At 40.2% G+C, this 57,671-nt stretch carries 53 protein-coding genes (1 of these 53 only partly in view); 19 read left to right on the top strand and 34 right to left on the bottom strand.

Annotated features, from left to right (window positions below; genetic code table 11):
• The 5 genes from pepN to AB4153_RS14650 all read right to left on the bottom strand — a co-directional run.
• Window positions 1-1,415, bottom strand: partial view of an aminopeptidase N gene (gene pepN, locus AB4153_RS14670; protein ID WP_371997963.1) — the 5' portion only. 1,147 nt of this gene lie to the left of the window's left edge; 1,415 of the gene's 2,562 nt are visible here — the first part of the coding sequence; the start codon lies at window positions 1,413-1,415; its stop codon lies beyond the left edge, outside the window.
• Between the two features lie 95 nt (window positions 1,416-1,510).
• Window positions 1,511-3,625, bottom strand: a complete 2,115-nt coding sequence (gene prc, locus AB4153_RS14665) for a carboxy terminal-processing peptidase (RefSeq protein ID WP_371997962.1) — start codon at window positions 3,623-3,625, stop codon at window positions 1,511-1,513.
• Window positions 3,626-3,647: 22 nt separating this feature from the next.
• Window positions 3,648-4,283 carry an RNA chaperone ProQ gene (gene proQ, locus AB4153_RS14660; protein ID WP_102528734.1) on the bottom strand — a complete coding sequence of 212 codons (636 nt, stop codon included), beginning with the start codon at window positions 4,281-4,283 and terminating at the stop codon, window positions 3,648-3,650.
• A 269-nt stretch (window positions 4,284-4,552) separates the two neighbouring features.
• The gene (locus AB4153_RS14655; protein WP_102528733.1) at window positions 4,553-5,011 is read right to left on the bottom strand and encodes a GAF domain-containing protein; all 459 of its coding nucleotides are present in this window, start codon (window positions 5,009-5,011) and stop codon (window positions 4,553-4,555) included.
• Window positions 5,012-5,031: 20 nt separating this feature from the next.
• Window positions 5,032-5,322: a YebG family protein gene (locus AB4153_RS14650; protein ID WP_102528732.1), complete on the bottom strand. Its 291-nt coding sequence runs from the start codon at window positions 5,320-5,322 to the stop codon at window positions 5,032-5,034.
• Window positions 5,323-5,551: 229 nt separating this feature from the next.
• Here AB4153_RS14650 and AB4153_RS14645 point away from each other — a divergent pair, with 229 nt between their 5' ends.
• The 3 genes from AB4153_RS14645 (at window position 5,552) to AB4153_RS14635 (ending at window position 9,522) form a co-directional block, all read left to right on the top strand.
• A complete protein-coding gene (locus AB4153_RS14645) occupies window positions 5,552-6,181 on the top strand; it encodes a paraquat-inducible protein A (protein ID WP_102528760.1) in 630 nt (209 codons plus the stop codon).
• A 61-nt stretch (window positions 6,182-6,242) separates the two neighbouring features.
• Complete coding sequence (locus AB4153_RS14640) at window positions 6,243-6,896, top strand: paraquat-inducible protein A (RefSeq protein WP_229370409.1); 654 nt, start codon at window positions 6,243-6,245, stop codon at window positions 6,894-6,896.
• Window positions 6,883-9,522, top strand: coding sequence for an MlaD family protein (locus AB4153_RS14635; RefSeq protein ID WP_371997959.1), 2,640 nt, complete (start codon window positions 6,883-6,885; stop codon window positions 9,520-9,522). Before AB4153_RS14640 ends, AB4153_RS14635 begins: the two co-directional genes overlap by 14 nt.
• Before the next feature lie 104 nt (window positions 9,523-9,626).
• Here the strand turns inward: AB4153_RS14635 and AB4153_RS14630 are convergent, their stop codons facing one another.
• Window positions 9,627-10,853: a nucleoside recognition domain-containing protein gene (locus AB4153_RS14630; protein ID WP_102528730.1), complete on the bottom strand. Its 1,227-nt coding sequence runs from the start codon at window positions 10,851-10,853 to the stop codon at window positions 9,627-9,629.
• A 135-nt stretch (window positions 10,854-10,988) separates the two neighbouring features.
• Here AB4153_RS14630 and rsmF point away from each other — a divergent pair, with 135 nt between their 5' ends.
• The gene (gene rsmF / locus AB4153_RS14625; RefSeq protein WP_102528729.1) at window positions 10,989-12,440 is read left to right on the top strand and encodes a 16S rRNA (cytosine(1407)-C(5))-methyltransferase RsmF; all 1,452 of its coding nucleotides are present in this window, start codon (window positions 10,989-10,991) and stop codon (window positions 12,438-12,440) included.
• A 426-nt stretch (window positions 12,441-12,866) separates the two neighbouring features.
• Here the strand turns inward: rsmF and AB4153_RS14620 are convergent, their stop codons facing one another.
• From AB4153_RS14620 to apbC, 8 genes are all read right to left on the bottom strand, one after another.
• Window positions 12,867-13,655: a TatD family hydrolase gene (locus AB4153_RS14620; RefSeq protein WP_102528728.1), complete on the bottom strand. Its 789-nt coding sequence runs from the start codon at window positions 13,653-13,655 to the stop codon at window positions 12,867-12,869.
• A gap of 44 nt (window positions 13,656-13,699) precedes the next feature.
• A complete protein-coding gene (locus AB4153_RS14615) occupies window positions 13,700-14,026 on the bottom strand; it encodes a PilZ domain-containing protein (protein WP_055024454.1) in 327 nt (108 codons plus the stop codon).
• A 12-nt stretch (window positions 14,027-14,038) separates the two neighbouring features.
• Entirely contained in the window at window positions 14,039-14,998 is a 960-nt protein-coding gene (gene holB / locus AB4153_RS14610; protein WP_102528727.1) for a DNA polymerase III subunit delta', read from the bottom strand.
• Window positions 14,999-15,032: 34 nt separating this feature from the next.
• Window positions 15,033-15,662, bottom strand: coding sequence for a dTMP kinase (gene tmk / locus AB4153_RS14605; RefSeq protein WP_102528726.1), 630 nt, complete (start codon window positions 15,660-15,662; stop codon window positions 15,033-15,035).
• Window positions 15,659-16,669 (bottom strand): endolytic transglycosylase MltG, encoded by a 1,011-nt coding sequence (gene mltG, locus AB4153_RS14600; RefSeq protein WP_371997957.1) that lies wholly within the window; start codon window positions 16,667-16,669, stop codon window positions 15,659-15,661. The genes tmk and mltG overlap by 4 nt, the downstream gene beginning before the upstream one ends.
• A gap of 20 nt (window positions 16,670-16,689) precedes the next feature.
• Entirely contained in the window at window positions 16,690-17,535 is an 846-nt protein-coding gene (gene pabC, locus AB4153_RS14595; protein WP_371997955.1) for an aminodeoxychorismate lyase, read from the bottom strand.
• Window positions 17,536-17,800: 265 nt separating this feature from the next.
• Window positions 17,801-18,439, bottom strand: a complete 639-nt coding sequence (gene udk, locus AB4153_RS14590; RefSeq protein ID WP_102528723.1) for a uridine kinase — start codon at window positions 18,437-18,439, stop codon at window positions 17,801-17,803.
• Window positions 18,440-18,448: 9 nt separating this feature from the next.
• Complete coding sequence (gene apbC / locus AB4153_RS14585; protein ID WP_371997953.1) at window positions 18,449-19,564, bottom strand: iron-sulfur cluster carrier protein ApbC; 1,116 nt, start codon at window positions 19,562-19,564, stop codon at window positions 18,449-18,451.
• A gap of 155 nt (window positions 19,565-19,719) precedes the next feature.
• Here apbC and metG point away from each other — a divergent pair, with 155 nt between their 5' ends.
• The gene (gene metG, locus AB4153_RS14580) at window positions 19,720-21,762 is read left to right on the top strand and encodes a methionine--tRNA ligase (protein WP_303516116.1); all 2,043 of its coding nucleotides are present in this window, start codon (window positions 19,720-19,722) and stop codon (window positions 21,760-21,762) included.
• A 74-nt stretch (window positions 21,763-21,836) separates the two neighbouring features.
• On the opposite strand, the gene AB4153_RS14575 is transcribed toward metG, so the two are convergent.
• Window positions 21,837-23,798 carry a monovalent cation:proton antiporter-2 (CPA2) family protein gene (locus tag AB4153_RS14575; protein ID WP_371997951.1) on the bottom strand — a complete coding sequence of 654 codons (1,962 nt, stop codon included), beginning with the start codon at window positions 23,796-23,798 and terminating at the stop codon, window positions 21,837-21,839.
• Between the two features lie 29 nt (window positions 23,799-23,827).
• A complete protein-coding gene (locus tag AB4153_RS14570) occupies window positions 23,828-24,595 on the bottom strand; it encodes a Nif3-like dinuclear metal center hexameric protein (protein WP_102528719.1) in 768 nt (255 codons plus the stop codon).
• 197 nt (window positions 24,596-24,792) lie between these two features.
• Between AB4153_RS14570 and AB4153_RS14565 the strand changes: the two genes are divergently transcribed.
• Window positions 24,793-25,155, top strand: a complete 363-nt coding sequence (locus tag AB4153_RS14565; RefSeq protein WP_102528718.1) for a hypothetical protein — start codon at window positions 24,793-24,795, stop codon at window positions 25,153-25,155.
• A 101-nt stretch (window positions 25,156-25,256) separates the two neighbouring features.
• Here the strand turns inward: AB4153_RS14565 and AB4153_RS14560 are convergent, their stop codons facing one another.
• A complete protein-coding gene (locus tag AB4153_RS14560; RefSeq protein ID WP_371998042.1) occupies window positions 25,257-25,700 on the bottom strand; it encodes a glycine zipper 2TM domain-containing protein in 444 nt (147 codons plus the stop codon).
• 101 nt (window positions 25,701-25,801) lie between these two features.
• On the opposite strand from AB4153_RS14560, the gene aat reads away from it, so the two are divergent.
• The 3 genes from aat to infA are packed head-to-tail and all read left to right on the top strand — an operon-like array spanning window position 25,802 to window position 27,515.
• Entirely contained in the window at window positions 25,802-26,509 is a 708-nt protein-coding gene (aat, locus tag AB4153_RS14555; protein ID WP_371997949.1) for a leucyl/phenylalanyl-tRNA--protein transferase, read from the top strand.
• Complete coding sequence (locus AB4153_RS14550; protein WP_371997947.1) at window positions 26,499-27,251, top strand: arginyltransferase; 753 nt, start codon at window positions 26,499-26,501, stop codon at window positions 27,249-27,251. Before aat ends, AB4153_RS14550 begins: the two co-directional genes overlap by 11 nt.
• A gap of 45 nt (window positions 27,252-27,296) precedes the next feature.
• Entirely contained in the window at window positions 27,297-27,515 is a 219-nt protein-coding gene (infA, locus tag AB4153_RS14545) for a translation initiation factor IF-1 (RefSeq protein WP_011496276.1), read from the top strand.
• Between the two features lie 134 nt (window positions 27,516-27,649).
• Here infA and clpA read toward each other — a convergent pair whose 3' ends face one another.
• Together clpA and clpS are read right to left on the bottom strand one after the other, a co-directional pair.
• Window positions 27,650-29,908 carry an ATP-dependent Clp protease ATP-binding subunit ClpA gene (gene clpA / locus AB4153_RS14540; protein WP_229370343.1) on the bottom strand — a complete coding sequence of 753 codons (2,259 nt, stop codon included), beginning with the start codon at window positions 29,906-29,908 and terminating at the stop codon, window positions 27,650-27,652.
• Window positions 29,909-29,968: 60 nt separating this feature from the next.
• Entirely contained in the window at window positions 29,969-30,277 is a 309-nt protein-coding gene (gene clpS / locus AB4153_RS14535) for an ATP-dependent Clp protease adapter ClpS (RefSeq protein WP_102528713.1), read from the bottom strand.
• Between the two features lie 195 nt (window positions 30,278-30,472).
• Between clpS and cspD the strand changes: the two genes are divergently transcribed.
• Window positions 30,473-30,679, top strand: coding sequence for a cold shock domain-containing protein CspD (cspD, locus tag AB4153_RS14530; RefSeq protein WP_055024439.1), 207 nt, complete (start codon window positions 30,473-30,475; stop codon window positions 30,677-30,679).
• A 241-nt stretch (window positions 30,680-30,920) separates the two neighbouring features.
• Here cspD and AB4153_RS14525 read toward each other — a convergent pair whose 3' ends face one another.
• Window positions 30,921-33,146 carry an NADP-dependent isocitrate dehydrogenase gene (locus tag AB4153_RS14525; protein WP_371997946.1) on the bottom strand — a complete coding sequence of 742 codons (2,226 nt, stop codon included), beginning with the start codon at window positions 33,144-33,146 and terminating at the stop codon, window positions 30,921-30,923.
• A 283-nt stretch (window positions 33,147-33,429) separates the two neighbouring features.
• On the opposite strand from AB4153_RS14525, the gene AB4153_RS14520 reads away from it, so the two are divergent.
• The 6 genes from AB4153_RS14520 (at window position 33,430) to AB4153_RS14495 (ending at window position 39,238) form a co-directional block, all read left to right on the top strand.
• Window positions 33,430-34,089 carry an rRNA large subunit pseudouridine synthase E gene (locus AB4153_RS14520; RefSeq protein ID WP_371997944.1) on the top strand — a complete coding sequence of 220 codons (660 nt, stop codon included), beginning with the start codon at window positions 33,430-33,432 and terminating at the stop codon, window positions 34,087-34,089.
• Between the two features lie 116 nt (window positions 34,090-34,205).
• Entirely contained in the window at window positions 34,206-34,685 is a 480-nt protein-coding gene (locus AB4153_RS14515) for an NUDIX hydrolase (protein WP_248955338.1), read from the top strand.
• Window positions 34,686-34,852: 167 nt separating this feature from the next.
• A complete protein-coding gene (gene mnmA, locus AB4153_RS14510) occupies window positions 34,853-35,971 on the top strand; it encodes a tRNA 2-thiouridine(34) synthase MnmA (RefSeq protein WP_102528709.1) in 1,119 nt (372 codons plus the stop codon).
• Window positions 35,972-35,974: 3 nt separating this feature from the next.
• Window positions 35,975-36,595 carry a high frequency lysogenization protein HflD gene (hflD, locus tag AB4153_RS14505; protein WP_371997942.1) on the top strand — a complete coding sequence of 207 codons (621 nt, stop codon included), beginning with the start codon at window positions 35,975-35,977 and terminating at the stop codon, window positions 36,593-36,595.
• A 40-nt stretch (window positions 36,596-36,635) separates the two neighbouring features.
• On the top strand, window positions 36,636-38,006 hold the full coding sequence (purB, locus tag AB4153_RS14500) for an adenylosuccinate lyase (protein ID WP_102528707.1): 1,371 nt from the start codon (window positions 36,636-36,638) through the stop codon (window positions 38,004-38,006).
• A 101-nt stretch (window positions 38,007-38,107) separates the two neighbouring features.
• Complete coding sequence (locus AB4153_RS14495) at window positions 38,108-39,238, top strand: cupin domain-containing protein (protein WP_303516141.1); 1,131 nt, start codon at window positions 38,108-38,110, stop codon at window positions 39,236-39,238.
• Between the two features lie 151 nt (window positions 39,239-39,389).
• Here AB4153_RS14495 and lpxM read toward each other — a convergent pair whose 3' ends face one another.
• From lpxM to pheS, 4 genes are all read right to left on the bottom strand, one after another.
• Window positions 39,390-40,325, bottom strand: a complete 936-nt coding sequence (gene lpxM, locus AB4153_RS14490) for a lauroyl-Kdo(2)-lipid IV(A) myristoyltransferase (RefSeq protein WP_102528705.1) — start codon at window positions 40,323-40,325, stop codon at window positions 39,390-39,392.
• Window positions 40,326-40,505: 180 nt separating this feature from the next.
• Window positions 40,506-40,805 (bottom strand): integration host factor subunit alpha, encoded by a 300-nt coding sequence (gene ihfA, locus AB4153_RS14485; protein ID WP_102528704.1) that lies wholly within the window; start codon window positions 40,803-40,805, stop codon window positions 40,506-40,508.
• A gap of 4 nt (window positions 40,806-40,809) precedes the next feature.
• Window positions 40,810-43,197, bottom strand: a complete 2,388-nt coding sequence (pheT, locus tag AB4153_RS14480; RefSeq protein ID WP_371997939.1) for a phenylalanine--tRNA ligase subunit beta — start codon at window positions 43,195-43,197, stop codon at window positions 40,810-40,812.
• Between the two features lie 15 nt (window positions 43,198-43,212).
• A complete protein-coding gene (gene pheS / locus AB4153_RS14475) occupies window positions 43,213-44,196 on the bottom strand; it encodes a phenylalanine--tRNA ligase subunit alpha (protein ID WP_102528702.1) in 984 nt (327 codons plus the stop codon).
• 394 nt (window positions 44,197-44,590) lie between these two features.
• Between pheS and AB4153_RS14470 the strand changes: the two genes are divergently transcribed.
• Window positions 44,591-46,099 carry a methyl-accepting chemotaxis protein gene (locus tag AB4153_RS14470; protein WP_303516151.1) on the top strand — a complete coding sequence of 503 codons (1,509 nt, stop codon included), beginning with the start codon at window positions 44,591-44,593 and terminating at the stop codon, window positions 46,097-46,099.
• A 165-nt stretch (window positions 46,100-46,264) separates the two neighbouring features.
• Here AB4153_RS14470 and AB4153_RS14465 read toward each other — a convergent pair whose 3' ends face one another.
• The 10 genes from AB4153_RS14465 to yceD form a co-directional block, all read right to left on the bottom strand.
• Complete coding sequence (locus tag AB4153_RS14465) at window positions 46,265-47,137, bottom strand: NAD(P)-dependent oxidoreductase (RefSeq protein WP_229370364.1); 873 nt, start codon at window positions 47,135-47,137, stop codon at window positions 46,265-46,267.
• Window positions 47,138-47,170: 33 nt separating this feature from the next.
• Window positions 47,171-47,656: an acyl-CoA thioesterase gene (locus AB4153_RS14460; RefSeq protein ID WP_102528699.1), complete on the bottom strand. Its 486-nt coding sequence runs from the start codon at window positions 47,654-47,656 to the stop codon at window positions 47,171-47,173.
• A 272-nt stretch (window positions 47,657-47,928) separates the two neighbouring features.
• Entirely contained in the window at window positions 47,929-49,173 is a 1,245-nt protein-coding gene (gene fabF / locus AB4153_RS14455) for a beta-ketoacyl-ACP synthase II (RefSeq protein ID WP_102528698.1), read from the bottom strand.
• Between the two features lie 210 nt (window positions 49,174-49,383).
• Window positions 49,384-49,617 carry an acyl carrier protein gene (gene acpP / locus AB4153_RS14450; protein WP_011496723.1) on the bottom strand — a complete coding sequence of 78 codons (234 nt, stop codon included), beginning with the start codon at window positions 49,615-49,617 and terminating at the stop codon, window positions 49,384-49,386.
• A 160-nt stretch (window positions 49,618-49,777) separates the two neighbouring features.
• Complete coding sequence (gene fabG, locus AB4153_RS14445; RefSeq protein WP_102528697.1) at window positions 49,778-50,524, bottom strand: 3-oxoacyl-ACP reductase FabG; 747 nt, start codon at window positions 50,522-50,524, stop codon at window positions 49,778-49,780.
• A 9-nt stretch (window positions 50,525-50,533) separates the two neighbouring features.
• On the bottom strand, window positions 50,534-51,460 hold the full coding sequence (gene fabD / locus AB4153_RS14440; protein ID WP_371997935.1) for an ACP S-malonyltransferase: 927 nt from the start codon (window positions 51,458-51,460) through the stop codon (window positions 50,534-50,536).
• 178 nt (window positions 51,461-51,638) lie between these two features.
• Window positions 51,639-52,598, bottom strand: a complete 960-nt coding sequence (locus AB4153_RS14435; protein WP_102528695.1) for a beta-ketoacyl-ACP synthase III — start codon at window positions 52,596-52,598, stop codon at window positions 51,639-51,641.
• Between the two features lie 9 nt (window positions 52,599-52,607).
• Entirely contained in the window at window positions 52,608-53,636 is a 1,029-nt protein-coding gene (gene plsX, locus AB4153_RS14430) for a phosphate acyltransferase PlsX (RefSeq protein ID WP_229370370.1), read from the bottom strand.
• 15 nt (window positions 53,637-53,651) lie between these two features.
• The gene (gene rpmF, locus AB4153_RS14425) at window positions 53,652-53,822 is read right to left on the bottom strand and encodes a 50S ribosomal protein L32 (protein ID WP_011496728.1); all 171 of its coding nucleotides are present in this window, start codon (window positions 53,820-53,822) and stop codon (window positions 53,652-53,654) included.
• A 17-nt stretch (window positions 53,823-53,839) separates the two neighbouring features.
• Window positions 53,840-54,364 (bottom strand): 23S rRNA accumulation protein YceD, encoded by a 525-nt coding sequence (yceD, locus tag AB4153_RS14420; RefSeq protein WP_102528693.1) that lies wholly within the window; start codon window positions 54,362-54,364, stop codon window positions 53,840-53,842.
• Between the two features lie 240 nt (window positions 54,365-54,604).
• On the opposite strand from yceD, the gene AB4153_RS14415 reads away from it, so the two are divergent.
• Both AB4153_RS14415 and AB4153_RS14410 read left to right on the top strand, forming a co-directional pair.
• Window positions 54,605-55,291, top strand: a complete 687-nt coding sequence (locus tag AB4153_RS14415; RefSeq protein WP_371997934.1) for a nucleoside triphosphate pyrophosphatase — start codon at window positions 54,605-54,607, stop codon at window positions 55,289-55,291.
• Window positions 55,292-56,408: 1,117 nt separating this feature from the next.
• Window positions 56,409-57,632: a hypothetical protein gene (locus AB4153_RS14410; RefSeq protein ID WP_303516169.1), complete on the top strand. Its 1,224-nt coding sequence runs from the start codon at window positions 56,409-56,411 to the stop codon at window positions 57,630-57,632.
• Window positions 57,633-57,671: the final 39 nt, after the last annotated feature.

Genomic DNA, 57,671 nt, shown 5'->3' with positions numbered 1-57,671 from the left:
ACTCCTTGAGAAGTAACCGATTGACTGACAGTTAACTGGTACTGCTTGTTATCTGCATCATATTGATCAACCACAGTCACCACAGGGGTACCGGCTTGGCTGTACCAATTTCTGAATAAGGTTAAGTCGATACCACTCGCCGTTTCCATTGCATTGACGAAATCATCACAAGTTACCGCTTGGCCATCATGGCGTTCGAAATAACATTTCATCCCTAACTGGAAATTTTGCTCACCTAATATGGTATGCATCATCCGAATAACTTCAGCGCCTTTGTTATAAACAGTCACGGTATAGAAGTTATTCATTTCAATAACAGATTCAGGACGAATTGGATGCGACATAGGGCCTGCATCTTCAGCGAACTGTTGATTTTTCATGACGCGAATGGCTTGAATACGATTGACAGCACGAGATCCTAAATCTGAACTGAACTCTTGATCTCTAAATACCGTTAAGCCTTCTTTTAAGCTTAACTGGAACCAGTCACGACACGTCACACGGTTACCGGTCCAGTTATGGAAATACTCATGGCCAACAACCGATTCAATACCATGATAATCTTCATCTGTCGCACTGGCGGTATCAGCTAATACGTATTTAGTGTTAAACACGTTTAAGCCTTTATTTTCCATCGCGCCCATATTGAAAAAATCAACGGCAACAATCATATAAATATCGAGGTCGTATTCTAAATCAAAACGGCTTTCATCCCATTCCATCGATTTTTGTAACGACACCATTGCATGGTCAGCTTTATGCAAGTTTCCTTTATCTACAAATACTTGCAGTTTTACCTCTCGGCCACTACGAGTAATAAACTTATCTTCAAGTAAATCGAAGTCTCCTGCTACAAGGGCAAATAAATAGCTAGGTTTTGGGAATGGATCTTCCCAACGCACAAATTGACGTGATTCACTCACATCGCCCTTTTCAACCAAATTACCATTGCTTAATAAAAACGGGAATGCCGCTTTGTCAGCTTCGATTCTTACCGTATAGATAGCTAAAACATCAGGACGATCAAGGAAGTAAGTGATCCTTCTGAAGCCTTCAGCTTCACATTGGGTACAGTAAGCGCCATCAGACATATATAAGCCTTCTAGGCTTGAGTTGGCTTCTGGATCTTGCTTAGTAACGAGCGTTAACTCAAAATCATTTAAAGAGGTGCTGATAGATAATTGGTTATCTTTTTCTTGGTAATTAGCTGGCTCGCCATTGATATGCACAGACACTAAATTAATTTGCTCGCCTACTAGCACCAATGCTTCGCTGTGCTCGCCTACCCTTTGTATTTTGCTTATCGCAATAACTTCAGTGTCTGAACCCTTTAAATTAAAATCTAACTCGATGTGACTAATGGTGAAAGTGGGTGCTTGATAGTCTTTTAAATGTTTTGCTTGAGCTTGAGTCATAAATAATCCTTGAATAACACTTAGCATTTAACGGGCATAAAATTTACATAATAAAAAACGCGCTAAAAGCGCGTTTTTTGACAATGAAATAGCGTTTATTTCACTGCAGATTTTTTAGCATCAACCATGTCTAGGGTGATTAATGCTGTTTCTTCTAAAAACGCATCCGGTACTTCTAGTTCGTCTTCTTCAGACTCTTCAGCATCTGCCGTTTCGTTTTCAGCAACTTCTGTTGATTCTGCATCAGTTTCAGTGGCTTCTTCATCTTCTTCATCAAGTGATGCTAAAGGCTCAAGACCATTTTTAACACGACGCTCATTAGTGCGGTCAAGAATACGCTTTTCATCTTCTTCACGAGAAGCAATGCGCTCACTTTCCACTAATGAAATCGTTTTATCATCATGATGCTTTTTAAATTCAGCAATATCATCAAAGATATAACCAAATTCTACATCGGTTTTGATACGCTGCTGATGCTTGGTATCAAGTTTAGATACCAATTCAGGGTAGATATTACCTAAAGTACCGTATTGCGCTACCGGAACTTTATCCCATGGTAATGCGTTCTTCTCTTCAGATTCACCATATTCACCAGGCTCAAGTGCACTAGGGAAATTGATGTCTGGAGTAACCCCTTTTAACTGAGTACTGCCGCCATTAATACGGTAAAACTTAGCTATGGTGTATTGTACATGCCCAATAGGTTTTTCGTACATATCATAAATGCGACCTAAGCTTTTATGCTGCTGAACTGTACCTTTACCAAAGCTCGCCTCACCTACAATCAATGCACGTTCATAATCCTGAAGCGCTGCAGCAAAAATCTCTGATGCTGAGGCACTGTAGCGATCAACCATAACTGTTAATGGTCCGCTATAGGCACTTTTACCGTCATTATCACGGTTTTGAGTAACGCGGCCATTAGCATCACGGATTTGAACCACTGGTCCCATATCAATGAATAAACCAGTCAGTAATGTCGCTTCGGTTAATGCACCGCCGCCATTACCACGTAAATCAATGATAATACCTTCAACGTTATCTTCTTTTAATTTAGCAATTTCTTTTTCTACATCAACGGATAAGTTCATGTAAAAACCAGGAATTTGAATAACACCGACTTTACGGTTAGCGTATTCGCCTTCAGTAGGCTCAACAACTTTAGAGGTTGCAGCGCGATCTTCTAAGCGAATTTTGTCACGAACAATCGTCACTTCAAATGCTTTCGCGTTTGCTCCACCTTTTTTAGGCAAAATTTGAAGATTAACTTCACTGCCTTTAGGGCCTTTAATTAATTCAACAACATCATCTAATCGCCACCCGATGACATCGACTATCTCTTCGTCTTTTTGACCGACACCAATAATTTTGTCTTCTGGAGATAGTTTTTCACTGCTCGCTGCAGGACCACCAGCAACTAAGCTTTTAATTACCGTGTAATCATCATCCATTTGCAACACTGCACCAATACCTTCAAGGCTTAGGTTCATTTCCATTTGGAAACGTTCAGCATTACGTGGAGAGAGATAACTTGTATGAGGTTCAACAGTGCGTGCAAAGGCATTCATAACACCTTGGAACACATCTTCACTGTGTGTTTGACTTAAACGTTTGATGGCATTGTTGTAACGCTTGCCAAGAATTTCGACTGTTTCTTCCCAGTCTTTATCAGCAAGTTTTAAATTTAATGCATCGTATTTGACACGTTGGCGCCAAAGTTCATTTAATTCTGCTTCATCTTTTGGCCATGTAGCTTCTTCGCGGTCAAACTCATAGGCATCATTGGCTTCTGTGAAGTCGAATTCTTTGTCTAATAAAGTCAGTGCGTAAGCAAAACGTTCATAGCGACGTTGTTGCAATAAAGAGAACATATTGAAAGCAGGTTCGATATTGCCTGTTTTGACCATATCGTCAAACAGATGTTGATATTGTTTAAAGCTATCAACATCTGCTTGTGTAAGCACATTACGTCTGAAATCTAGCTGTTGTAGATAACGATCGTAAATCAACTCAGAAAAAGCATCATCAAGTTCAAAGCGATGGTAATGAGAGCGTGTGAATAAATTCGTTACCCTCTTACTCGCAACCTTGTGTTGAGGCTCTTGCTCAAGTTTAGGTAACTCGTTGATTTGAATAGTTGGTGAAATTGCCCAAGCCGAAAAACCGACAAATAAAGTGGCAATCGACGCAGCCAAAGTGAGTTTTCGCATCAACAAGTTACTCCTTAAATGATCACGATAATAAAATATGCTCTGCACGTACTTTAACGACTAAACCAGAATCAAGCTGTACATGGACATCTTCTTTCTTGATATCAGTGATAACGCCAGCGACAGGATTTTGTCCTAACTTGACACTAACACGTTGTTTTTGTTTAAGCTCGTCAAATTTTGCAGGGACATAATTAACTTTTGGTGCAGCAGGCTTTTTAGGCTTAGCTGGGCGGTCTTTCTTAACAGGAGCTGCTTTTGAAGAAGGTGCTTTTTTAGCTGGCTTCTTAGGATTTGCTTTAGCAGCTTGTGCTTGACGCTTAGCCTTGGCTTTTTCTTGACCTTCTTTTAAAGTCTGCTGAGCATGATCGATATGCTCTTGCTCAAGTTCGCCACAGTCTTGTCCGTCAAGATCAATACGTTGAACGCCGGTTTTAACACCTTTAAGGTAGCGCCAGCTACTTGTATAACGTCTAAGTGCAACACGCAATTGTGTTTTACTTACTTTAGAATCATCAGCCAACCTTTCAGCTAAATCTTGAAACAACCCAATTTTTAATGGCTTAGTTTCACCTTCTGCAATAAAGCATAAAGGAAATGTTTCATATAAATACGCTAAAACTGCGTTGGTGTCGGTCAACTTGTCTGTTGATTCCATTTTTACTTCCACGTTATATAAGGGGACTGGTTTATAGCTATCTTAGCTAGTTACAGTCGTTTATCTTTCGTTAAACAGAGTCTTGCTTAACGTTCAAATTAGCATTTCCTACATGATTGCTAAAGCAATTGAAACATGCCCTAACAAATTAACTTACTTGCCTGCATATTTACAGTAAATAAATTTTAAACATAGTAATGCGTGCAGCTCAGTATTATAAAGCCCATGTCAGCGATTGCGACCTGCAATTTAGCTTATTTGTTCGCAAATTAAGCAAATAAGCAAGATTCGAAGCTTTTAACTAAGATTTCTAAGCCTTTTTGATCATCTTTATCAAAACGATTCAAAGAAGGACTATCAATATCTAACACTGCTATGACATTTTTCCCGTCATGAACTGGCACTACAATTTCCGAATTACTGGCTGCATCGCAAGCAATATGACCTTCAAATTGGTGGACATCTTCAACAAGTTGAGTTTCATCTAAGGCTGCAGCTGTGCCACATACACCTTTGCCAATCACAATGCGTGTACAAGCAACTTTTCCTTGAAATGGTCCTAACACTAATTGGTCGTTGCGCTTAATATAAAAGCCAACCCAATTGATATCATCCAAATTGTCATTTAATAAGGCTGAGAAATTTGCCATACCAGCAATTAAGTCGTCTTCGCCTTCCATTAAGGCCAACACTTGTCTGTTCAAGGTGTCATACATTTCAGCTTTCATTTTACTTCCTAACTATTCTTTTATTCTGCTGCCGCTTTTTTGGGTGCTTTTTTGGCTGCAGGTTTAGCTGCAGGCTTAGCTTTTACGACGCCTTTGAGTAGATTTGCGAGTTCATCTTTATTAGATGCAAGATAAAAAGCAAGTTTCTCAACACTATTTTCGTCAATTTTTAACTCAGCGCTAGTAATAAAAGGAACTAAGTTATCCGCAATATCGAGCATTTTGTCATAGGCATCGGCTTCTTTTTTAGATGTGAACGTCATCTTTTCCACCCCTTCTCTGACCACGACAAACTTTGTAATTACCGCCATGATTAACCTCCTACTGTTTTTATATACAGTGCATAGAGTGTCATAGAACTAACTTCTGATGCAAGTATTCTGATTATTCTGGTATTATCTCATTTCATTGTAACTCGAATCATGATGAATAAACTCAGATAGTGGTCATAATTAGTCACAATAAGTGGCTATAATATGTCTCAACTTGGATCATTGTTTCGCTGCTCATATTTACTAAATGGATGGTTTTAGCTTTTATATGCCCAAAAATTTAGATCAAGACACTATTATATTGTGCCGCTCTTGTGATTTAGCTGTGCAGCGCCGTGCTTTGCCCTCTAATGTTCGTGCATTATGTCCACGTTGTCATACGGCACTGTATGATGTGCCATATTGCTCTTTAAATGGCATGCTTGCCCTATGTATTGCAGCCATTCTGTTTTATATCCCTGCTAATTTTCTTCCCGTGCTTGAAATACATTTTTTAGGCAGTATTCGAGCAACCACAGTTTATGAAAGTGCATTTGCTGTTTGGGTTCAGGGTTACTGGATTGTTGCTGTCGCCGTTATCGCTGCAGCGGTCGTCGCTCCAGGATTACTTATATTGTCGATATTGCTGCAAATTATCATTGTAAAGCGCCGACTTCATTCTGCTTTTTGGCAACAGACGTATCGTAAATTGCTGAAAAACCATGGCGTACTTTCTCAATTAACAATGTTAGAAATCTATGTCATTTCTTTTTTAGTCGCAGCATTCAATTTATCTGACTTTTCAGATATCTATTTAGGCATGGGCACTTTTTGTTTTGGGATGTTATTTTTGGTTATCCTGTTCTTACAGCGAGAATATAACTTAGAACATATGTGGAGAATGGTTCATGACGAATAATACTTCACACTCAACGACTCAAGCGTCAACGTGTACTGAGTCTACAAGTACTGAGACAAAGATGTTGCAAGAAGATAACGCCACTAATAAATCCAATCTTGGCCAACAAGGTAAAGATATTGGCATGACGCTTTGTGGTACATGTCGCAATATTAACCCTATCGACCAAGGGCGTTGTAGTCGTTGCCATTCTAAAATTCAACCGCGCAATTATCAAAGCCTACAGCAAAGCTGGGCATTACTAATTACCGCCGCCATATTATTAATACCCGCTAATATTTACCCAATCACAATGCTAACTAACCAAGGCAAAGTGACCTACGACACGATTTTTACTGGCATTGTACATTTGGTTCATTCAGACATGATCCCTATCGCGATTATCGTCTTTACCGCCAGTATTTTAGTGCCATGGTTAAAGATTGTAGGCTTGGCGATATATTTGTCAGCAATCAGTTTTAATCTGCCCGTTTCAAAAAAGAAGCTCATGGTGGGATTTCATATCATTGAGTGGATTGGTCGATGGTCTATGCTTGATTTATTCGTTATTGCTTTAACAGTGGCAGTAGTGAATATGGGACAACTTCTTGATGCAAAACCTGCACCTGCAGCAACAGCCTTCGCGCTGGTCATTTTATTGACCCAGTTAGCTGCAAAGGTACTTGATACACGTTTACTTTGGGATCGCTTGGAAAAAAACAATGACACGAATTGAATCACCAAAAGTCGTTAAAAAGAAACTCTTCTCTCCAATTTGGTTACTGCCAATTGTGGCTCTCGTACTGGGAGCTTGGCTTGGAGTGAAAAGTATCAAAGAGTCAGGAATTGAAATACAAGTTCATTTCCCCAGTGCCATTGGTATTGATGTTGGTAAAACCTTAGTAAAATACCAAGGATTAACTGTTGGTAAAGTCACTGACATCAGCCTTGATAAGGACTTATCAGGGGTAAATGTCAAAATTGTGATGGATTATCGCTCTGATCCTTTCCTAAATAAGAACACCCTTTTTTGGCTGGTTACGCCAAAAGCCAGTATTACGGGAATTGAAGGGCTAGATACCCTATTTTCAGGAAATTATATTGCGATTGAACCGGGTGATGGTAGTTCAACATCTGAGTTCATTGCATCCACTGAAGCCCCGTCAATGATCCCCAATGAAGAAGAAGGTATCGTTGTTAAGCTAACGACCCCAACTTTAGGTTCATTAGATGTAGGCTCTTTAGTGTTTTACCGCCAAGTACCTGTCGGTAAAGTCGTTAATTATCGTTTGATAGACAGTGACACTATTATCATTAGCACGTTTATTGAGCAGCAGTATGCTCACCTTGTTAACCAGAATTCGCAATTTTGGAATGTGTCAGGACTTAAAATTGATGCCTCACTTTCGGGTATAAAAGTAAATACTGAAAGTTTAGCGTCATTGCTCGCTGGCGGGATTAGTTTTAACTCTGATATTAAAGCGGACAAAGCAATCACCGGCGATAATTACGTTTTATATCCAGATGAAGAAAGCGCTGTAAAAGGGGTTGAGTTTGTATTAACAGCAGATAATGCCGATGAGATTAACCAAGGCTCTGCATTGGTATATCGCGGTATTGAAGTCGGTAAGATTCATCAAACTCAACTGACTGAAAATGGCGTTAAGTTTTCAGCTAAGTTTGATATTGAATATCAACACCTTTTAAATGCTGATAGTCAGTTTTGGGTAGCGGGTGCTGATATTTCAATGGATGGAGTTAAGCATGTTAGTCGCTTGCTGACAGGTAGCGTCGTTAATGTACTTCCTGGTGTATCTGACGGAACCTTACCGGAGCAATTTACATTACTTAAGCAATCACCAGACTTATTGAATGACAGTAAACTCAAGATCCAGCTCAGCTCTGATGAGCATAGTGGTCTCACTGCAGGAGCTGAAGTTCGATACAAACAAATGCCAATTGGTGAGATCACTCGAGTGACCTTTACTAAAGATTTTAGTGGCGTTGAGTACCAAGTAGAGATCCTGCCAGAATATAAAGGTCTTATCACTACCGATAGTCATTTTGTGTCTGAATCAGCATTAACCATAGATGCTTCACTCGATGGTGTTAGTGTGACCACCCGTGACTTAAACACTGTTATAGCCGGTGCAGTTTCATTAGTCAGAGGCAAAACCAAAGCGTTAGTAAGAGCAAATAGCCAATTTGCACTTTACCGTTCAACAGATCATGCTACTGCGACATTAAGTAAAAATAGTGTCACCACGCTAACCCTTGACAGTATCGATGGCGCAGGCCTTTCAGACGGCTCACCGATTTATTATAAAAAAATGCAAATCGGTAAAGTAACTGAAGTTAATTGGAATAATAAAACAGACCAGTTTTCAATTAGCGTCGCGATTCAAAATAAATTTAGTCAGCTAATACGAGATAATAGTGTCTTCTGGCGCAATGATGCTGCCAGTATTAATGCGAGTTTATCCGGTGTTGAAGTGAATGTAGCGCCCCTTGAGGGTGCGCTAAAAGGCAGTTTAAGTTTAGGGCTGTTAAGTGATGAGCTTATCGGAAATCAACAAAGATTATACGATTCAAAAGAGCTAGCCTTGAAGCAAGCGAAAACGATTACGTTAGTTTTACCTGCTGAAGCAAAAGTAGCAGCTAAAGCCGCGATTCGATATCAAGGGCATCAGATTGGTGTCGTTCAGCAAGTAAAGCTTAACCAAAATCTTGATACATTAACGGCAAGCGCTTATTTATATGGAGAGTATGCAGGTCACTTCACTAAAGCTGATACAGAATACTTTATTGTCGATGCGCAAATTTCATTAGCAGGCATTAAAGCGCCTGAAACCTTAATAACGGGTCCATATATCGGTGTGATACCCGGTAAAGTCAGCGATGCTATAGATACTTTTGAAGCTCATTTATCAGCTCGTTATGATGCTGACATTGGAGATGATGCTCTAACCCTCATACTTGAAGATAGCCAACTGGGTTCGATAAAAGTGGGCACGCCAATATTCTTTAGAGGTATTTCAATCGGTCAAGTTGATGGTTATGCATTGTCGGATAACGGCAACAAAGTCTTAATGTATTCACACATTGAAAAGCAATACACCCACCTAGTGAACCAAAGCAGTCGTTTTTGGGATGCTTCTGGTATTAAATTAGAAGTGGGTATTTTCTCTGGTGCGCAAATTGAAACGGGTTCACTAGAAACATTACTGTCAGGTGGTATATCAGTTGTTACTGAGGATGTGACTTCAGAGCAGAATAAACTATCAGATAATAGCCGTTTTGATCTTTACAACAAGATGAAAGAAGAATGGCGCAGATGGCAGCCTGAACAGGTAAAGCCATAAAATGTTCAATCCAAAAAAGTCGGCATATGCCGACTTTTTTATTGAGCAAATGTAATATGAGTCAGCAGAGATGATGACTCTACCCTTATGGCTCCTTTAAGTCTTTATCCGTAAAACCAGTAACAAACCCCAATAGCAGCCATGATACCGCCGACATCAGCAGCTAAACCACAGCCAAGCGCATGGCGACTATTTCGAATGCCAACAGAGCCAAAATATACCGCGAGAACATAAAATGTAGTTTCTGTGCTGCCTTGAAAAATAGCTGATAATCGCCCAGCAAACGAATCAACACCATGGTGGTCCATCGTTTCAAGCATCATTGCTCTTGCTCCTGAGCCACTAAAAGGTTTCATTAATGCTGTCGGCATCGCATCAACAAATCGGTTATCAAAGCCGAATAAGGTCACTAAGCTTGATAAACCCTGTAAAGCGAAATCTAACGCGCCTGAAGCCCTTAATAACCCTATTGCCAATAACATCGCCAATAAGTAAGGGATCAGCATAATAGCTTGGGAAAAGCCGCCTTTAGCGCCTTCTACAAACTCATCATATATGGCAACCTTTCTATAACCAGCAATCAGTATAAAACTTAAAATTAGCACCAGTAAAATACCGTTACCTAAGGCGGTAGATAAAGTGCCAATAGCCTCAACTGATAAAGTCATTAAATAAAATACACTGGCAATAAGCACACTGATTAAGGTTGCACCGTAAGCAAGCACAACACTATTTAATAAAGAGATACGTTGCACAATAGCCACAACTGACAGCCCCACTAAAGTTGATGCAACTGTGGCAAGTAAAATGGGTAAGAAAACATCTGCGGGGGCAGCAGCGCCTTGTTGAGCACGATATAAAAATACTGTTACAGGCACTAATGTTACAGAAGAAGTATTGAGTACTAAGAACAAAATTTGCGCATTGGTCGCAACGCTTTTTTCGGGGTTTAAACTCTGTAAGTCATGCATCGCCTTAAGGCCAAGTGGAGTTGCAGCATTATCAAGCCCAAGCATATTTGCAGTTAAGTTCATCGACATACTGCCATAAGCTGGGTGTCCTCTTGGCACTTCAGGCATCAACTTGGATAATAACGGCTCGAACAATCGTGCAAACACCGCTACAACACCCGCCTTCTCACCCACTTGCATCAAGCCCATCCAGAGCGCCAACACACCAATGAGTCCAATTGAGATCTCAGCAGCAAGTTTCGCACTACTAAAAATCGCATTGACTGAGTCACTCAGCACTTCAACATGGCCATTAAATAGTTGCACAATGATGGCAATAGCTGCCGTTATAAAGAACAATAACCAAACTCGATTCAGCACTTAATACTCCATCATTATGACCAATGCTAACCCGTTTAGAACTGATGCTTAGTCCACGGGGATAACCTAACTCTTGTTAATGCATGATATAATCTATTTCATTATTACACAGTTGTTTTATCGAAATATTTTACTATGGCTCAAATTAATCCAGATTACCTCACCCACATTGCCGCAGAACTTCCAAAACATCTTGATATGGAAGAGTTTGTTGCAGCTTGTCATCGCCCTTTAAGAAAATCTATACGCATTAATACGCTAAAGATTTCAATAGCCGACTTTAAACAGGTTATGTATTCAAAAGGCTGGGAATTTGAACCTATTCCATGGTGTAAAGAAGGTTTTTGGATAACCCATAACGAAAACCAACAACCTGGCAATTGTGTAGAACATATTCAAGGGCTTTTTTATATTCAAGAAGCCAGTTCAATGTTGCCGCCAGAAGCATTATTTAACGATTTAGGCACCAATGAAACTTATCAAGCGGATATTGTTTTAGATGTTGCTTCCGCTCCTGGATCTAAAACAACCCAACTTGCCGCATTAATGAACAACCAAGGCTTACTGATAGCCAATGAATACTCATCTAGCCGCGTTAAAATTTTGCATGCCAATGTACAACGCATGGGGGTACGTCAAACAGCATTAACCCATTTTGACGGCAAGGTATTCGGTGAATACCTTTACGAAAAGTTTGATGCCATTTTGCTAGATGCCCCCTGTGGTGGTGAAGGCACAGTACGCAAAGATGTAAATGCATTGAAAAATTGGCAACTCGACGATGTCACAGACATTGCAGAAACCCAGAAACAACTTATTGAATCAGCCTTTTTAGCATTAAAGCCCGGTGGCGCTTTAGTTTATTCAACTTGTACACTAAGCCAAATTGAAAATCAGCAAATTTGCCACTATATTCAGCAGCAATACCCCGAAGCAGTGAAATTCGCCTCATTAAATAACTTATTCGCAGGCGCTGAGCAAGCCTGTACAGAAGAAGGTTTTCTACATGTTTGGCCACAAATATTTGACAGTGAAGGCTTCTTTGTCGCTAAAATCATCAAGACCGCATCTGTACCTCGCTTGAAGAAATGCCCCAAACAACAGCGAAACTTCCCGTTTGTTTCAGCTAACCCAACGCAGACCCTAGCCGTTTCTGAGTATTTTAGTCAGAGCTTCAACATCAGCTTACCTAAGCAATATAACGTTATGATCCGCGACGATGAATATTGGTTATTTCCAGAGCAATTCAGCCATTTTATCGGCTTAATGCGTTTTCAACGCATTGGATTTAAACTGGCTGACGTAATGAAAAAAGGTTTTAAAGCTAAACATGAAGCCATTATCGCCTTAAGTGACTTTATTGAAAATCAAGATAGCGTTATTGAGCTTAATCGTCAGCAAGCTATTGAATTTTTGATGGGACGCGATATTCCAACCAATGAGGTTAACGGCTTAGATATAACCCCTGCTGGTGAAATGATAGTAAGCTTTCATCACAAGCCATTGGGCGTAGTAAAACACTTAGGTCACCGTCTGAAGAATAATTTACCGAGAGAGTTGGTCAAAGATAAAATCGAATCAGTCTAAAATTAGGCGTTAAAGTGAGCATTAAAGTTAAAATCATCCAAAAGTTAAACAGCTTTAATAGACTCATTTCGCTAGTGATTTAAGCATTATTAGTTAAATATGACGATTTATATACGTTAAACATTCATTTATAGCGCATTAATTGTGCAATATAGAAATACACAACTATAATTTACTCAGACGTGTTTAATTAAAGACTTTTGTAGCAAGAATTGAATGTTGGGAATAAGCGGGAATAACGGCTTATTCTCATAACGGTTTACTGAGAGACAACTCTCAACAGTAGCGCAAGGCTCTTTTCAATAAGAGCCATTCCCCTAGACCCAGAACAATTGGATAGTTTTGGGTCTTTTTTTTGCCTGTAGTTTAATAGAGCAAACCTAATGATTAACGAATGTCGTTAGAATCTTGTCGCTAAAAATAACTCTATCGGCCAATTAATTTGGCAGCATCGGTGAATAGGTTGAAGAAGTTTTCCGAGGTGTAATGAGCTAAATCTTCATATTTTTCACCACGTAGCTCAGCGACAAACTCTGCGACATCGCGAACATAAGCCGGTTGATTTTCTTTGCCGCGATGTGGAACAGGTGCTAAATAAGGCGAATCTGTTTCTACCAATAGCCTATCTTGTGGGACTTGGCGAATAACACTTCGAAGTTCACCTGCATTTTTAAAAGTGACAATACCTGAAACTGAAATATAAAAACCTAAATCAATCGCCGCTTTTGCCATTTCCCAATTTTCAGTAAAACAGTGTAATACGCCACCCACTTTATCCGCATTGCCTGCTTTTAACATGGCAATGGTATCTTCACGTGCATCTCGGGTATGAACGATCAAGGGTTTATTCACATCAACAGCTAATGCAATTTGTTGTTCAAAACATTGCTGTTGAAGTGTTTTAGTTTCTGGGGCGTAAAAATAATCAAGACCAGTTTCACCAATTGCTACCACTTTTTTATCAGTGGCAAATTGTTTGATTTCTTCAACATTTAAACCGTCTTGAACATCTAAAGGGTGAACACCAGAAGAAAGGAAGACATTATCAAATTGCGCCATTTTTTCGCGCATAGATTCGAAACCTTGCTGACGCACATTGACGCACAGTAGGTAATCTACGCCACGAGATTTAGCACCATCAATAATGGCTTGTAAACTAGGTTGATCAGGTGCCGCTTTTAAACGGTCTAAGTGGCAATGAGAGTCGATTAACATGGGAATTCTATCAAAAGCTAAAATAAGCCAGCAAGAATACCTAGCTACATTGTGCAGGTCAAATCACTTGAAGAAAGTTCGCTCGAAAGTAACTTTTCAATGTGATGTTTATGACTTTCAGGATCGGTTTTAATTTTAACCCCTATCCCTGCAGGTCTGCCACCAGAAGCGCCTAATGGGTTAATCCAAACCACCACACCTTTAAAGTCAGTCATTTGTGATGTTCCAGGTAACTTATACGATATCGACAACTCTTGGCCTAAAAAGTGGCTTTCTGTTGTTGAAATAAATAAACCCGCAGGCTTAATAAAAGGCATATAAGCTCTGTACAACTGGTGCAGAGTATCAAAATTTACAACAAGATCGGTCATAATCTCAGTCTATTATTTAATATGAATAAGTTGTCTAAATTCGAGTATGTAATCTTGGCATAATGCAGGAGCATTCACACTCGCCATCGTTGCTAGCCGTTGGCACATTTGCGCCACTTTTGAAGACAAACCAATAATGTTACTTATAGCTAATGCATCTAGCTCTTTACTTTTTAACACATATTGTCTTAAGTACAAATATAAAACATTAAGTGCATCAACAATTTGATGCTCTGAAACCTTAATTAAACTGCCATTCAAATGGCCAGATTTAATGCTTAACGCCCAATCTGTTCGAAACTGAATCAACTGTTGGTAATGCTGACTACTGAGGCTTTCAGCAAGCTTTAATGGCCCGCCAATCATACTTAAACACCAAGTGACATCATGGGGCTTCTCGCCAGCACGCACTGAAGGTAGCATTTGGTGGGCTTTTAACCACTCATATACTTGTTTTCTATCAGGAGCGTGAAATGCCACTTGCTGACAACGACTTTTAATCGTCGCCAATATTCTTGAAGGCACATCGGTTTGTAAAATAATTAATATATTATTACCCGGCTCTTCTAATGTTTTCAGTAAGGCATTGGCTGACGCTAAATTAAACTGCTCACAATTAAGAATAATAGCAACTCGTTGGCCGCCTTGCTGAGCAGTTACAGTTAACTTTTGGCATAAATCACGGATTTGGTCGACTTTTATTATCGTGCCATCCGCTTTGATAACATGACAATCGGGATGTGTGCCGGCCTTAAATAGCAAGCAGCTCTTACATTGGCCACAAGCCCCCACTGGCGTTAGCGCTGTACACATAGCAGCTTCAGCCATTTCGTTTGCCAAAACATGACCACCTAAGCCTTGATCAATACTCACCAGTTGAGCATGAGCGCTATGGCCGCTATGGCGTTCGTTAATAAAACGCTCAAACGGTGCATCCAACCACGGTAATTGCTGTATACCAAATGCTTGCATTATACGCTCGCCTTTACCCAATAATATGTCATTTTCAAGCTAGCCTTGCTGTTAACTCAGCCGTAATCTGTTGGTGTACTTGTTCAATAGGCTTACTGGCATCAATAACAATAATTGAGTCATCTTCGGCTGCAAACGCTAAAAATGTCGCTCTAGCACGTTCAAAAAACTCAATTTGTTGCACTTCAATTCTGTCTAAAGCGCCGCGACTAGCAGCTCTTGCTAGCCCAAGCTTAGGCTCTATATCAAGATATAAGGTTAAATCGGGTTTAAAGCCTTTTAAAGTGATATCACTGATAGATTTTACTAAAGGCATTAATCCCCTACCGCCGCCTTGATAGGCAAGCGATGATAAATTATGACGGTCACCTAATACCCAAGTACCATTAGCCAAAGCGGGCTTAATAACATTAGCAATTAGTTGCGCTCTCGCAGCGTAAAACAATAAACACTCAGACTCATCGCAAAGAGGGTCGGTTTCATCTGCAACCTTAACTAAATCACGCATTTTTTCGGCAAGTGGCGTTCCACCTGGCTCACGCGTGCATACTGGGGTTTGTTGAGTGTGTTGTGTGATAATCTGTTTAACCAGTTCAATGGCACTGGATTTACCAGCGCCTTCTAGGCCTTCAATTACAACAAATTTAGCTTGTTCTTGGGTCATTTTCTATTTCTCTGGTATTCATTCACAGCGCGGTTATGTTGCGCTAGCGTCTCGGAAAAAACATGGCTTCCATCATTTCTTGAGACAAAATATAAGTAATTAACATCTGCAGGCTTAGCCGCTGCAAAAATGGCGGCTTTACTTGGTGCGGCGATAGGCGTAGGCGGTAAACCATTAATGCGATAAGTATTAAACGCGGTATGCTCTCGTAAATCACTGCGGGTTATATTACCGTTATAGCGTTCTCCCATGCCATAAATCACTGTTGGATCAGTTTGTAAACGCATACCTAGCTTCAAACGGTTGTTGAATACTGCTGCGACCCAGTCACGCTCAGATGGCTTGCCGGTTTCTTTTTCAATAATGGACGCAATCGTCAATAACTCATAAGGTGTGGTTAATTTAAGATCTTTATCTCGCTCACCCCAAGCCGTAGCAAGGGTTTTCTGCATCATTTGATAACTGCGGTCTAATATCGCCTCTAATGAATCATTGGCTTGATATTGATAGGTTTCGGGGAAAAACTTACCTTCAGGTAAACCCGACTCATCACCATTTTTTATCAACACGCGATTAAAGACTTGCTCATCAAATGTTAAATGCGGCAAATCCACTAATGACTCATGCCACTCTTTAATCGTTTTACCTTCAATTAAGGTAACAGAGAAGGTCATTTCGTCACCACGATTAAGTTTGGTTAGCAAGCTGTCAATGCTATCACCTGGGTTAATTTGGTATAAACCAGTACGAATATGGGCATATTCAGGCTTAATCTTTAACAGGTATTTGAGTTTCCAGCTGTCGGTAATGAACTGCTTGTTTTCTAGATCAGCCCCAAGTTTTGTGACATTCATTCCTTGTGCGATAGTCAGTTCAACTGGCTTTTCAATTGATAGAAGTTGGCTAGGATAAGCGATAATTTTCTGATATCCCCAAAAGCCTACAACACACGCGACCGTAGTCAGTGTCATTAGCGATGTCAGTATAATGGTGATGGTTTTTTTCATATTATTTTAATCAGTACTTATTAGAATGATAGTTTGAGCTGGGTGAGTAAAGTATGGGTCATATTCCAGGTTTTATAATGATAGCTAGAGCTTAATTGGGTATTAATCGAGTCTATATTAATGCTGTTTACATTCACCACACCTAATAAGCTGTTGGTGATAAATACATGTTCCGCATCGAGCAATTCATCCAAAGTGACCTTTGTCGCCATTACTGCAATATCATTTGTCAAAAGCGCATCAATAACATGTTCACGCATGACGCCAGACACCCCGTTTTGACTCATCGCAGGTGTTTTAACCTGATTGTCCTTAACAATAAAAATATTCGCCATTGAAGATTCAACTAAACAATTATCTGCGTCAAGTACAAGCCAGTCATCGGTGTTTTTGGGTAATGTCTGCTGTTTTATTAACACTTGCTCTAAACGATTTAAGTGTTTCATCCCTGCCAGTAAAGGCTGATTGCCTAACGTTACTGGCGACAAGGACAATGTGATTCCTTTAGATTGCCACTGAGCATATATGTCCGGGATCGGATGTAATGAAATAACCTCAGTGATATCAGGGGATATAGGCGCAGTATAACCTCTGCCACCAACCCCGCGGCTAAGCAGTAACTTAATACAGCCTTGCTTTAACGTTTTCGCGTGTGATTCAAGGCGTAAAACTAATAACTCGATGTGAGAAATAGTAAAACCTAAACGCAAACAGGTTTGTTCTATGCGTTGCAGGTGTGTATTAAGGAATAAGATTTCGCCTGCAGCAACTCGCATGGTAGCAAATGCGCCATCGCCATAAGCAAGCCCTCGATCAAGAGCATCAATAGTATTATCAGATTTTCCATTCACAAATACCGACTGCATAACGTCCTTAACTCAAGGTTGTATTAATCTCATCTTGAAAATGCGATTTAGTTAACTAAGTGGATTGACTATCATATTTGCATCTAATGCCATGTAATTCAAATCGTCACTAAAGACTGTAATGGCTAAAAATAACTAAAGCGAATTCGAAACGAGAAACTGATACCAGAAATGGCCTCAGCATATGATGAGGCTCCAATTCTCATGGAGCCGTCAACTTGTACATCTGAGATCACATCCTTGTTATCTATAGCTTAACTCTATCTTATCTGGCTAACAGATGTTGGATCCTTGCTTTCAGTATATCTGTCGCAATACGGTTTTTACCGCCGCGAGGAACGATAATATCAGCGTGCTGCTTTGATGGCTCAATGAACTGCAAGAACATTGGGCGAACAGTGGCTTTGTACTGAGAAATAACCGACTCCATCGTACGTCCGCGCTCAGCTACATCACGCGTCAAACGACGTAAGAAACAAATATCCAGCGGTGTATCCATGAATACACTCGCATCCATGAGCTCACGTAATTTAGGGTCTGTTAATAGTAAAATCCCTTCTAAGATAATCACCTTTTTAGGTTGCATATCAAGGGTTTTAGTCATACGAGTATGTTCTTTATAGCTATAACAAGGAATGTTTACCTGCTCACCTTTCTTTAATTGCTTAAGGTGTTCAGCTAATAGCTGATGATCCAGTGCTTTAGGATGATCATAATTCGTTTTAACACGGTCTTCCATTGTCATATGACTTTGGTCACGGTAATAAGCGTCTTCATTAATCACACCGATTTGGTCGGTGCCTAGGTCACGCTTAAGTTCTTCAAAAATCGTTTGGGCAATTAAACTTTTGCCTGATGCTGAAGCACCTGCGATACCAATAATGACACATTGCTGAGAATTCATTACTTAACCTTACTCGTCGTCTGAAATACTGATTGAAACTGTGTTTTTGTTTTGCTGCTTCGCAAGTTGAGCACCCACTTTACAGGCAATTTCACGATAAATAGCAGCAACTTCTGAATCTGGCTTACTGACAACTGTTGGGTTGCCTTCATCCATTGACTCACGAATGTTAATATTAAGCGGTAATGCGCCCAATAACGGCACTTCATATCGCTCAGCAATCTTGCTTCCGCCATGGGTGCCAAATGGGTGTTCTTTATGACCACATTCAGGACATAAATGAAAACTCATGTTTTCAATAATGCCTAACACTGGGATATCCACTTTTTGGAACATGGTGATACCTTTTTTGGCATCTTCAAGTGCGATATCTTGCGGTGTTGTCACCACAACTGTGCCACTTACTGGAAACTTCTGTGACAATGTTAATTGTATGTCACCGGTTCCAGGAGGCAAATCAATCACTAAGTAATCCAGTTCTGGCCACTGAGTTTCAGTTAACAACTGATTTAATGCGCCTGCAGCCATAGGACCGCGCCAAACCGCAGCTTCACCATCGCCTAGCATAAAGCCTATAGATTGGGCTGAAATACCATGAGCAGACGCAGCAGTCATCATTTTGCCGTCTGGAGATGTCGGTTTAAAACCTTGTAAACCCAGCATCATTGGAATTGAAGGGCCATAAATATCAGCATCTAATATGCCGACTTCGGCGCCTTCAGCTTTTAACGCTAATGCAAGATTTACCGCAGTGGTAGATTTACCCACACCGCCTTTACCTGATGCAACTGCAATAACTTGTTTAATATTAGGGATTGGTTCTACTGAGGCAATAGCTGAAAAAACACGTGGCTGAAAGTCAATTTCACATTCTACTTCGTCAATAGCATCAAGTACGGCTAACTTTTTAGTCACATCCATGACGGTATCACGATATTGCGTCATACAAGGGTAAGGATAAACCAATCCAAGTAGAAGGCGTTTACCTTCAATTGCAAGTTTGTTAACACAACCCGCAGATACTAGCCCTTCAGCTAAATATGGATCTTGGTATGCATCTAAAATACTCAATACTGGACCAAGAAGGTCATCACTTAATTGATAATCTGTATGCGAAGTAGACAAAAGCAGAACTCCCAGCGAAAAATTTGCCCAAGTGTACCAGAATTAGAAAAAAATGAGCGCTAATTTAGCCGATTTTGTTGTTGTTTGATGAAATAATCACTTTGATCGGTTAGTATCTTGACCATATATTTAGTGTAATCGATTGTTGAGACAAAATGACAAATTCACAACGTAAAATTCTGGTGACAAGTGCCCTCCCGTATGCAAATGGTCCAATCCATTTAGGTCATATGCTTGAGTATATTCAAACTGATATTTGGTCTCGCTACCAAAAACTTCGTGGACATGAATGTCACTATATTTGTGCAGACGATGCCCATGGCACGCCAATCATGCTCAAAGCTCAACAAATGGGTATTACCCCAGAAGAAATGATTGCTCAAGTTCAAAAAGAACACGAACAAGATTTCGCTGATTTTAATATTCAATTTGATAATTTCCATAGCACACACAGCGAAGAAAACCGCGAATTAGCTAGCGACATTTATATCAAGTTAAGAGATAACGGTTATATTAAAACCAAAACTATCTCGCAGTTATTTGACCCTGAAAAAGAAATGTTTTTACCAGACCGCTTCGTTAAAGGCACATGCCCTAAATGTAAAAGCGAAGACCAATATGGTGACAACTGTGATAACTGTGGCGCGACATATAGCACCACTGATTTAATTAAGCCTTATTCGGTTGTTTCTGGTGCTACACCTGTCATGAAGGATAGTGAGCATTTCTTTTTTGATTTACCAGCATTTGAATCAATGCTTGGAGAATGGTTATCTTCTGGCTCATTACAGCCTGAAATTGCTAATAAATTACGTGAGTGGTTCGATCAAGGTCTACAACAATGGGACATCTCTCGTGATGCGCCTTATTTTGGTTTTGAAATACCCGATCAACCAGGTAAATTTTTCTATGTATGGCTAGATGCACCAATAGGCTACATGGGTTCATTCAAAAACTTATGTGATAGACGTGATGATTTAAACTTCGACGACTTTTGGAGCATTGACTCAAAAGCCGAAATTTATCATTTCATTGGTAAAGATATCGTTAACTTCCACGGTTTATTCTGGCCAGCAATGTTACATGGCGCAGGGATCAGAAAACCAAACAGTGTTTATGCCCACGGTTATGTCACTGTGAACGGCGCTAAAATGTCTAAATCTAAAGGCACATTTATTAAAGCCCGTACTTACCTAGATAACTTAAACCCTGAGTATCTACGTTATTACTACGCTGCGAAATTAAATAGCCGTGTTGATGATTTAGATTTAAATCTTGAAGATTTTGCTCAGCGTGTAAATTCAGATCTAGTCGGTAAATTAGTTAACTTAGCTTCTCGTACAGCTGGTTTTATCAGTAAACGTTTTGATGGCAAGTTAGCAAAAATTAACGACACATCGTTAACCGAAGCCTTCCTTGCTAAACAAGACACCATTGCTGAACTATACGAAACTCGAGAGTTCGGTAAAGCAATGCGCGAAATCATGGCACTTGCCGATATGGCTAATGCTTATGTCGCTGATGCAGCGCCTTGGCAGTTAATCAAGCAAGAAGATAAACAAGAAGAAGCACATCAAGTATGTAGTAATGCACTTAACTTGTTCCGTATTCTGGTCACTTACTTAAAACCAGTACTGCCAAAACTTGCTGAAAATGTTGAAGGTTTCTTACAAGTGACGCTGACTTGGGATAATTTAGACCAAGACCTAGCTGGCCATGAAATCGCAAAATTCAAAGCATTAATGCAACGCATTGAAATGAAGAGCATTGAAGCCATTATTGATGCATCGACTGAAAACCTGCAAGTGACTCAAACTGAAGTGCCAAAAGTTGAACAAGTGCAAACTGAACTTGAAAAAGAGCCGTTAGCACCAGAAATCAGTTTCGATGATTTTGCTAAGATTGATTTACGCATTGCGTTAATTTCTAAAGCTGAACATATTGAAAAAGCCAATAAACTACTTCGATTAGAACTGGATTTAGGCGGCGAAACTAAGCAAGTCTTTGCAGGAATTAAATCAGCTTATGCACCAGAAGACTTAATTGGTAAACACACTGTAATGGTTGCCAACCTTGCACCACGTAAAATGAAGTTCGGTGAATCTGAAGGCATGGTATTAGCCGCAGGTCCTGGTGGAAAAGATATCTGGATTTTAGAGCCACATGCAGGTGCAAAACCTGGTATGCGTGTGATGTAATAAGTTTACTGACTTATTAACAACAAAAAAGCCGTCATTTGACGGCTTTTTTAATGGGTTATGAATAATAAAATTTAAGACATCAACTTAGTTTCTGAGTCTTTGTCAGTGTCATTACTATTTATTTTACCGCAGTTTTCTTTGTCTGGGTCGCAAGGATGTTCTTGGGCGAATCGTTGACTTTTATACGCTTCAGTATCAGCTACGATAGCCTCTTTTAAACGTTCCTCGTATTCAATAAACAAGTTGATAAAATCGCCACCAAATTTTTCACCATCTGAACGATTAGCCCACTCGTTATAAAGCACTTCAGAAGCTTCACTCTCAACTCGCATGTAAGTCTTCTTTTGTCTTTGCACAAGCTCATCAGAAAAGCCCATCGCTTTCATTGATTCGGCTCCGACTTTTAACGCTGAGCGAAACGTCTCTGACTCAACGTAATCAGCCCCCGCCTGACGTAATAAATGGCCATGTCCACGGTCAAATGCTCGGCTAATCACTTTCAGTTTAGGGTATTTATGTTTTAGGTGCTTAACCAGCTCTACAGTGGCTTGTGGATTATCTATCGCTACAACAAATGCTGATGCCGTGGCAACACCTGCGGTCTCAAGTAAATCTGGTCTCGTAGCGTCGCCATAAAAGGCTTTAGTATTGACTTTACGTAGATTATCGACTTGGGTCGCTTGATGATCTAACACCACCGTCTTAACCCCATTAGACAGTAACAGTCGATTGACTATCTGACCAAAACGGCCTATCCCAGCAATGATAACGGTGCCTTGTTCATCAACTTGATCTTGCTCGCGATCGTTCGATGTTTGTTGATATTTAGGTAAAATTACTTTTTCATAAAAAATAAACAATCCAGGGGTTAGGAACATCGATAAAGCCACTACAATCGATAAAGGCTGTGCGACTTCTGCTGAAATCACATGGTTTTGCTGGCTAAAGCTGAGTAACACAAACCCAAACTCACCTGCCTGGGCTAAACTTAAGGTGTATAGCCATCTATCACTGCCTTTAATCCTAAATATAAAACTCAATAACAATAAGACTAAGCCTTTTACTATCATCACAGCGGCTGTAGCACCAAGAATAACACCTAAGTACTGCCACAAAATTTCAAAATCTATTCCCGCACCTACGGTGATAAAAAACAAACCGAGTAATAAACCTTTGAATGGGCCGATATGAGTTTCTAATTCATGTTTGAACTCACTATTAGCCAGTACTACACCCGCAAGAAAAGTGCCTAACGCAGGCGACACGCCAACTAAACTCATTAAAGTTGCAATACCAATGACTAACAATAAAGCCGCTGCCGTGGATATTTCACGCACGCCAGAATCGGCAATAAACCTAAAAACAGGTCGGCTTAAATAGTGCCCACCAAACACGACCAATCCTATTGAAAGCACTAACACCAAGGCGTATAAGCCACCGGGCAAGTTAGCGACTAAAGATAGTTCATCATGGTGTTCCGCTGCCGCAGCAACAGAGGATTGAGCAGCTTCCACCAGCTCAGGTAATGCTAGAAGAGGAATTAATGCCAGCATTGGAATGACGGCTATGTCTTGAAATAACAACACTGAGAAAGCGTTCTTACCTGCCGTTGTCTTGGTTAGACCTTTTTCATTTAAGGTTTGCAGCACAATAGCCGTTGAGGATAGCGAGAAAATTAAGCCGATTGTTAATGCGACAGTCCATTGAAACTCAAACATTAGCGCAATGGCCATCACAATACCGGTTGATAAACCAACCTGTAAGCCCCCCATTCCTAACAGTCGATTTCTCATTGACCAGAGCATTTTAGGCTCAAGTTCTAAACCAACTAAAAATAGCATCATCACAACACCAAATTCGGCAAAATGCTGAATGGTGTTTGTTTCACTGCCGACCAGCCCCACAATGGGACCAATAATCACACCAGCAATTAAATACCCCAGCACAGAGCCTAAGCCCATTCTCTGCGCTATAGGCACAGCTATAACAGCGGCAGACAAATAAATAAATGCTTGGATAAAATATTCTGTCATGATGCTATTCCTTAAGCGATATCAAAAAGTTAAACTGGATTAACAATATCAATAAAATGATGGGTCAACCCAAATTGTTCAGCTAAATGCTCACCCAAAGCTTGTATGCCGAACTGCTCAGTCGCATGATGACCTGCCGCAAAATAATGTATACCTTGCTCCATTGCACAGTGAAAAGTTCGCTCTGACACCTCACCGCTGATGAAAGCATCCACGCCAAGTGATGCTGCATGATCGATATAATCTTGAGCACCACCGGTACACCAAGCTAATGAGCTAATAAGTTGTTCTTTATCACCAATGTGTAATGGTGTTTTGTTGAGTTTTTCTGTAAGTAACTCACTCATTTGTGAAACACTTAACGGTTTCGGTAACTTGCCCTGCCACAATAAATCTTGTGAAATATCGGCACAAATTTCTACATCAACCAAGCCTAATTTATTCGCAAGCTCGGCATTATTACCTAATGTTGGATGGGCATCTAAAGGTAAATGATAGCCGAATAAATTAATATCGTGGGTCATTAACGCCTTAATTCGATTGTATTTCATCCCGGTGATCACTTCAGGTTCGTTTTTCCAAAAAAAGCCATGATGTACGATAATGGCATCAGCATTGAGTGCTGCAGCTTGCTCAATGAGTGCTTGGCAGGCTGTTACTCCAGTCACGATAGTCTTAATGTTGTCACTGCCCTGCACCTGTAGACCATTTGGCGCATAGTCTTTGAATTGTTTTACATTAAGAAAATCATTTAGATATTTGGATAATTGTTGGCGAGATACAGACGTTAATGACATAAAACTAACCCTAAAATTTTTGATAATAATAGTGTAACTCAGTCCAATACTTATTGAAAAACCCTTGTTAAGATTGATTATTTGCTAAGCTATTTTGGCTTAAATTGGACTTTTGGGTGCATTAAACACTAAAATTAGACCTAAGGGATGTTGAAAACATTAAATAAACTATTCATTACAAAAAAATAGGTCTCAAAATGTCTAACTTGACTAAAGAAGCGCTTATCGCCGAATTAAAAGCTGCTCTTGAAAAGCAAACTTCAAAAACTGTTGAAATTGAACAGAAAGGCAGTTGGTATAAAATTGATGGCGGCAAGTCTTTACGCTTTAGCGATCTTGAGCAAATGCACCTTGAAGCAACACAAGGTCAATCAGTAGAAGCGCCTGCAGCTAAGCAAGATGTAGCTAAAAAACCAGCGGCTAAGCCTGCTGCAAAAAAAGCAGTGGCCAAAAAGCCAGCAGCAAAAACGGCAAATAAATCTGGTGGCAAAACGCCAAAAGAATTATGGCGCGAAAAATTAGCGAACGCTGGTAAAAATACACTGCCACGCGGCTTCTAATCTTTGCTTATATGATAAAAACTAAAAAGGAGCCAATGGCTCCTTTTTTATTCATTGCATTAATCATTGCTACATTGCTACATTGCTACATGGCTACATGGCTACATGGCGATATCGACGCGAACATAACCTTTAAGATAAACAACGCGTACTTCATCTCCTGCAGCAAATGACATGCCAGGGTCTAAGTCCTGTATCACCATCACTTGTGTGCCATCATCTAAATTAATCATCATTTCAATGAGCTTATATTCAAGTGTGCGAGTAGAGTTACCGTACTGATTTGCAGCTGCGCCGCCTAGTAATGCACCTAAAACGGTCGCAACATCTTGGCCAGAACCGCCGCCAAATTGATGACCAACGACGCCGCCTATTAATGCGCCTCCGAAAGTTTTCCAACCTAGATTACGATCTTCAACTAATTGAGTTTGAGTGACATGTTTTATCGACTCAACCTGACCATAAACCACTTTTTCAACCGGTACAGCTTGGTTTCTATCGTAAGCTGCACTCGCTGACGTGCTAACAGCAGCCATTAATAACATTAAAAGCGCACTAAATCGTATCACTAAGCTGTTTGTGAGTTTCAACATAGGCAAAATTCCGCTAACGTATATATAAGGTTTAGTAAATAATATACTTAATTGTGAACTCACTGTCTTATTTAAATCATCTTCCGCACTTTCCTGATCCGCAACAAGCACTTGATGAACCCAATGGTTTACTTGCTATCGGAGGTGACTTATCACCTCAACGTTTAGTTGAAGCTTATTATCAAGGCATTTTCCCTTGGTTTAATGATGATGACCCTATTCTATGGTGGTCACCTGAGCCTAGAGCTATTTTCAAGCCAAAAGTTCAGCCGCTTAATAAAAGCATGAAAAAATATCTACGTAAAACACAGTGGCGTTACACCATCAATCATGCCTTTGCTGATGTCATCAAAGCCTGTTCAGAGCCACGACTCACACAACAAGGCACATGGATATCATCTGACATTCAGGAGGCTTATATCCAGCTACATAGGCTTGGAAAAGCCCATTCAATTGAGGTTTGGGACGGTAACGAACTTATAGGCGGCCTGTATGGCATTGCTGTAGGCAGTGTCTTTTGTGGTGAATCCATGTTTCACCGCCAAACGAATGCATCCAAAGCGGCCTTTGCCATGTTAAACCAGCATATTTCTCGATACGGTTTTAAGTTAATTGACGCTCAAATAATGAACCCACATTTAGAAAATCTTGGCGCACAAGCCTGCCCTCGTGAGGACTTTCTGTCATCGCTTCGGCAACTACGAAATAGTGTCATCGACAATAATGCATGGATAGCACAAGAGGTCTGTTTTGAGTTCTAGAAGCATTAGCGTTGGCATTAGCCACCCATTTGATTGCAGTTATATCGAAGGATTAACAGAGCAGTTACTTATCATTCAAGAGTCTCAACTTGATAGCCAATTATTTGAGCAGCTTTTAGGCATGGGATTTAGGCGCAACGGAAATTCAATTTACAAACCGCGCTGTCCGAGTTGCTCTGCATGCCAGTCCATTCGAGTCGTAGTACCTGAATTTAAGTTATCAAAAAGACAGAAAAGGACCTTAAAAAATAACCAAGACCTGCACTGGAAAGTCACTCATCAAGTCACAGAAGCCCATTACGAGTTATACGAGCGATATATTATTGGTCGCCATTCTGATGGCCCTATGTATCCGCCAAGTGAAGACCAGTTCAATGATTTTTTAAAGTGTACTTGGTTAGAAGCGACTTATATCGAGGTTTATCTACAAGATAAGTTGATTGGTGTAGCAGTAACAGACGCGATGAATAATAGTCTCTCTGCGATTTACAGTTATTTTGACCCTGATTACGCCAAACGTTCGTTAGGGGTTTATATGATCTTAATACAGTGTGAATTAGCCCAACAGTTAGCTAAGCAATTTTTGTATTTGGGCTATCAAATTGATGAAAATAGAAAAATGAATTACAAACGTTTATATCGTCCATATCAAATATTAACAGCAAATGGATGGCAACATATTGAAAAAGAACCCACGCTAAAGTGTTTCAATCCTTTACAGCAAGCGCTTTTTGGGGCATGATACGGCGAATTTTTTTATATTTGAAGGCATAAAGGTAACCAATTAATGGCGAAAGAAGACAACATTGAAATGCAGGGCACAATCCTTGAGACCTTGCCAAATACAATGTTCCGCGTTGAACTTGAAAATGGTCATGTTGTGATTGCACACATTTCTGGCAAAATGCGCAAAAACTACATCCGTATTTTAACGGGTGATAAAGTTACGGTTCAGTTGACTCCTTACGATTTAAGTAAAGGTCGTATCGTCTTCCGCGCACGTTAATACTGCCTCATCTATTTAAAAACCCGGCTTAATTGTCGGGTTTTTTATTGGCTAAAGATTAACGTTGATGCGAAAAAAATGGCTATCTGATTTCAGATAGCCATTTTTATTAACCCGATAAATTAATTAGCGAATTACGATACTTTCTCTAAACATTCACAATGAATAACAATCTCGTTGTCCTTAACATCCACTTTAGCTGTACCGCCAGCTTCAAGCTTACCGAATAGTACTTCATCAGCTAATGGACGTTTAATGAGTTCAGTCACCACACGCGCCATTGGTCTAGCGCCCATGTTTTTATCGTAACCTTTCTCAGCAAGCAGCGTCCGCGCTTCATCAGTCACTTCCAGTGTTACTCGTTTCTCGTCTAACTGCGCTTGTAATTCAATTAAGAACTTATCAACTACTTTCGCGATAATGGTCATGTCTAAATGGTTAAACCATATAATTGAATCTAAACGGTTACGAAACTCTGGGGTAAACACTTTATTGATTTCTGACATTGCATTAAGACTATTATCTTGCTGCTTAAAGCCAATCGATGTACGAATTGTTTCTTGCACACCCGCATTGGTTGTCATCACTAAAGTTACGTTTCTAAAATCAGCTTTACGACCATTGTTATCTGTCAGTGTGCCGTGATCCATCACTTGCAGCAGCAAGTTATAGACATCTGGATGGGCTTTTTCAATTTCATCCAATAACACTACACAATGAGGATTTTTAATCACGGCATCAGTTAATAAACCGCCTTGCTCATAACCCACATAACCTGGAGGCGAGCCAATAAGGCGTGAAACCGCATGACGTTCCATGTACTCAGACATATCGAAACGAATTAACTTCATGTTTAAGCATGAGGCCAATTGATTGGTGACTTCTGTTTTACCGACACCTGTTGGGCCAGCAAATAAGAAACTACCCACAGGTTTCTTTTCTGCGCCTAAACCGCTACGAGATAACCTAATCGCTGAACTGAGCCCCTCAATCGCCTTATCTTGGCCAAACACCAACATTTTAAGGTTACGCTCAAGGTTTTTAAGTAAATCCTTATCAGTCGAAGATACCGACTTCTCAGGTATACGAGCAATTTTAGCAATTATCGCTTCAATTTCTGGCTGGCCGATGGTTTTCTTGCGTTTACTTTGTGGCAGCATCACCATTCGAGCACCAGCTTCATCAATCACGTCGATGGCCTTATCAGGCAAGTGACGATCATTGATATGTTTAGCAGATAAGCTCGCTGCTGAACTAATTGCTGCTTGGGTGTAACGCACACCATGATGCTCTTCGTATTTGGACTTAAGACCTAACAGAATTTTTGTCGTCTCAGCCACTGATGGCTCATTAATATCAATTTTTTGGAAACGTCTTGCCAATGCACGATCTTTCTCAAAAATGCTTTGATATTCCTGGAACGTAGTTGAGCCCATGCAGCGTAGTGAGCCGTTAGACAATAAAGGCTTTAACAGGTTTGACGCATCCATTACTCCACCGGATGCCGCACCTGCGCCAATAATGGTATGGATTTCATCAATGAACAAAATAGCATGTTCATTTTTACCTAACTCCTTGAGTAAACCTTTAAAGCGTTTCTCAAAATCACCACGGTATTTAGTACCAGCAAGCAACGAACCTAAATCTAATGAATACACAGTTGCATCTTTGATGACGTCTGGCACTTGTTCGTTAACAATACGGTACGCGAGGCCTTCAGCAATGGCAGTCTTACCCACACCGGCTTCACCGACGAGTAATGGATTATTCTTTCTACGACGACATAAGGTTTGAATCGCACGTTCGACTTCATCATCACGACCAATTAATGGATCAATCACACCGTCTTTAGAAAGTTGATTTAAATCGGTAGCAAATTGCGATAACAAGCTTCTGTCTTCAGCAGCTTCACCGCCTTCCTCTGAAGCTTCCGGATTATTAATTTCAGAGTCGTCATCATCTTTCGGTAAACCGTGAGAAATAAAGTTAACCACATCTAAACGGGTTATTTCACAACGGCGGAGTAAATATACTGCTTGTGACTCTTGCTCACTGAATATCGCCACTAACACATTTGCGCCAGTGACTTCATTACGACCGGACGATTGCACATGAAATACTGCACGTTGAAGTACACGTTGAAAACCTAAGGTTGGTTGGGTTTCACGTTCTTCTGTGGTTTCAGCGATCAATGGGGTTGTTTGTTGAATGAAGTTAGATACTTCCTCATGGAGACGAGTAATATCCGCGCCACAAGCCAATAATGCTTCTTTGGCCGATGGGTTATTAATTAATGCTAATAATAAATGTTCTACCGTCATATATTCATGACGTGAATCTCTAGCTTGTTGAAACGCTAGGTTCAAGGTGACTTCGAGATCTTTGTTTAGCATAAGCACCCCCTAAAAATACTCATAAACTGCAGAGTTACCGACGGAGAATCAACTAATTCATTATGCGGTTTCTAATGAACACAGTAATGGATGTTGGTTTTCTTTGGCAAATTGATTTACTTGTAACACTTTCGTTTCGGCAATGCCAAACGAGTAAACACCACATATTCCCTTACCTTGGTGATGGATAGCCAACATAATATCGGTGGCTTGCTGTTCATCCTTATTAAAAAAGCGTTGTAACACTTCTATCACGAAATCCATCGGAGTGTAATCATCGTTATTTAACACGACTTTGTACATTGAAGGTGGTTGTAGCTCCGATTCAACACGTTCTTCTGTGTGCTCTACGCTGCCTAATCTACCCATGAGTTAATACTAGCCTCTAGTTTGGTACAAGACCAATTGATATTATTAAATTAATTAAATGTTGTCATTTTGTTAATTTTTACTTGACATCTTTTCGTACAAATTTCATTCTGTTCTGAGGCGGCAATAGAGACCGCTGATAAAAATAAGTTTTACTATCTTACTGGTAAGTAGACAACAGAAGGAAGTGGAAGTATGGCAAGCGGAACTGTTAAATGGTTCAACAACGCCAAAGGATTCGGGTTTATTTGCCCAGATCAGGGTGGCGAAGATGTATTTGCGCATTATTCAACAATCGAAATGGAAGGTTACAGAACGCTAAAAGCGGGCCAACCGGTAGATTTCGAAACTGAGCAGGGCCCAAAAGGGATGCATGCTTCAGCCATTTCACCAACTAAATAGTCGGTGAAACTATAATACAAAAAGGCAGAGATTTTAATCTCTGCCTTTTTTATTTAGCCAATTAATTATCAATAACGATTTGTTTGCCTGAAAAACACTCAACATTTATTTTAATATTGACAAACTTAGTTACAAAAATCTTTGTATCATCACGTTAATATCACTCATTTTTAAACCCAAATAAAAAAACAGAGACACAAGGCCTCTGTTTTTATCTTAAGCGATACCGCTAAATATTAAATTACGCAGTAATAAACGAATTCAATAATGCACTTGGACGCATTGCTGTTTCAGCTTTTGCTGCATCTAAACGGAAATAACCGCCTAAATCGACAGCTGGGCCTTGTGAACCATTCAGTTCAGCAACAATCTCCGCTTCGTTAGTGGTTAATGACTCAGCTAATGCAGAAAATTCAGCTGCAAATGAGGTGTCAGCCGTTTGAACTGATAAAGCTTGTGCCCAGTACATAGCGAGATAGAAGTGACTACCACGGTTATCCAATTCACCTACACGACGTGAAGGAGACTTATTGCTATCTAAGAACTGTCCAATCGCAGTATCAAGCGTATCAGCTAATACCTGTGCTTTAGGATTATTCTGAGTTTGACTTAAGTGCTCTAATGAAGCCGCTAATGCCAAGAACTCACCTAAAGAATCCCAACGTAAATGCCCTTCTTTCTCAACCTGTTGAACATGCTTAGGTGCACTACCACCTGCGCCAGTTTCAAATAAGCCACCGCCATTCATTAGTGGTACGATTGATAGCATTTTAGCACTGGTACCCAGTTCTAAAATTGGGAATAAATCAGTTAAGTAATCACGTAAAACGTTACCAGTGACTGAAATCGTATCTAGACCTTCATGAACACGGGCAAGTGTCGCTCGTGTTGCTTCAACTGGTGCTAAAATTTGTAAATCAAGACCAGCTGTATCGTGATCTTTTAAGTACAATTCTACTTTAGTGATGAGCTGTGCATCATGTGCACGCTTGCTGTCTAACCAGAAGATTGCTGGTGTGTTGCTTAAACGAGAACGATTAACCGCTAGTTTAACCCAGTCACGGATAGGCGCATCTTTCACCTGACACATTCTGAAGATATCACCCGCTTCAACATTGTGGCTCATTAGCACATCACCCGCGCTATTGATCACTTTAACAACACCTGCTGATGCTATTTCAAATGTTTTATCGTGGCTGCCGTATTCTTCTGCTTTTTGCGCCATTAGGCCAACGTTAGGCACGCTGCCCATTGTCGTTGGGTTAAAGGCACCATTTTCTTTACAGAAAGAAATAGTTTCTTGGTAAACACCCGCGTAACAACGATCAGGGATCATTGCTTTAGTGTCTTTTAATTGGCCGTCTGGGCCCCACATTTTACCTGATGAGCGGATAGCCGCAGGCATCGATGCATCAATAATGATGTCACTCGGTACATGAAGGTTAGTAATGCCTTTATCAGAATCTACCATCGCAAGTGCTGGACGCTTTGCGTATACCGCTGCGATGTCAGCTTCAACTTCAGCACGCTGAGCTTCAGGTAAACCTGCGATTTTAGCGTAAACATCACCAAAACCATTGTTTACATCTACACCTAGCTCATCAAATAATGCTTGATGCTTAGTAAATACATCTTTAAAGAAGACCTTAACAGCATGACCAAATAAAATTGGATCAGAGACTTTCATCATTGTCGCTTTTAAGTGAAGAGATAATAAAACGTCTTCAGATTTAGCAGCTTCAATTTCACGCTCATAAAATGCTTGCAGCGCTTTATTGCTCATAACTGCAGTATCAATGATTTCATCTGCAAGTAATGGAAGCCCCTGCTTAAGTGTCACTTCTTGACCATCAGTTTGGATCAGTACGATATTAACAGTATCAGCAGCAGTTAATGTGACTGACTGTTCACTACCGTAAAAGTCGCCTTCGCTCATGTGCGCAACATGAGACTTTGAATCACTCGCCCACTTACCCATTGAATGTGGGTTTTTCTTAGCATAGTTTTTAACTGACGTCGGCGCACGGCGGTCAGAGTTACCTTCACGTAATACAGGGTTTACTGCACTGCCTTTAATTTTGTCGTAACGGCTTTGAACATCACGCTCAGCATCTGTTGCTGGCTCGTCCGGGTAATTCGGAATGTCATAACCTTTAGTTTGAAGTTCTGCAATACACGCTTTTAATTGCGGAATTGAGGCACTGATATTAGGTAATTTAATGATATTGGCTTCAGGAGTGCCAGCCATAACACCTAATTCAGTTAATGCGTCAGAAATTTTCTGCTCAGCAGTTAACTTTTCAGGAAAGTTTGCGATTACACGGCCTGATAAAGATATATCTCGGGTCTCAACTTTAACACCTGCAGCATTAGTAAATGTACGGATGATAGGGAGTAATGAAAGCGTCGCTAATGCGGGTGCTTCATCAGTTTCAGTATAAATGATCGTTGGAGAGTTATCTTTCATGCTTTTTCCTACATTATTGAAATAAAAAGTTTTTATAAATTATTATTGTAATAAGTATCTACCTAAAACAGCTTCAATCTAATTGTCGAAGTCTATTTATCTGCGGCACAAATCCATATGAAATAGAAAAATTAACTGTGACTGCGGGTACAAAAGTGGGCACAGATCACATTTTTTAGGCCAACATCATAGATCATTATCTCGCAGATTCAAATTCCACTAAGGCCCAATGCCAAGTAAACTATGCAAAATAACTTAATTTCGCTCTTAAATAGGCTTATTTATGCCAGCAAATGACAAAACAAAACGATTTAATAGCAAACCGGCATTTGCCAGAACAGCCAAAAAGTCTAGCAACAATACCAGAAAAACCATTAAACGCCCTGTAAAAAGAGCGGTTGAGAACCCAATAATAGTGTTATTTAACAAACCTTTTGATGTGCTATGTCAATTTACTGATGAGTCAGGAAGACAAACATTAAAAGATTTTATCCCAGTAAAAGATGTTTATGCAGCTGGCAGATTAGATAGAGACAGTGAAGGTTTATTATTGCTGACTAATGACGGTAAATTACAAGCTCAAATTACTCAACCTAACAAAAAAACATTTAAAACTTATTGGGCGCAAGTTGAAGGTGAACCCAGTGAGGAAGCCATTAATGCGTTATGCCAAGGTGTTGAATTAAAAGATGGTATGACTTTACCGGCCAAAGTTACTGTGATGAATGAACCAGCGGTGTGGGACAGAGTTCCCCCAGTTAGAGAGCGTAAATCCATTCCAACAACTTGGTTAGAAATCCAAATATGTGAAGGCCGGAACAGACAGGTTAGAAGAATGACAGCACATATTGGTCACCCTACATTAAGATTAATTCGCTATAAAATAGGCCAATGGAGTTTAGATGACATTGCCAATGGTCAATATAAAACACTTGCACAGTAACAATTGATAACCATCATAAGCTTATCTTTCAAGCCATGCTTAAGCTTAAAATAAAGCCCAAGCCCAAAAAATAGTTCAATGACAAAAGAATAGCTCAACGACAAAAGGATAGCTCAATGACAAAAGAACGTTATAAACCCAATACTACGGTCGCTTGTGTTATCCATTGCCAAAATAAATTTTTATTTGTCGAAGAAATCATTGATGGTGAAACTCGCTTTAATCAACCTGCAGGTCATATTGAAGCGCAAGAATCGATACCAGAAGCTTGTAAAAGAGAAGTTAAGGAAGAGACGGGGCTAGATATCGAGCTTCTCGGTATTATCGGCGTCTACCAGTTTAGCCCGAATGAACAATTATCCTTCGTGCGTTTTACCTTTGCCGCTGAGACTAAAAACCTGATAATTTGTCAGCCTTTAGATAAAGATATCCTTGCCTGCCATTGGTTCACTCTGGATGAAATTAAAGCGCGGAAACATCAGCTTAGAAGCCCGTTAGTGATTAAATCCATAGAAGACTTTTTACATAAAGCTCACAGCCCATTATCACTGATTAATAGTGACTTGCAGATCATAGCCGACAACAACAATGCATGATAGAATATGCGCCGCACATTTTTGAGATTTTCGTGATGTTTTTCATCGGTTTTTATGACCGGTTTTGATAACAGAACTTGGCGATATATATACAGCGACTTGAAAAGCGCTAACGTCGACCACATGATCATCTCTTGTATCCGTAAATTCACTGGTTTTTAGGTTTTATGACATCAATCAATCCCAATTCAAATGGTAAAAAAGTCATCGTAGGTATGTCCGGCGGTGTAGATTCTTCAGTTTCAGCTTATCTGCTTATGCAGCAAGGCTACCAGGTTGAAGGATTATTTATGAAGAACTGGGAAGAAGATGACACGGATGAATACTGTCTTGCAGCCGAAGATTTAAAAGATGCTCAGGCTGTTTGTGACAAACTCGGTATTAAGTTGCATACAGTTAACTTCGCTTCAGAGTATTGGGACAATGTATTTGAACATTTCCTTGAAGAATACAAAGCGGGTCGCACGCCAAATCCCGATATCATGTGTAACAAAGAAATCAAATTCAAAGCATTTTTAGAATTCGCAGACGAAATTCTTGATGCTGACTTTATTGCTATGGGCCATTATGTGCGTCGTCGAGATAACGAAGACGGCACCACCCAAATGCTACGTGGCGTTGACGGCAATAAAGACCAAAGTTACTTCCTCTACACCTTAAGTGACAAGCAAGTTGCTAAAAGCTTATTCCCAGTGGGCGAGTTAGAGAAATATCAAGTTCGTGATATCGCCAAAGAAATGGGCTTAATAACCCATGATAAAAAAGACAGCACCGGTATTTGCTTTATTGGTGAGCGTAAGTTTACCGACTTTTTAGGCACCTATTTACCTGCACAACCTGGTGATATAGAAACCGCTGAAGGTGAAGTCATTGGTACCCACCAAGGTTTGATGTATCACACCTTAGGGCAACGCAAAGGTTTAGGTATCGGCGGCTTGAAAAACAGCAATGACGATCCTTGGTATGTCGTTGAAAAAGACTTATTACGTAACGTATTAATCGTCGCACAAGGTGGCAACCACCCTCGCCTAATGTCTCATGGCATGATGGTCAGTCAGTTACATTGGGTTGACCGCCAAGGTCCTAGCTCACCAGCAAGCATTACGGTAAAAACTCGCTATCGCCAACACGATGTAAAATGCACCGTGACAACAGTAGATGCTGATAACATCAAAGTCATGTTTGATGAACCTGTTGCAGCGGTAACGCCAGGTCAATCAGCCGTATTTTATGATGGTGAAGTCTGCCTTGGTGGCGGCATTATCGATACCTTAATTAGAGGATAGGTCGTGAGCCAAGTATTATTTGAACGCACTATGGCGTTTGCAGGTATTTTACAAGCGGTTGCTCAAGTTCAACACCTTGCTCGTCATGGTGAATCAGACGAAACCGCAATGGCTGCGAGTTTGAACACCATTATGGTGACAGACCCAGAATCAATATCTGATATCTACCAAGATAAGCATGCATTAAATAAAGGCTATCATTTAATTGAACAACAATTAGGTGATGGTAATAGCAAAGATGTTGAAACCACACGCTATCTTGTCGGTATGCTCGCTCTGGAGCGTAAACTCGCTCGCTCAGCTAATGGCTTAGGCATGCTTGCAGAACGAATTAACCAAGTCCATCGACAGTTACACCACTTTGCCATCACAGATGAGCAAATTGTCGCAAGTTTAGCGAGTATTTATAGCGATGTGATCAGCGAACTTGGGCCTAAATTACAAATTTCTGGTAATCCAGCTTGCTTGCAACAACCGCAAGTACAACAAAAAATCCGTGCTTTACTTCTATCAGCTATGCGCAGTGCTGTTTTATGGCGTCAATTAGGTGGCAAACGTCGTCACCTTGTTTTTGCTCGTAAGGCCATTGTGGATACTGCAATTAGTAGCCGTAAAAATAATTAATCGTATCACCCTACAACAAAAGTTCATCAAGGAGCTTCAAATGGATCTTTCTGCACTGACCGCTATATCTCCGATAGACGGTCGTTATGGTAGCAAAACCACCTCATTACGAGGTATTTTCAGCGAATTCGGTTTAACTAAATACCGTGTTCAAGTTGAAATTAACTGGTTAAAACTACTTTCAAGTTGCCCAGAGATTGAAGAAGTTCCGCCATTCAGTGAAGAAGCATTAATCTTACTGGATAGCATCAAGGATAACTTCAGCGAAGAAGACGCATTACGCGTTAAAACAATTGAAAGAACGACCAACCACGACGTTAAAGCGGTTGAGTATTTCATTAAAGAACAAATTGCTGATAATGCTGAATTAGTCGCGATTGACGAATTTGTTCATTTCGCTTGTACCTCAGAAGACATTAACAACTTGTCTCATGCGTTAATGCTTAAAGAAGCGCGTGAACTTGTTCTAGCACCTCAGTGTTTAGAAATTGTGGATGCCATTAAAAAGTTAGCGACAGATAACAAGTCTGTACCGCTAATGTCACGTACTCACGGTCAACCAGCTTCACCTACAACTTTAGGTAAAGAAATGGCAAACGTAGCTGTACGTCTAGAGCGCCAACTGAACCAAATCAACGCTGTTGAAATCATGGGTAAAATCAATGGTGCAGTAGGTAACTACAACGCACACATCTCAGCTTACCCAGAAGTTAACTGGCATGAGCTGTCACAACGTTTTGTGACTAGCCTTGGCATTAACTGGAACCCATACACGACTCAAATCGAACCGCATGATTACATTGCTGAATTATTTGATGCCGTAGCACGTTTCAATACAATCCTAATCGATTTCGATCGTGATATCTGGGGTTACATTGCCATGGGCCACTTCAAGCAGCGTACTATTGCTGGAGAGATTGGTTCTTCAACCATGCCGCATAAAGTTAACCCTATTGATTTTGAAAATTCAGAAGGTAACTTAGGTATTGCTAACGCGCTAATGCAGCATTTAGCCGCGAAATTACCTGTTTCAAGATGGCAACGTGACTTAACGGATTCTACGGTTTTACGTAACCTAGGTGTTGGTATGGCCCACTCGTTGATTGCTTATCAAGCGACAATGAAAGGCATCAGCAAGTTAGAAGTTAACGAAGCTAACCTGTTAGCAGAGCTCGACAAAAACTGGGAAGTATTGGCTGAGCCGGTACAAACAGTAATGCGTCGTTATGGTATTGAAAAGCCATATGAAAAATTAAAAGAGCTAACACGTGGTAAGCGTATTGATGGCGAGCAACTTGCTTTATTCATCGATGGTTTAGAACTGCCTGACAGTGTCAAAGCAGAGCTTAAAACAATGACACCAGCTAACTACATCGGCCGTGCAGAAGCATTTGTTGACGAGTTAAAATAATCTTCCAAACAAACGCTTATATAAAATTATTTATAAAAGTCACTTGTTTGTAGAATAAGGAATGGCGACACCTCTTATGAGCTGTCGCCTTTTTTACAATTATGTATACATTAAATTTTGATACTGCTGAATTCATACGTGAAAACTGGCAAAAAAAACCTATTGTGATTAAAAATGCCTTCAATGCATTCGAAGATCCTATTTCTGCAGATGAACTAGCGGGTTTAGCCATGGAAGAAGATATTTCTTCACGTATTGTGCAAACACAAGCTCAAGGCTGGAATGTGGTCCAAGGGCCATTTGAGGATTATGACGAATACGGTGAAGATGGCTGGCAATTATTAGTCCAAGCCGTTAACCATTGGTACCCTGAATCACAGCCATTAGTGGAAGCCTTTCGTTTTTTACCTGACTGGCGCTTTGATGATCTAATGGTCTCTTTTGCGACGCCAAAAGGCGGTGTTGGACCACATATCGATAATTATGATGTATTTATCATTCAAGGCGAAGGTGAGCGTCGCTGGCAAGTGGGCAATAATGGTCACCATAAGCAGCGTGGCGGTGATAAAAACAGCCCTTTAGTAGACGACTTTGAGCCTATCATTGATGTTGTATTGACCAAAGGCGATGTACTGTATATTCCCCCTGGTTATCCACATTGTGGTGAAACGTTAACCCTTGCGTTAAGTTACTCCATTGGTTTTAGGGCCCCTAGTCAGCAAGAGCTATTAACTGAACTTGCTGACTCTTTAATTGACAATAACGCGGGTAAACAGCGATTTATTTCAATTGAAGAACAAGCCAATAAAGGCATTGTTAGCCAACAGCAACAACAAGGTATGATGAACTTGTTAGCTGAGCTAGCAAATAACCCGAATCAGTATCAAACAATGTTAGGTAAGTTGCTTAGTCAAAATCGTTTTGAACTTGACCTTAATCCATTCGAGCAACCTATTTCGGCTGAAGATATGATTGAAGCCATTGAAGACGGTGCAAGTATGCAACGTATTGGTGGTTTAAAAGTATTAACACTTGAGGCGGATACACAAGCCCATCTCTATGTGAATGGTGAAGTAGTCAGTGTTGAAGGCATCGATGCAGATATTATCAAGGTTATCGCTAATGAGCATTCAATCAGTCAACCAATGTTATCGACTTGGAGTCATCACCCCGCTTTACTATTAATACTCACAGAGTTTATCAATCAAGGTTGGTTTTACTTCTCTGAATAACCCATTATTTATCATTGATGGGTTATAAGATACATATTGAAAAGGCACAAAAGATTCATCTTTTGTGCCTTTTCAATTTAATTTTAATATTGGTTAAAGTGATTGAAACACAACTATCACTTACAACAGCACAAATCACTGACTGTAGGATTTAATACAGTTTACTCTCGCCATCAGGTCTTGTTTTCAAAAACTTTAAAAACCACATGTATTGCTCAGGATATGCATTGATAACCTGTTCAACCATTTTGTTAAGGGCAATGGCTTCATTATCCTTACCTTGCATGTCTTCTGGGTCTACTGCCTGCATCACGGTTAAATTAAACTGTCGCGCTTGTTTGTCATAACCAATTTTAACTGGCAGTACTTGCGCTTTTCCTGCTTGAGCTAAACGGCCAACCACTGGCAGTGTTGCTTTAACAGTCCCCAGTAATGGCGCAAAAACGCTTTGTTCTGGGCCTAAATCCTCATCTGGCAGGTAAAAGAAACTATTATCTTGTCTTAATTCGCTGATTAGAGCACGTATACCCGCCTCTCGCATGTAAACACGACCGTTTTGACTACTACGTAAACGGTTGCTAAACCAGTTAAACAAGCCATTCCTGTGAGCTTTTGCCATTGTCACCATCGGCAGTTCGATATTAAGCCTGATCCCAGCATAATCGATTGGCCAAACATGAGGCATGATAAAAATCATCGGCTGCCCTGCTTGTCTTGCAGCTTCGACATGTTCAAAACCTTCAATCGTGACACGACTTTTAATATGTTCATTAGAGCGCAGTAACAACTCAGCTTGCGACATTAATGTTAGAACAAACATATCGACATTGTCTTTAATCAAGGCATCAATTTCTGCTTCTGGCTTATCTGGAAAACAAGTACGCATATTAATTCGTGCAATATTAATTGGTTTTTTAGCAATCGACATTACAAGCTTGGCGAGGAGTCGTGAAATGGGATCGCGTAGCCAAGCCGGCATAATGCCAAAAATGAATAAAATCAGAATGACAAACCAAGTACCCCAATATCGAGGGTGTAACAAAGAAAGAGTAAATCGACGATCGAAATGTTTTGCTTGTCTAGCCAAAAGAAACCTCAAAATTACATCAGCGCAGTGAAATGAATAGCGGAGCCAAAGACATATAATAACAATTTTCTACTACTCACAGCACGATATTTTTACCTCTCCAACATGAGGAGTAGTGATTAATTAATTTTAGAAAACAAAAAAGCCACTCAATTGAGTGGCTTTTTGAATAAAGCGAAACTATTTCTTAGCCGAGTTCGATTCTTCAACTCGAGTTTTCAACTTTTGTCCTGGACGGAACGTCACAACACGTCGAGCTGAAATTGGAATATCTTCACCAGTTTTTGGGTTCCTTCCCGGTCTTTGATTCTTGTCGCGCAGATCAAAGTTTCCAAAGCCAGATAACTTGACCTGCTCACCACTTTCGAGTGCTTCTCTAATTTCTTCAAAGAAAGACTCAACCATCTCTTTGGCAACACGTTTGTTCATGCCCAGCGTTTCAAAAAGATGTTCTGCCATTTCGGCTTTGGTAAGTGCCATACTTTTAGTCCCTCAACGATGCGTTGAACTCGGTCTTAAGTGCAGATACAACTGAATCAACAGTTTCGGTTATATCTTTTTCTTCAAGCGTACGAGTAATGTCTTGTAATGTAAGTGCTATTGCTAGGCTCTTTTTGCCTGCTTCAACACCTTTACCTCGGTATACGTCGAACAAGTTTAAGCCAACCAACTGATTTTCGCCAACTTTTCTTATCAAATTCATAACATTAGTTGCAGAAACTTCTTCTTCAACAACAACAGCAATATCACGTCGATTTGCAGGAAACTTAGATACAGTCTGGGCTAGCGGCAAACTGGCATGCAGTAAAGCGTCCAGTTCTAACTCAAAAATAATTGTTTTGCCATTCAGTCCAAAAGGCTTTTCCAAACTAGGATGGACAGCACCAATGATACCAATGACCTGATTATTTCTTAGTATTTCAGCACATTGCCCCGGATGAAGAGCAGAATGTGTTGCACTTCTAAAAGTAAATTCAGAAGTTGAAACTGTCAAGCCGATAATTGATTCTAAATCACCTTTTAAATCAAAGAAGTCGACAGTTTTTGAATCCATTGACCAATGTTCATCATTTTGAACACCTGAAATCACCGCACCAATCATTGCTTCTTGTCTAACACCAGAATCTGCTTCTGCATCAGGGACAAAGCGTAAACCAGTCTCAAATAAACGCACTCGACCTTGTTGACGGCTTTGGTTATAACCAACTGACGTCAATAATCCAGTGAACATAGAGAGGCGCATCGCTGACATTTCAACCGAAATAGGATTCGGTAAAATCATCGCTGGCGCATCAGGGTGAACAAGATTTTGTTGCTTAGGATCAACAAAGCTGTAAGTCACCGCTTCTTGGAAGCCACGAGCGACTAAAACATTACGTACTTTACGTAGTGAAATATCAGCTTCTTTGTGATCAGACATGGTTAATGAAGCTACAGGCGCGATATTAGGGATATTGTTATATCCGTAGATGCGAGCCACTTCTTCAATCAAATCTTCTTCAATCGCCATATCAAAACGATAAGTTGCAGTAACAACATCCCACGTTTCAGCATTAGCGGTGACATTGAAACCTAAACGCTCAAGAATTTCAGTCACGTCAGTATCAGGAATATGATGGCCGAGAATTTTGTCTAGCTTGCTGCGACGTAATGTCAATTCAACAGGCTTAGGCAAGTGAGCTTCAGTCACAGCTTCTTCAACAGGGCCAGCTTCGCCGCCACAAATGTCTAATACTAGACGAGTCGCACGATCCATAACCTTATGTTGTAGTTCAGGGTCTACTCCACGCTCAAAACGGTGTGAAGCGTCGGTATGAAGACCTAAGCGGCGTGACTTACCCATAATCGCAAGAGGCGCAAAGAATGCACACTCTAAAAGAATATCTTGAGTTTTAGTGGTAACACCGGTTTTTTCACCGCCAAACACACCTGCCAACGCGATTGAACCGCTGTCGTCTGCAATCACTAACGTATCACTAGGCACAGTAACTTCATTACCGTCTAGAAGCGTTAATTTCTCTACGCCGTCGCTTAAGCGAACTTGAATAGCACCCGCTAAGGTAGCTAAGTCAAATGCATGCATTGGCTGACCGTATTCAATTAATACGTAATTAGTAATATCTACAATTGGATCAATTGAGCGAATACCACTACGACGCAGTTTCTCTTGCATCCACAATGGAGTTGCTGCGGCAAGGTTAACGTTTTTAACTACACGGCCTAAGTAACGAGGACATGCTTGTGCATCGATAACATTAATCGCAACTTTATCGTCGATAGTCGAAGCTACTGCTTCCCAAGTTGGCTCTGTTACTGCTTCACGGTTTAATACGCCAACTTCACGCGCAAGACCAGCCATGCCTAAACAATCTGCACGGTTTGCCGTTAAATCAACGTCAATCACCGCATCGTTAAGGTCAAGGTATTCACGAACATCCTTACCAATTGGAGCATCCGTCGGTAATTCGATAATGCCATCGCTTTCGATGTCGATACCTAATTCACCGTACGAACACAACATACCAAATGATGGTTGACCACGTAATTTAGCTTTCTTAATTTTAAAGTCACCAGGTAAAACAGCACCTACCATAGCAACAGCAACTTTAAGACCTAAACGACAATTTGGTGCACCACAAACGATATCGATTAACTCTTCTTCACCGACATTAATTTTGGTTACACGCAATTTGTCAGCATCAGGATGCTGACCACACTCAACCACTTCACCGACAACAACACCGCTAAATTCGGCGGCTACAGGGTCAACGCCGTCTACTTCAAGACCAGCCATTGTAATTTGGTGTGATAACGCGTCACGACTTACTGATGGGTTAACCCACTCACGAAGCCAAGATTCACTGAATTTCATCTTTATATTGCTCCGTTATTTGAATTGCTTAAGAAAACGTAAATCGTTTTCGAAGAAGGCACGTAGGTCATTTACGCCGTAACGCAGCATTGTTAAACGCTCAACCCCCATACCAAAAGCAAAACCAGAGTATTTTTCAGGGTCAATACCGACACTGCGAAGGACATTAGGGTGCACCATGCCGCAACCTAATACTTCTAACCACTTGCCATTTTTGCCCATCACATCCACTTCTGCAGAAGGTTCAGTGAATGGGAAGTAAGATGGACGGAAACGAACTTCTAAATCTTCTTCAAAGAAGTTACGCAAGAAATCATGCAAAATGCCTTTCAGCTCAGCAAAGTTAACTTTCTCATCAACTAACAGCCCTTCCACCTGGTGGAACATTGGCGTATGAGTTTGATCGTAGTCATTACGGTAAACACGGCCTGGAGAAATAATACGTAAAGGCGGTTTTTCGTGTTCCATAGTACGAATTTGAACACCTGAAGTTTGCGTACGAAGCATTACTTTAGGGTTAAAATAGAAAGTATCATGATCTGCACGAGCCGGATGGTGCTCTGAAATGTTCAATGCATCAAAGTTATGGAAATCATCTTCAATTTCAGGACCGTTCTTAACCGAAAATCCTAACTCGCCAAAGAAAGTTTCAATACGTTCGATAGTACGGGTCACTGGGTGCAAGCCACCCAATTCAATTGTACGACCTGGTAAGGTAACATCGATTTGTTCAGCGATAAGTTGCGCTTCTAATTCTGCAGACTTTAAGCCTTCAATACGCTCAGAAAGTTCTTTCTGTACCGCTTGTTTTGCTTTATTGACTGCTTGTCCAAAAGCAGGTTTCTCTGCTGGACTTAAGCTACCCATCAATTTCATCATGTCAGTGATCTTACCTTTTTTACCAAGGTAATCGACACGGATATCATCCAATGCCTTTAGATCACTGGCCTTACCTATTACTTCTAAGGCTTGTTCTACGATCTCAGTTAACTGCTGCATTATTTCTTCCACTGCATTCTTGCATATCAAATGCGTTTGGGCGTCTAAGGATAGACGACATATTTAGTCTAGGCATAAATGTAAAATTAAACCTAAAGCATGGGGTTAAAACAAAAGATGGGATTTTACGTGACCTAGGCTTATTTTACTAGCATTTATTGCAATTTAAACCAGTAAACTCCTGCGTTATCATGAGTTAGCCTCATGTAAATTGAAATTTATCAAACGCTAAAAAATCTTATACCCCTAAAAGTATAATTTTATGAATAATTCAATATATACAAGCCAGTAGCAATTAATCCACAGCCATTATTGCCTTTAACAAAACTCCATCTAAAGTTTAATCAGTATTATCCGATATAACGACATAGCGCGTATAAAACAAGAGGCCAAAATGAAAGAAGTAAAGTTTAGATGGATTGATCAATTTTTAATTAAATTATCCATTAAATCCAAATTCACAATATTGGCGATTGTTCCGATTGCATTGATTTTATTGCTGACTTTTACATTGACAAGCAGTTTTAAAACGACCTTAGCTGAAGCTGAAATTGAAGAAGCTATATCCCTTAACAATACTTATAATCATGCAGTTGAAGCTGCCTTAGATTTACTTGAACAAGATAAACAACAAGCTTTCCTATCTGACTTAAATGGCTCAAGCCGAGCGGTTAATATTGATACGCTTTCTCGCCAAGAACAACAAATCGCACGTCAAGGTGGCGGTTCCCTCGAAACAGGCCAAGGCTTTAATGTCTTTAGTAATGTTAATTCTCACGATATTGTTATCACCACTCAAATAGCGCACAAAACTATCGATGATAAAACCAGCGGCGATAATAATTTGGCCTATTTATTAATGGTGTTGATTATTGCAATTATTTTGTTCTTTTCTTATTACATCTCAACGTTTATCGGCGGCGCGTTATATACCACTGTGATGGCGCTACGTAGAGCAACTGAAGGCGATTTAACTAGTCGATTAAACTTTTTCGAAGTCCCCGATGAATTTAGTTTGCTGGCTATTAGTGTTGATGAATTGGTTGACAGGCAACACAAACTTGTCGTTCAAATGACTCATGCTACTGAGCAAATTAGGCATGTAGTACATTCATTTAGAAACACGGCTGAAGAGGGTCAAACTGTCGCTGTTAATCAACGTCAACATTTGGACTCACTGGCTACAGCCATGGAGGAAATGACTGCAGCCGTTAAAGAAGTGGCCCGTAATGCAGAACAATCTTCAGCAGAGACTCAAGAGGCGAATAATCAGGTTACAGCAGGGTCTAACGACATTGAAACCACAGTGCAAGCCATTGATTTACTTTCAACTGAAATTGCTGGCGCTTCAGACGCTGTGAATGAATTAAATGACAATGCCAGTAAAATTGATGCAGTTGTAACCACAATTAATGCCATTTCTGAACAAACCAACTTACTTGCCTTAAATGCTGCTATTGAAGCTGCACGTGCGGGTGAGCAAGGTCGTGGGTTTGCCGTCGTTGCCGATGAGGTTCGTACTCTTGCAGGTAGAACACAATCTGCCACGGTAGAAATAAAAACCATGATTGAAGCTTTACAATCTGGTACTCAGAACCTAACACAAGTTATGTCTCGCACCGTTGAACAAGCAGAAGAAGGTAAAAAGCATGTCCTTCAAACTGGTGACGATTTAGAAAGCATTGCCCATCATAGTGGTAAAGTGTTTGAGATGAGCGTATTAATCGCTACATCAGCAGAGGAGCAATCAGCTGTCGCAAATGAAATAGCCTCTAATTTAATGGAAATTAGAAATCAATCCCATAATGTTGAAGAAGCGGCAAATCTATCAGTATCTGGTTGTAATGAGCTAAACACGACGGCAGAAGAACTCGATAAACTAATGATTGGTTTGAAGATTTAAAGTCAAATCGGCATATAAATGCAAAAAGCTCGTCCCTAGATGGTGACGAGCTTTTATTTACCAATTTTATCTGGCTGTTTTATCTGGCAATATGATCTGGCTATAAGTAAGTTAAACGCATTAATCTAGCAGTGCTAATACAGCTTAATTAACACTAGTGAAGCATTAACGGTTTTTCTCTAATCGAGCCAATAAACTTGAAGTGTCCCAGCGATTACCTTTCATTGACTGCACTTCTGAATAAAACTGATCAACCAATGCAGTGACGGGAAGATGGCTGCCATTACGTCTACCTTCTTCAAGGGCGATACCTAAATCTTTACGCATCCAATCAATCGCAAACCCAAAGTCATACTCGCCCTGCCACATGGTTTGGTAACGGTTTTCCATTTGCCAACTTTGTGCTGCTCCCTTACTGATAACTTCAACCACCTTTAAACCATCTAAACCAGCACTTTTAGCAAAATGGAGCCCTTCAGCGAGCCCCTGCACCACACCTGCAATACAGATTTGATTAACCATTTTAGTTAATTGACCAGCGCCAACATCACCTAATAATTCAGCGCAGCGGCTATAAGATTCAATCACGGGTTTGACTTGATTGAAGACCGACTCTTTCCCGCCCATCATCACGGTCAGTACACCATTTTCAGCCCCAGCTTGGCCACCAGAAACAGGTGCATCTAAAAACTCGACATTTTGGCCAGCTAATAAAGCAGCAACTTCACGTGCCACATCCGCTGATGCTGTTGTGTGATCTACGAGTACAGCACCTTGATTAATACCGTGAATAACACCGTTGTCGCCTAAGATAACTTGTCTTAAATCATCATCATTACCAACGCAGGTAAATACAATATCTTTATCTTTTGCAGCTAAAGCTGGCGTTAACGCGAACTCACCTTGATAATCTTGAGTCCACCTTTCCGCTTTCGCCGTTGTACGATTGTACACAGTGACTTGATGGCCTTGTTTGACAAGATGACCCGCCATTGGGTATCCCATAACACCAAGTCCGATAAATGCTACCTTTGCCATATTATCCTTCTTATTATTTTAATGGTTTTATAATTACAGTGCAGGTTTAACGTGCGCTTCCATTTCTGCGCCAATACGCTTACGCATATCCATTAATCTTAATGCAGAGTCTCTTAAACGAACATCGTCTTCATTTTGTGGGATCCACTCAGGTACAGAAGTTGGTTTACCATCATCATCAACCGCAACCATGATCACAATACAATGGGTGGTTAAATGGCGTTCAGGTTCTTTAGGATCGCCCGCTTTTACATCAATACCTAAGTGCATTGATGATGTACCGGTATAAATTACTTTAGCGCTCACTTCGACAATATTGCCAACATGAATAGGTTTCACAAAACGAATACCGCCAGCATAAACCGTAATACAGTATTTCCCGCTCCAACCTGCCGCCCCAGCATAAGCCGCCAAATCAATCCATTTCATTACCGCGCCGCCGTGCACTTTGCCGCCAAAGTTAACATCTGCGGGTTCGGCCAAAAATCGTAAGGTTATTTCTCTATCAATACCGGCCATACAGCCTCCTAAATGAATCATCTAGACTCAGTTTACGATATTTTTAAACCTAAAACGTTAAAAAAATCAGCTTTGTAATAATTTAGTCATTATATTATTGAATTGTTATTTATCCGCGAAAATATCCACGTTTCGATAATAAGGGAACGAATCTATTAAACAGTAAATACAAAAAAGCAGTAACCGAAGTTACTGCTTTTATTATGTATTCATTTTGAATGTTAATTATAATTCAAAACTGATTTATGGCATATTTTAAGATGTGCTTTACTCTACGAATCCGCTTTTTTGAATAAAAGCGAGCCGTTAGTGCCACCAAAACCAAATGAATTACATAATGCGTAGTCAAATGTATGCTCTTTTGCTTTATGGGCAACAAAGTCCAAATCACAACCTTCATCTGGGTTATCTAAATTAATGGTTGGCGGTACGATTTGATCACGTAATGCCAAAATAGTAACAATAGCTTCAACTGAGCCCGCTGCACCTAATAAATGCCCCGTCATAGACTTAGTCGAACTGACTAATAAATCATAAGCATGAGGGCCAAATACTGATTTAACCGCTGCAGCTTCTGCTTTGTCACCTGCTGGTGTTGATGTGCCATGAGCGTTAATGTAGCCCACTTTTTCATTTTCAATTTGCGCATCATTGATAGCATTAACCATTGCAGCAGCAGCACCTGCGCCATCTGCTGGAGGTGAAGTCATATGGAAAGCATCGCCACTCATGCCAAACCCAACAAGTTCAGCATAAATTTTGGCACCACGTGCTTTTGCATGTTCATACTCTTCCATGACCATCACTCCAGCACCATCACCAATAACAAAGCCATCACGGTCTTTATCCCATGGACGGCTTGCAGCAAGCGGATCGTCATTACGAGTCGATAACGCTTTAGCCGAGCCAAAACCTGCGACTGCAAGTGGTGAGGTCACATCCTCTGCACCGCCTGCAACCATCACATCGGCATCACCATATGCAATGGTGCGCGCTGCAAAACCAATGTTATGCACACCAGTAGTACAAGCGGTTGTTACAGCAAAATTCGGGCCTGTCATGCCATATTTGATTGATAAGTGCCCTGCTATCATATTGATAATAGTACTTGGGACAAAAAATGGAGAAACCTTACGCGGGCCACCTTTTAATAATGCGGCGTGGTTTTGCTCAATTAATGGCATCCCCCCCATTCCAGCACCAATTGCAGTTCCCACTCGTGAAGGGTTTTCTTTTTCCATATCCAAACCGGCATCGTTCATGGCTTGAATACCAGCAGCCATGCCGTATTGGATAAATAAGTCCATTTTGCGCGCATCTTTACGCGATAAGTACTGCTCGACGTCAAAATCTTTTACAGAGCCACTGAAACGCGTACTGAATTCAGTTGCATCAAATTTGGTAATGGGTGCAATACCACTTTTACCCGCTAATAAAGACTGCCAAGAAGAATCGACATCGTTACCCACTGGAGTAACTAGTCCTAGGCCTGTAATGACAACACGACGTTTAGACACAGTATTCACCTTTGAAATAAATAGGCATAAGCCAATAATAAACAATATTGGTTAATCCATCATCAATGACTTTGTACCGGTACATTTAGCATTGAGTAGATAAGGATGGAGCTGAGGATTAACGCTTGGAAATTAAGTCTAGTCGAAAAGTATCGACTTCAGAAACAAAAACAGGCGGCATAAATGCCACCTGTTTTTGTGAATCTGGGATTACTGATTTTTTGAAACGTAATCGATCGCTGCTTGAACAGTAGTGATCTTTTCAGCTTCTTCATCAGGGATCTCGGTATCAAACTCTTCTTCTAGAGCCATAACCAATTCAACAGTGTCCAGAGAATCTGCACCTAAATCGTCTACGAATGATGCAGCTGATTTAACGTCTTCTTCTTTAACGCCAAGTTGCTCAATGATGATTTTCTTTACACGTTCTTCGATGTTGCTCATTAGTTTTCTTTCCTATTCAAATTACACACTTGCGTAAGATTGCGAGTAGTTTATTCGATCCAGCTGACAATGCAAGCTTAGTTTTCGTGGTCTAACCACGAAAATTATCATACTTTGATATCAAACCAGATTCAATAAAAGTCGTTGCCTTTGAAGGCGATTAAACCATGTACATTCCACCATTTACATGCAGGGTCTCACCCGTTATGTAAGCAGCAGAGTCAGATGCTAAGAACAATACTGCGTTAGCAATCTCTTGTGCCTGCCCTAAACGCTCCATTGGAACTTGTGACATGATAGCTTGCTGTTGTTCTTCAGTTAGCTCATCTGTCATGTCAGTTTGTATGAAACCTGGTGCAATAGCATTCACTGTTATTTGACGAGATGCAACCTCTCTTGCAAGAGATTTTGTAAATCCGATCAAACCAGCTTTAGCTGCAGAGTAGTTTACTTGGCCTGCATTGCCCATGGTACCAACAACTGAACCGATGTTAATGATGCGTCCATTACGTTTTTTCATCATTGAGCGCATTACAGGTTTTGATAATCTAAATAGCGACGTTAAGTTAGTATCAAGGATATCTTGCCACTCATCATCTTTCATTCGCATTAATAAATTATCACGAGTGATACCCGCGCTGTTTACAAGAATATCAACATCACCGGCTTTTTCTTTGATCTGGGCGAATAATTGTGCAACTGATTCTTTATCAGTAACGTTTAATACTAGACCGTGACCTTTGTCGCCAAGGTACTCTTGAATCGCCGCAGCACCTTTTTCACTGGTTGCAGTACCAATAACAACTGCGCCGGCTTCGACCAAGGTTTCAGTGATTGCACGTCCAATACCACGACTTGCGCCGGTGACTAATGCAACTTTACCGGTTAAATTAAAGCTAATGCTCATGAAAATTCCTTATTGGATTAAAGCAGATAAAGACGATGCATTGTTTACCGCATGCCCCTTTAATGATTTATTAATTCTTTTTGTTAAACCCGTTAAGACTTTACCTGGGCCCATTTCTACTAAATCTGTGATGCCTTTACTTGCCATTAGCTCGACCGATTCGCTCCAACGCACAGGGCAATATAACTGGCGAACTAAAGCATCTTTAATGTCACTTGCCGCAGTTGGCGTGGCAACATCAACATTATTTATCACGCTAATTTTAGGCTCATTAAAAGTCAGTTCGGTTAATGCTATCGCTAACTTCTCAGCTGCAGGCTTCATCAGTTCACAATGAGACGGCACACTCACTGGTAATGCTACTGCCATTTTGGCCCCTGCCGCTTTACACGCTGCCGCAGCTCTTTCTGCCGCTTCTTTTTCACCAGCGATAACGACTTGGCCAGGACTATTAAAGTTAACCGGGCTAACCACTGCGCCATTGGCTGATTCTTCACAAGCTGTAGCGATTGCATCATTATCTAAACCGATAATAGCAAACATCGCACCTGTGCCTGCTGGAACAGCCTGTTGCATGAGTTGACCACGAAGCTCGACTAATTTAATAGCATCAGCAAAATCAATCACACCAGCACATACCAGCGCGGAGTACTCACCTAAGCTATGGCCTGCTAATAAAGCAGGTTGAGCCGCACCGCTTGCTTGATAAGCGCGGAAAATAGCCACACTTGCGGTTAATAATGCAGGTTGAGTTTTATCTGTTTCATTTAACTTTTCAGCGGGTCCATCTTGAGTTAGCGCCCAAAGGTCATAACCCAATACTTCGCTTGCTTGTGAAAATGTCTCAGTGACAACCGGAAAATCCGCAGCAAGATCAGCTAACATGCCAACGGCTTGCGAACCTTGACCAGGAAAAACAAAAGCCATATTTTCCATTATTTTTATTACCTTTATTCGTTCATGAAAAATGAAATTATTCGTCTGTCGTCTGTATAAAGCACTCACTTTACTGACAAGTAATATTAGAACAGTTAATGAATGAGTCTCTATTCAAAATATTAATTATCTTACTGACGTTTTAACGATAAATCTACAATCTAACCAGCAGGTTAAATCAAAACCTAACTAACGCACTGCCCCATGCAAAACCGCCGCCAAACGCTTCTAGCAAGATTAATTGACCACGTTGAATGCGGCCATCTCTGACGGCTTCATCCAGAGCAATCGGAACCGATGCAGCTGAAGTATTACCATGCTTAGCTAACGTCAATACCACTTTATCTAAGCTCATATCCAGTTTCTTAGCTGTAGCTTTAATAATTCTAAAGTTTGCTTGATGAGGCACTAACCAATCAATTTCTGATTTATCAATATTATTAATACGTAATGTTTCAGTCACAACATGCGAAAGCTGAGTGACTGCAAACTTGAAAACATCATTACCTTTCATAGTCATAAAACTAACGGCTTCTGATGATTCTGCAGCTCTTGGCGGGAAAGAACATTTTAATAAATCACCTTGACGGCCATCAGCATAAATATGAGTCGAAATAATACCTGGTTGCTCACTTGCACCAATCACGGCTGCACCAGCACCATCGCCAAATAATATGACAGTAGTACGATCTTCAGGATCGCACAAACGTGATAATACATCTGCGCCGATAACCAATACTTTTTTAGCGGCACCTGTTTTTACAAACTGGTCTGCAATAGATAATGCATAAACAAAACCTGAGCACGCTGCAGCAATATCAAACGCAGGAATAGTATGAATGCCGAGTAACTTTTGAATTTCACAGGCTGCAGCAGGAAAAGCATTGCTAGCACTTGTGGTACCACAGACAATCATGTCTAGTTCACTGGCTTCAATCCCTGCCATTTCTAGCGCTTTTAATGCGGCTTGATAACCTAATGTAGTAACAGTTTCGTCTTTTGCTGCAATACGTCGTTCAGAAATACCTGTACGCTCCACAATCCATTGATCTGAAGTGTCGACCATTTTTTCTAAATCGTGATTACTACGAACTTGCACCGGCAGATAACTACCAGTTCCGAGAATTTTTGTTTGCATATAATGAGATCAGCTATTGATGTCTAAAAGAATCGTCTCCAAACGATCTTTAATCATTTCCGGAAGACGACGTTTTGCTTCTGTAGCAGCTAAATTGATTGCTTGTAAGTAAGCCGCTTCATCAGCGTTTCCATGACTCTTTACTACTATTCCGCGCAATCCTATCAGACTTGCGCCATTGTAGTGGTCGGGGTTCATCTTACTGAGCACTGATTGTATACGTGGAGCGAGGAGTTTAGACAACATCCGAACGAACAAACCTTGCGTTAAGCCACGTTTTAATTGGTGGACTAACAGCTTAGCAATGCCTTCTGATGTTTTTAACGTGATATTGCCAACAAAGCCATCACAAACAATGACATCAACCGTTCCGGTGAATATTTCATCACCCTCAATAAAACCGGTGTAATTGACTTGTTCAGTATCCAATAAATACTGAGCAGCTTGCTGGACTTGATCGTTGCCCTTCACGTCTTCGATGCCGACGTTCAGTAATGCAACTTTTGGTCTTGCGCGTTTATGGACTGCTTCACATAACACTGATCCCATGACTGCAAACTGAAATAACGTTTCAGAATCACAGGATACATTTGCGCCAAGATCTAATAAATAAACAGGTTTACCTGTTACTGCAGGTAAGCAACTCACTAAAGCGGGCCTATCAACCCCAGGTAGCGTTTTAAGTAAAATTTTGGCCAATGCCATTAATGCACCAGTATTACCGGCACTAACGCACGCTTGGGCTTTACCATCTTTAACTAATTCTAACGCCAAACGCATTGAACTTTGTTTGCGCGAACGAATAGCTTGAATAGGTCTATCACACATGGTGATAACTTCAGTGGTATGAATAATTTGAATACGTGCACGAATAGCACTATCAATATCAACTAGGAAAGGATCTATTTCGGTTTGATTACCGACAAGAATAATGGATAGTTGAGAATTGAATTTCAGTGCCTGCAAGGCTGCAGGCACTGTGACGAGGGGGCCATTATCGCCCCCCATCACATCTAACGCGAGCGTCAGATCCGTCATAAGATTAGCAACAAATTACTTGTTGATAACCTTTTTACCGCGGTAAAAACCATCAGCAGTCACGTTGTGACGTAGATGTAATTCACCGCTAGTAGCGTCTACAGATAATTGAGCTGTGCTCAATGCATCGTGTGAACGGCGCATGCCGCGCTTTGAACGTGATTTTTTATTCTGTTGTACAGCCATTTGACTTGTCTCCTAGATTACTTGCTCTTCAGTTTTTCTAACACTGCAAACGGATTTGGACGCTCCTCTTGAGAGGGCTCGATTTCGCCTACAACTATGTCTTTTGTTCCTAAGTTGCAATCAACATTCTGATGCATAGGAATAATTGGCATAGCGATTATCAATTCATCTTCGATCAACTGATGCAGACGAACTTCACCAATTTCATTGCACTCAATCGGCTCATACGCATCCGGGAGCTCATCGATTTCTTCTTGTGTCTTACAAAGACCAAAGGAGAAGTCGACCGTAACCTCTGTGGTATATGGTGTCATACAACGTTGACATAGCAGAGTGAGCTCCGTCACAGCCTTCCCGCTAAGGTAGACTATCCCCTGAATATCGACGCCACATTCTAACGACACTGTCACATCGGAACAATCGCCAGCACATAACTCGTTTAATCGCTTATTCTGTTTGCCGGGCACAACACCTTCATAACGAAGACCGCTGGCTGCAGTTCGAATAGGATCAATTGATACTGGTATCTTTACTGTTTGCATAAGGCGCGCATATTATAGTTTGAAAACGCTAGAGTCAAAGGAAATTTATCCAAATTGCGGTTAATTGCTTAACTAAACAAATTGAACAATTTACTAAAACGCCAACATTAAAATTGATCGAAGCGAAATATTACCTGTCACAGCCTGCGATCACAAGCGCGATCCGGCTAAATTTACTGCATTTGAACGCAATTTTGACTTATTATAGTCGTAATTATCTAAATACATGAAAGACGTAACATGAATACCAAAATAATCTTGGCTTCTACATCAGTGTATCGCAAAGAAATTCTCGAAAAATTACAGCTCCCTTTCGACAGTTTATCTCCCAATATCGACGAAACCCCCATTAAAGGTGAAACTGCACAAGCATTAGTATTACGCCTAGCAAAAGCAAAGGCTGTAGCAGGTGCCAAGCTCTACAATACAATTAATAATAATCTCGATACGCATAATAAAGATGTGAACAATAATCCAGAGACTAAACTCGATAAAATTTGCTATATAAAAAGTGGATCAAACGAAATACAACCTGCGGTGATAATTGGCTCGGATCAAGTGGCAGTAATAGATGGCAAAATTGTTGGTAAACCCCACTCCAGTGACAAAGCCATCAAACAACTTCAACAAGCCTCCGGCAAAGCTATCACTTTTTATACTGGACTCAGTGTTATCCATAGCCAAACACAGCAAGCATTCAGTTTAATCGAACCATTCACCGTGCACTTCAGAGAGTTAACCCTCGCAGAAATTACCCGTTATGTTGAACTAGAACAACCTTTATACTGTGCTGGCAGCTTTAAAGCTGAAGGACTAGGAATCGCTCTGTTTGAAAAGCTTGAAGGCGATGACCCTAACACCTTGATTGGCTTACCACTGATTAAGCTTATTCAGTTACTTAAAAAACATGATATTCAAGTATTGTAAAAGTCACGTTTTTTTAAAAAATATATGAACCTTTGTTAAGAATAATCAAAGGTTCAATTTAAAATCGGTAATTTCTGAATGACTATTATCGGGCGCAATATAATTTTACGTCTACATTATTGAATAACTCACTTCCAACTCATTTAATCAACAAAGATAAAAGAATCATTACAAAAATAGAAGCAAGGATTACAAAGAATAGAATAAAACAAAAATCAATTAATACTAATAAAAGTGATAATCAGCAATATAAATACACAAACCCACTTGCAAACAATTAAAATTAGTTACCCGGCAAGTATTCCAGACTGATGGAATTACTCCAAAATGAAATACCAAGTACACTCAACCTTTCAATTTAATATTCATCATTAATATAACCTCTTTCATTTCGTATAAATAAGCCTTCTAACTTGACGATATATTTACATTGTTACAGATTAAAAAAAAGACTAAAAAGTTAATGAAACGATATGGTAATGTTTCCCCCTTTAATTAGCGATTTAGCACCACTTTGCAATAAAAAATTAAACAGCCAATGCAAAGCCAGCCAACAAGCCATTAATAACAGCAGCTTAAACAAAAACACAGCAATAAGCCCAAACAACTTAAGGTTGTTCTAAACTAATGTTCAGTTCTCAAAACAACTTAAATATACATTTAGATCACATTGCAACTAATATCATTTACCATGTAAGAATAAAATTGACATTCATCACATACTATTTCTTTGCAAACATTTACATTCCTCACCGAAGCAATCACCGCATTACTAATACTAGATAATAGAATTAGTAATGAATCAAAGTTAAAGCTGCAATATCAGAGGTGTTAACTAAAGCATCGATATTGCACAAATGATTTTGTGAGCACTGCTTTATTTACATCTAAATTAAATTTGGATGTTCAAACATTTTAAAGCTGAACGTAGTTAAACGTTTTATTAACGTATAAATAAAAGATTGTTCGTCTCACCTAGTGTTTTACAAGACATTCATTTAAATGGACGTCATTAAGCTATTAAGGTAAAGACTGCTCATTCTATCCATCGCTTTAAATTGTAGGTTGAAATAAAAATAATATTAAATGCTAGTCACAAACTAGTAGGGGAACAATGATGAAAAAAACTTTTAAATTAAGCCTTGTCTGTATTTCAGTTTTGGCTTTAACTGCTTGTAACGATGATGATACTGTTACAATCGATCCTAATCCTGAACTAGAAGTACAAATTGCTGAATTAACTCAACAAAACCAGCAATTAGATGAGGCTAATAAAGGTTTAACAGAAGATAACAAAAATCTATCTGATACCAACAAAGAGTTAGATGAGAAAGCCACTAGCTTTGTTAGCACATTCCAACAACAGTGTGCCAACATTGGTGTCAATTTCGAATATGAAAACCCGAATCCTGATACGCCGTATGTCAATAATGGTAAATCACCAGAAGCGAGTTTAGTGGGCGTATTTGGTATGCCTGAAATTCCTTTTGAGCATAATGAAGGGTCCACATGTACTTCATGCCACAACGATGGCCACGATAACGGTATGACTTGTGATACTTGTCATAGCTTTGCAGCAGAACCTGTTGAGCCAACAGATCCTGTTGATCCAGTTGAACCAACAGACCCAGGTGCGCCAGGGGTTCCTACTCATCCAGCTGATGGAAATTGGGATAGTTATACTGGAGCATCAAATGTAGGTACTTTCTATTACAATGCAGACGGTGCTTCATTTGTTAATGCTGCATTCTTAGAAACTCGTATGGGTAAACAAAATACTTTCTATGAATGGAAAGAAGCTGCTGAAGGCGAAGGTGTTAAAACACTTAAAACGGCTTGTGGCCAAGAAAATCGTGAATTTATCACCCATGAATTCCCAGACGATGGCAAATCTTATAAGCTGAATAGTTATTCTAACTTCAAAGGTGCTTCTACTTTCACTACTCATCGTATGGAAAATGGCACGCCAATAGCGAGTTCAGCTACATTTGGTCCTGGTATGAGTTTAGAAGATGACGGTGAATACTACATCGACTTATTTATTACCAAGAATAATACTTGTAAAAACTTAATCACCAACGGCAGTGGTGAAGTGCATTACTATGAGTATGACACTCGTTCTAATGTTAAGAAAGGCTCACCAGATATGGGGCCACGTAATGCTGGTGCACGTATACAAGTAACCGCTGATTTACATAAGTCAGTACTGAAAAGCTTTGACTGGTTCACACCTGTTTATGGAGCTGATGGCCAATCATTCGATCCACTAGCTGTAGACTGGAACACTGTAGGTTCTTGTGATCTAAAACTGAAAGTGCAAGTTATCTACCCACTAGGTTAATTAACACTTAGATACAAAAAAGCCGGTGAATGATTCATC

Source organism: Shewanella sp. 10N.286.52.E4, assembly GCF_041468785.1.
GTDB lineage: Bacteria > Pseudomonadota > Gammaproteobacteria > Enterobacterales > Shewanellaceae > Shewanella > Shewanella electrodiphila.
The sequence above is the reverse complement of the archived record's forward strand: the minus strand, read 5'-3'. Positions and strand labels throughout refer to the sequence as shown.

Excerpts from the sequence above, each read along its gene's own strand:
- prc (WP_371997962.1), bottom strand. The coding sequence starts at position 3,625 with ATGCGAAAACTCACTTTGGCTGCGTCGATTGCCACTTTATTTGTCGGT.
- proQ (WP_102528734.1), bottom strand. The coding sequence starts at position 4,283 with ATGGAATCAACAGACAAGTTGACCGACACCAACGCAGTTTTAGCGTAT.
- AB4153_RS14655 (WP_102528733.1), bottom strand. The coding sequence starts at position 5,011 with ATGAAAGCTGAAATGTATGACACCTTGAACAGACAAGTGTTGGCCTTA.
- AB4153_RS14650 (WP_102528732.1), bottom strand. The coding sequence starts at position 5,322 with ATGGCGGTAATTACAAAGTTTGTCGTGGTCAGAGAAGGGGTGGAAAAG.
- AB4153_RS14645 (WP_102528760.1), top strand. The coding sequence starts at position 5,552 with ATGCCCAAAAATTTAGATCAAGACACTATTATATTGTGCCGCTCTTGT.
- AB4153_RS14640 (WP_229370409.1), top strand. The coding sequence starts at position 6,243 with ATGTTGCAAGAAGATAACGCCACTAATAAATCCAATCTTGGCCAACAA.
- AB4153_RS14635 (WP_371997959.1), top strand. The coding sequence starts at position 6,883 with ATGACACGAATTGAATCACCAAAAGTCGTTAAAAAGAAACTCTTCTCT.
- rsmF (WP_102528729.1), top strand. The coding sequence starts at position 10,989 with ATGGCTCAAATTAATCCAGATTACCTCACCCACATTGCCGCAGAACTT.
- AB4153_RS14620 (WP_102528728.1), bottom strand. The coding sequence starts at position 13,655 with ATGTTAATCGACTCTCATTGCCACTTAGACCGTTTAAAAGCGGCACCT.
- AB4153_RS14615 (WP_055024454.1), bottom strand. The coding sequence starts at position 14,026 with ATGACCGATCTTGTTGTAAATTTTGATACTCTGCACCAGTTGTACAGA.
- holB (WP_102528727.1), bottom strand. The coding sequence starts at position 14,998 with ATGCAAGCATTTGGTATACAGCAATTACCGTGGTTGGATGCACCGTTT.
- tmk (WP_102528726.1), bottom strand. The coding sequence starts at position 15,662 with ATGACCCAAGAACAAGCTAAATTTGTTGTAATTGAAGGCCTAGAAGGC.
- mltG (WP_371997957.1), bottom strand. The coding sequence starts at position 16,669 with ATGAAAAAAACCATCACCATTATACTGACATCGCTAATGACACTGACT.
- pabC (WP_371997955.1), bottom strand. The coding sequence starts at position 17,535 with ATGCAGTCGGTATTTGTGAATGGAAAATCTGATAATACTATTGATGCT.
- udk (WP_102528723.1), bottom strand. The coding sequence starts at position 18,439 with ATGAATTCTCAGCAATGTGTCATTATTGGTATCGCAGGTGCTTCAGCA.
- metG (WP_303516116.1), top strand. The coding sequence starts at position 19,720 with ATGACAAATTCACAACGTAAAATTCTGGTGACAAGTGCCCTCCCGTAT.
- AB4153_RS14575 (WP_371997951.1), bottom strand. The coding sequence starts at position 23,798 with ATGACAGAATATTTTATCCAAGCATTTATTTATTTGTCTGCCGCTGTT.
- AB4153_RS14570 (WP_102528719.1), bottom strand. The coding sequence starts at position 24,595 with ATGTCATTAACGTCTGTATCTCGCCAACAATTATCCAAATATCTAAAT.
- AB4153_RS14565 (WP_102528718.1), top strand. The coding sequence starts at position 24,793 with ATGTCTAACTTGACTAAAGAAGCGCTTATCGCCGAATTAAAAGCTGCT.
- AB4153_RS14560 (WP_371998042.1), bottom strand. The coding sequence starts at position 25,700 with ATGTTATTAATGGCTGCTGTTAGCACGTCAGCGAGTGCAGCTTACGAT.
- infA (WP_011496276.1), top strand. The coding sequence starts at position 27,297 with ATGGCGAAAGAAGACAACATTGAAATGCAGGGCACAATCCTTGAGACC.
- clpA (WP_229370343.1), bottom strand. The coding sequence starts at position 29,908 with ATGCTAAACAAAGATCTCGAAGTCACCTTGAACCTAGCGTTTCAACAA.
- clpS (WP_102528713.1), bottom strand. The coding sequence starts at position 30,277 with ATGGGTAGATTAGGCAGCGTAGAGCACACAGAAGAACGTGTTGAATCG.
- cspD (WP_055024439.1), top strand. The coding sequence starts at position 30,473 with ATGGCAAGCGGAACTGTTAAATGGTTCAACAACGCCAAAGGATTCGGG.
- AB4153_RS14525 (WP_371997946.1), bottom strand. The coding sequence starts at position 33,146 with ATGAAAGATAACTCTCCAACGATCATTTATACTGAAACTGATGAAGCA.
- AB4153_RS14520 (WP_371997944.1), top strand. The coding sequence starts at position 33,430 with ATGCCAGCAAATGACAAAACAAAACGATTTAATAGCAAACCGGCATTT.
- AB4153_RS14515 (WP_248955338.1), top strand. The coding sequence starts at position 34,206 with ATGACAAAAGAACGTTATAAACCCAATACTACGGTCGCTTGTGTTATC.
- mnmA (WP_102528709.1), top strand. The coding sequence starts at position 34,853 with ATGACATCAATCAATCCCAATTCAAATGGTAAAAAAGTCATCGTAGGT.
- purB (WP_102528707.1), top strand. The coding sequence starts at position 36,636 with ATGGATCTTTCTGCACTGACCGCTATATCTCCGATAGACGGTCGTTAT.
- AB4153_RS14495 (WP_303516141.1), top strand. The coding sequence starts at position 38,108 with ATGTATACATTAAATTTTGATACTGCTGAATTCATACGTGAAAACTGG.
- ihfA (WP_102528704.1), bottom strand. The coding sequence starts at position 40,805 with ATGGCACTTACCAAAGCCGAAATGGCAGAACATCTTTTTGAAACGCTG.
- pheT (WP_371997939.1), bottom strand. The coding sequence starts at position 43,197 with ATGAAATTCAGTGAATCTTGGCTTCGTGAGTGGGTTAACCCATCAGTA.
- pheS (WP_102528702.1), bottom strand. The coding sequence starts at position 44,196 with ATGCAGCAGTTAACTGAGATCGTAGAACAAGCCTTAGAAGTAATAGGT.
- AB4153_RS14470 (WP_303516151.1), top strand. The coding sequence starts at position 44,591 with ATGAAAGAAGTAAAGTTTAGATGGATTGATCAATTTTTAATTAAATTA.
- AB4153_RS14465 (WP_229370364.1), bottom strand. The coding sequence starts at position 47,137 with ATGGCAAAGGTAGCATTTATCGGACTTGGTGTTATGGGATACCCAATG.
- AB4153_RS14460 (WP_102528699.1), bottom strand. The coding sequence starts at position 47,656 with ATGGCCGGTATTGATAGAGAAATAACCTTACGATTTTTGGCCGAACCC.
- acpP (WP_011496723.1), bottom strand. The coding sequence starts at position 49,617 with ATGAGCAACATCGAAGAACGTGTAAAGAAAATCATCATTGAGCAACTT.
- fabG (WP_102528697.1), bottom strand. The coding sequence starts at position 50,524 with ATGAGCATTAGCTTTAATTTAACCGGTAAAGTTGCATTAGTCACCGGC.
- fabD (WP_371997935.1), bottom strand. The coding sequence starts at position 51,460 with ATGGAAAATATGGCTTTTGTTTTTCCTGGTCAAGGTTCGCAAGCCGTT.
- AB4153_RS14435 (WP_102528695.1), bottom strand. The coding sequence starts at position 52,598 with ATGCAAACAAAAATTCTCGGAACTGGTAGTTATCTGCCGGTGCAAGTT.
- plsX (WP_229370370.1), bottom strand. The coding sequence starts at position 53,636 with ATGACGGATCTGACGCTCGCGTTAGATGTGATGGGGGGCGATAATGGC.
- rpmF (WP_011496728.1), bottom strand. The coding sequence starts at position 53,822 with ATGGCTGTACAACAGAATAAAAAATCACGTTCAAAGCGCGGCATGCGC.
- yceD (WP_102528693.1), bottom strand. The coding sequence starts at position 54,364 with ATGCAAACAGTAAAGATACCAGTATCAATTGATCCTATTCGAACTGCA.
- AB4153_RS14415 (WP_371997934.1), top strand. The coding sequence starts at position 54,605 with ATGAATACCAAAATAATCTTGGCTTCTACATCAGTGTATCGCAAAGAA.
- AB4153_RS14410 (WP_303516169.1), top strand. The coding sequence starts at position 56,409 with ATGAAAAAAACTTTTAAATTAAGCCTTGTCTGTATTTCAGTTTTGGCT.